The 55947-nt window shown below is 64.0% G+C and carries 54 protein-coding genes (2 of these 54 running past the window's edge); 31 read left to right on the top strand and 23 right to left on the bottom strand.

Going from position 1 to position 55947, the window contains the following annotated elements; genetic code table 11:
- The 3 genes from ACLRDN_RS17720 to ACLRDN_RS17710 all read right to left on the bottom strand — a co-directional run.
- Window positions 1-171, bottom strand: partial view of a C-terminal binding protein gene (locus tag ACLRDN_RS17720; protein WP_413457358.1) — the beginning only. The gene continues 789 nt to the left of window position 1, outside the view; the window shows 171 of its 960 coding nt (coding positions 1-171); its start codon is at window positions 169-171; its stop codon lies beyond the left edge, outside the window.
- A 288-nt stretch (window positions 172-459) separates the two neighbouring features.
- Complete coding sequence (locus ACLRDN_RS17715; protein WP_413457357.1) at window positions 460-2199, bottom strand: IlvD/Edd family dehydratase; 1740 nt, start codon at window positions 2197-2199, stop codon at window positions 460-462.
- Between the two features lie 142 nt (window positions 2200-2341).
- Window positions 2342-2533 (bottom strand): hypothetical protein, encoded by a 192-nt coding sequence (locus tag ACLRDN_RS17710; RefSeq protein WP_413457356.1) that lies wholly within the window; start codon window positions 2531-2533, stop codon window positions 2342-2344.
- Between the two features lie 704 nt (window positions 2534-3237).
- Between ACLRDN_RS17710 and ACLRDN_RS17705 the strand changes: the two genes are divergently transcribed.
- From ACLRDN_RS17705 to ACLRDN_RS17685, 5 genes are all read left to right on the top strand, one after another.
- The gene (locus tag ACLRDN_RS17705; protein WP_413457355.1) at window positions 3238-4221 is read left to right on the top strand and encodes a tripartite tricarboxylate transporter substrate binding protein; all 984 of its coding nucleotides are present in this window, start codon (window positions 3238-3240) and stop codon (window positions 4219-4221) included.
- A gap of 83 nt (window positions 4222-4304) precedes the next feature.
- On the top strand, window positions 4305-4838 hold the full coding sequence (locus ACLRDN_RS17700) for a tripartite tricarboxylate transporter TctB family protein (protein WP_413457354.1): 534 nt from the start codon (window positions 4305-4307) through the stop codon (window positions 4836-4838).
- Between the two features lie 9 nt (window positions 4839-4847).
- A complete protein-coding gene (locus tag ACLRDN_RS17695) occupies window positions 4848-6344 on the top strand; it encodes a tripartite tricarboxylate transporter permease (protein WP_121045147.1) in 1497 nt (498 codons plus the stop codon).
- Between the two features lie 45 nt (window positions 6345-6389).
- Complete coding sequence (locus ACLRDN_RS17690; protein ID WP_413457353.1) at window positions 6390-7451, top strand: Ldh family oxidoreductase; 1062 nt, start codon at window positions 6390-6392, stop codon at window positions 7449-7451.
- Between the two features lie 8 nt (window positions 7452-7459).
- Complete coding sequence (locus ACLRDN_RS17685; protein ID WP_413457352.1) at window positions 7460-8233, top strand: FadR/GntR family transcriptional regulator; 774 nt, start codon at window positions 7460-7462, stop codon at window positions 8231-8233.
- Here the strand turns inward: ACLRDN_RS17685 and ACLRDN_RS17680 are convergent.
- The 3 genes from ACLRDN_RS17680 to ACLRDN_RS17670 all read right to left on the bottom strand — a co-directional run bounded on the left by ACLRDN_RS17680 (window position 8221) and on the right by ACLRDN_RS17670 (window position 11454).
- Window positions 8221-8760 (bottom strand): C40 family peptidase, encoded by a 540-nt coding sequence (locus tag ACLRDN_RS17680; RefSeq protein ID WP_413457351.1) that lies wholly within the window; start codon window positions 8758-8760, stop codon window positions 8221-8223. The two genes, ACLRDN_RS17685 and ACLRDN_RS17680, sit on opposite strands and share 13 nt — an antisense overlap.
- A 21-nt stretch (window positions 8761-8781) precedes the next feature.
- The gene (locus tag ACLRDN_RS17675) at window positions 8782-9984 is read right to left on the bottom strand and encodes an acetylornithine transaminase (RefSeq protein ID WP_034334028.1); all 1203 of its coding nucleotides are present in this window, start codon (window positions 9982-9984) and stop codon (window positions 8782-8784) included.
- A 420-nt stretch (window positions 9985-10404) separates the two neighbouring features.
- A complete protein-coding gene (locus ACLRDN_RS17670; protein WP_413457350.1) occupies window positions 10405-11454 on the bottom strand; it encodes a CDP-6-deoxy-delta-3,4-glucoseen reductase in 1050 nt (349 codons plus the stop codon).
- A 36-nt stretch (window positions 11455-11490) separates the two neighbouring features.
- Here ACLRDN_RS17670 and ACLRDN_RS17665 point away from each other — a divergent pair, with 36 nt between their 5' ends.
- The 6 genes from ACLRDN_RS17665 (at window position 11491) to ACLRDN_RS17640 (ending at window position 16529) form a co-directional block, all read left to right on the top strand.
- A complete protein-coding gene (locus ACLRDN_RS17665; RefSeq protein ID WP_413457349.1) occupies window positions 11491-12381 on the top strand; it encodes an NAD-dependent epimerase/dehydratase family protein in 891 nt (296 codons plus the stop codon).
- Window positions 12382-12596: 215 nt separating this feature from the next.
- Window positions 12597-13370, top strand: a complete 774-nt coding sequence (locus ACLRDN_RS17660; protein WP_413457348.1) for an ABC transporter ATP-binding protein — start codon at window positions 12597-12599, stop codon at window positions 13368-13370.
- Window positions 13367-14368 (top strand): ABC transporter substrate-binding protein, encoded by a 1002-nt coding sequence (locus ACLRDN_RS17655; RefSeq protein ID WP_413457347.1) that lies wholly within the window; start codon window positions 13367-13369, stop codon window positions 14366-14368. Before ACLRDN_RS17660 ends, ACLRDN_RS17655 begins: the two co-directional genes overlap by 4 nt.
- A gap of 78 nt (window positions 14369-14446) precedes the next feature.
- Window positions 14447-15220: an ABC transporter permease gene (locus ACLRDN_RS17650; protein WP_413457346.1), complete on the top strand. Its 774-nt coding sequence runs from the start codon at window positions 14447-14449 to the stop codon at window positions 15218-15220.
- A 13-nt stretch (window positions 15221-15233) separates the two neighbouring features.
- Window positions 15234-16025 (top strand): ABC transporter substrate-binding protein, encoded by a 792-nt coding sequence (locus ACLRDN_RS17645; RefSeq protein WP_413457345.1) that lies wholly within the window; start codon window positions 15234-15236, stop codon window positions 16023-16025.
- A 234-nt stretch (window positions 16026-16259) separates the two neighbouring features.
- The gene (locus ACLRDN_RS17640) at window positions 16260-16529 is read left to right on the top strand and encodes a hypothetical protein (RefSeq protein WP_088754910.1); all 270 of its coding nucleotides are present in this window, start codon (window positions 16260-16262) and stop codon (window positions 16527-16529) included.
- Window positions 16530-16674: 145 nt separating this feature from the next.
- Here the strand turns inward: ACLRDN_RS17640 and ACLRDN_RS17635 are convergent, their stop codons facing one another.
- The 4 genes from ACLRDN_RS17635 to ACLRDN_RS17620 all read right to left on the bottom strand — a co-directional run bounded on the left by ACLRDN_RS17635 (window position 16675) and on the right by ACLRDN_RS17620 (window position 21906).
- On the bottom strand, window positions 16675-18357 hold the full coding sequence (locus ACLRDN_RS17635; protein WP_413457344.1) for a Na+/H+ antiporter: 1683 nt from the start codon (window positions 18355-18357) through the stop codon (window positions 16675-16677).
- A 236-nt stretch (window positions 18358-18593) separates the two neighbouring features.
- Window positions 18594-19868, bottom strand: coding sequence for an oxalate/formate MFS antiporter (gene oxlT, locus ACLRDN_RS17630; RefSeq protein WP_413457343.1), 1275 nt, complete (start codon window positions 19866-19868; stop codon window positions 18594-18596).
- Between the two features lie 225 nt (window positions 19869-20093).
- Complete coding sequence (locus ACLRDN_RS17625) at window positions 20094-20876, bottom strand: GntR family transcriptional regulator (RefSeq protein ID WP_413457342.1); 783 nt, start codon at window positions 20874-20876, stop codon at window positions 20094-20096.
- 82 nt (window positions 20877-20958) lie between these two features.
- Window positions 20959-21906: a LysR family transcriptional regulator gene (locus ACLRDN_RS17620; RefSeq protein ID WP_413457341.1), complete on the bottom strand. Its 948-nt coding sequence runs from the start codon at window positions 21904-21906 to the stop codon at window positions 20959-20961.
- 172 nt (window positions 21907-22078) lie between these two features.
- On the opposite strand from ACLRDN_RS17620, the gene ACLRDN_RS17615 reads away from it, so the two are divergent.
- Window positions 22079-23170, top strand: coding sequence for a tartrate dehydrogenase (locus ACLRDN_RS17615; protein ID WP_413457340.1), 1092 nt, complete (start codon window positions 22079-22081; stop codon window positions 23168-23170).
- Between the two features lie 23 nt (window positions 23171-23193).
- On the opposite strand, the gene ACLRDN_RS17610 is transcribed toward ACLRDN_RS17615, so the two are convergent.
- Together ACLRDN_RS17610 and ACLRDN_RS17605 are read right to left on the bottom strand one after the other, a co-directional pair.
- Window positions 23194-23607 (bottom strand): nuclear transport factor 2 family protein, encoded by a 414-nt coding sequence (locus ACLRDN_RS17610; protein ID WP_413457339.1) that lies wholly within the window; start codon window positions 23605-23607, stop codon window positions 23194-23196.
- 104 nt (window positions 23608-23711) lie between these two features.
- Window positions 23712-24461 carry a 3-oxoacyl-ACP reductase family protein gene (locus ACLRDN_RS17605; RefSeq protein WP_413457338.1) on the bottom strand — a complete coding sequence of 250 codons (750 nt, stop codon included), beginning with the start codon at window positions 24459-24461 and terminating at the stop codon, window positions 23712-23714.
- A gap of 113 nt (window positions 24462-24574) precedes the next feature.
- Here ACLRDN_RS17605 and ACLRDN_RS17600 point away from each other — a divergent pair, with 113 nt between their 5' ends.
- Window positions 24575-25513 (top strand): LysR substrate-binding domain-containing protein, encoded by a 939-nt coding sequence (locus ACLRDN_RS17600; RefSeq protein WP_413457337.1) that lies wholly within the window; start codon window positions 24575-24577, stop codon window positions 25511-25513.
- Window positions 25514-25523: 10 nt separating this feature from the next.
- Here ACLRDN_RS17600 and ACLRDN_RS17595 read toward each other — a convergent pair whose 3' ends face one another.
- The gene (locus tag ACLRDN_RS17595) at window positions 25524-26747 is read right to left on the bottom strand and encodes an MFS transporter (protein ID WP_413457336.1); all 1224 of its coding nucleotides are present in this window, start codon (window positions 26745-26747) and stop codon (window positions 25524-25526) included.
- Between the two features lie 113 nt (window positions 26748-26860).
- Between ACLRDN_RS17595 and ACLRDN_RS17590 the strand changes: the two genes are divergently transcribed.
- Window positions 26861-27784 carry a LysR family transcriptional regulator gene (locus ACLRDN_RS17590; protein ID WP_413457335.1) on the top strand — a complete coding sequence of 308 codons (924 nt, stop codon included), beginning with the start codon at window positions 26861-26863 and terminating at the stop codon, window positions 27782-27784.
- 159 nt (window positions 27785-27943) lie between these two features.
- Complete coding sequence (locus ACLRDN_RS17585; RefSeq protein WP_413457334.1) at window positions 27944-28894, top strand: dienelactone hydrolase family protein; 951 nt, start codon at window positions 27944-27946, stop codon at window positions 28892-28894.
- Here the strand turns inward: ACLRDN_RS17585 and ACLRDN_RS17580 are convergent.
- Window positions 28838-29413 (bottom strand): winged helix-turn-helix transcriptional regulator, encoded by a 576-nt coding sequence (locus ACLRDN_RS17580; RefSeq protein ID WP_413460406.1) that lies wholly within the window; start codon window positions 29411-29413, stop codon window positions 28838-28840. The two genes, ACLRDN_RS17585 and ACLRDN_RS17580, sit on opposite strands and share 57 nt — an antisense overlap.
- Before the next feature lies 1 nt (window position 29414).
- Between ACLRDN_RS17580 and ACLRDN_RS17575 the strand changes: the two genes are divergently transcribed.
- Together ACLRDN_RS17575 and ACLRDN_RS17570 are read left to right on the top strand one after the other, a co-directional pair.
- Window positions 29415-29777 (top strand): transposase, encoded by a 363-nt coding sequence (locus ACLRDN_RS17575; protein WP_209568292.1) that lies wholly within the window; start codon window positions 29415-29417, stop codon window positions 29775-29777.
- Window positions 29726-30574 (top strand): IS3 family transposase, encoded by an 849-nt coding sequence (locus tag ACLRDN_RS17570; protein WP_413460376.1) that lies wholly within the window; start codon window positions 29726-29728, stop codon window positions 30572-30574. Before ACLRDN_RS17575 ends, ACLRDN_RS17570 begins: the two co-directional genes overlap by 52 nt.
- Before the next feature lie 291 nt (window positions 30575-30865).
- Here the strand turns inward: ACLRDN_RS17570 and ACLRDN_RS17565 are convergent, their stop codons facing one another.
- Together ACLRDN_RS17565 and ACLRDN_RS17560 are read right to left on the bottom strand one after the other, a co-directional pair.
- Entirely contained in the window at window positions 30866-31927 is a 1062-nt protein-coding gene (locus ACLRDN_RS17565) for an alkene reductase (protein WP_413457333.1), read from the bottom strand.
- A gap of 39 nt (window positions 31928-31966) precedes the next feature.
- Entirely contained in the window at window positions 31967-32719 is a 753-nt protein-coding gene (locus ACLRDN_RS17560) for an SDR family oxidoreductase (RefSeq protein ID WP_413457332.1), read from the bottom strand.
- 106 nt (window positions 32720-32825) lie between these two features.
- Here ACLRDN_RS17560 and ACLRDN_RS17555 point away from each other — a divergent pair, with 106 nt between their 5' ends.
- Window positions 32826-33788: a LysR family transcriptional regulator gene (locus tag ACLRDN_RS17555; protein ID WP_413457331.1), complete on the top strand. Its 963-nt coding sequence runs from the start codon at window positions 32826-32828 to the stop codon at window positions 33786-33788.
- Window positions 33789-33824: 36 nt separating this feature from the next.
- On the opposite strand, the gene ACLRDN_RS17550 is transcribed toward ACLRDN_RS17555, so the two are convergent.
- The 3 genes from ACLRDN_RS17550 to ACLRDN_RS17540 form a co-directional block, all read right to left on the bottom strand.
- Window positions 33825-35066 carry an MFS transporter gene (locus ACLRDN_RS17550; protein WP_413457330.1) on the bottom strand — a complete coding sequence of 414 codons (1242 nt, stop codon included), beginning with the start codon at window positions 35064-35066 and terminating at the stop codon, window positions 33825-33827.
- A 107-nt stretch (window positions 35067-35173) separates the two neighbouring features.
- Window positions 35174-36028, bottom strand: coding sequence for a putative hydro-lyase (locus ACLRDN_RS17545; RefSeq protein ID WP_413457329.1), 855 nt, complete (start codon window positions 36026-36028; stop codon window positions 35174-35176).
- Between the two features lie 138 nt (window positions 36029-36166).
- Window positions 36167-37072, bottom strand: coding sequence for a LysR family transcriptional regulator (locus ACLRDN_RS17540; protein ID WP_413457328.1), 906 nt, complete (start codon window positions 37070-37072; stop codon window positions 36167-36169).
- Between the two features lie 527 nt (window positions 37073-37599).
- Here ACLRDN_RS17540 and ACLRDN_RS17535 point away from each other — a divergent pair.
- The 10 genes from ACLRDN_RS17535 to ACLRDN_RS17490 all read left to right on the top strand — a co-directional run bounded on the left by ACLRDN_RS17535 (window position 37600) and on the right by ACLRDN_RS17490 (window position 46941).
- Window positions 37600-38319, top strand: coding sequence for a FadR/GntR family transcriptional regulator (locus ACLRDN_RS17535; protein WP_413457327.1), 720 nt, complete (start codon window positions 37600-37602; stop codon window positions 38317-38319).
- Window positions 38320-38539: 220 nt separating this feature from the next.
- The gene (locus ACLRDN_RS17530) at window positions 38540-39301 is read left to right on the top strand and encodes an SDR family NAD(P)-dependent oxidoreductase (protein ID WP_209534462.1); all 762 of its coding nucleotides are present in this window, start codon (window positions 38540-38542) and stop codon (window positions 39299-39301) included.
- A gap of 56 nt (window positions 39302-39357) precedes the next feature.
- Window positions 39358-40560 carry a PAS domain S-box protein gene (locus tag ACLRDN_RS17525; RefSeq protein ID WP_413457326.1) on the top strand — a complete coding sequence of 401 codons (1203 nt, stop codon included), beginning with the start codon at window positions 39358-39360 and terminating at the stop codon, window positions 40558-40560.
- Window positions 40557-41219, top strand: a complete 663-nt coding sequence (locus ACLRDN_RS17520) for a response regulator (RefSeq protein WP_413457325.1) — start codon at window positions 40557-40559, stop codon at window positions 41217-41219. The genes ACLRDN_RS17525 and ACLRDN_RS17520 overlap by 4 nt, the downstream gene beginning before the upstream one ends.
- Before the next feature lie 190 nt (window positions 41220-41409).
- Entirely contained in the window at window positions 41410-42813 is a 1404-nt protein-coding gene (locus ACLRDN_RS17515; RefSeq protein ID WP_413457324.1) for a CmpA/NrtA family ABC transporter substrate-binding protein, read from the top strand.
- Window positions 42813-43661 carry a nitrate ABC transporter permease gene (gene ntrB, locus ACLRDN_RS17510; RefSeq protein WP_088754928.1) on the top strand — a complete coding sequence of 283 codons (849 nt, stop codon included), beginning with the start codon at window positions 42813-42815 and terminating at the stop codon, window positions 43659-43661. Before ACLRDN_RS17515 ends, ntrB begins: the two co-directional genes overlap by 1 nt.
- A 13-nt stretch (window positions 43662-43674) precedes the next feature.
- Window positions 43675-44529: an ABC transporter ATP-binding protein gene (locus ACLRDN_RS17505; RefSeq protein WP_413457323.1), complete on the top strand. Its 855-nt coding sequence runs from the start codon at window positions 43675-43677 to the stop codon at window positions 44527-44529.
- Window positions 44530-44662: 133 nt separating this feature from the next.
- Window positions 44663-45106, top strand: a complete 444-nt coding sequence (gene cynS, locus ACLRDN_RS17500; RefSeq protein ID WP_034329823.1) for a cyanase — start codon at window positions 44663-44665, stop codon at window positions 45104-45106.
- A 60-nt stretch (window positions 45107-45166) separates the two neighbouring features.
- Window positions 45167-46558, top strand: coding sequence for a TAXI family TRAP transporter solute-binding subunit (locus ACLRDN_RS17495; protein ID WP_413457322.1), 1392 nt, complete (start codon window positions 45167-45169; stop codon window positions 46556-46558).
- 152 nt (window positions 46559-46710) lie between these two features.
- Window positions 46711-46941, top strand: coding sequence for a hypothetical protein (locus ACLRDN_RS17490; RefSeq protein ID WP_008330905.1), 231 nt, complete (start codon window positions 46711-46713; stop codon window positions 46939-46941).
- A 58-nt stretch (window positions 46942-46999) separates the two neighbouring features.
- Here the strand turns inward: ACLRDN_RS17490 and ACLRDN_RS17485 are convergent, their stop codons facing one another.
- A complete protein-coding gene (locus ACLRDN_RS17485; RefSeq protein WP_413457321.1) occupies window positions 47000-48145 on the bottom strand; it encodes an ABC transporter ATP-binding protein in 1146 nt (381 codons plus the stop codon).
- Between the two features lie 108 nt (window positions 48146-48253).
- On the opposite strand from ACLRDN_RS17485, the gene ACLRDN_RS17480 reads away from it, so the two are divergent.
- Window positions 48254-49909: an ABC transporter permease gene (locus ACLRDN_RS17480; protein WP_413457320.1), complete on the top strand. Its 1656-nt coding sequence runs from the start codon at window positions 48254-48256 to the stop codon at window positions 49907-49909.
- Between the two features lie 64 nt (window positions 49910-49973).
- Entirely contained in the window at window positions 49974-51341 is a 1368-nt protein-coding gene (gene gorA, locus ACLRDN_RS17475) for a glutathione-disulfide reductase (RefSeq protein WP_413457319.1), read from the top strand.
- 79 nt (window positions 51342-51420) lie between these two features.
- Here gorA and ACLRDN_RS17470 read toward each other — a convergent pair whose 3' ends face one another.
- Entirely contained in the window at window positions 51421-52761 is a 1341-nt protein-coding gene (locus tag ACLRDN_RS17470) for a phospholipase A (protein WP_413457318.1), read from the bottom strand.
- Between the two features lie 124 nt (window positions 52762-52885).
- Entirely contained in the window at window positions 52886-53197 is a 312-nt protein-coding gene (locus ACLRDN_RS17465; RefSeq protein WP_413457317.1) for a hypothetical protein, read from the bottom strand.
- A gap of 41 nt (window positions 53198-53238) precedes the next feature.
- On the opposite strand from ACLRDN_RS17465, the gene ACLRDN_RS17460 reads away from it, so the two are divergent.
- The gene (locus ACLRDN_RS17460) at window positions 53239-55353 is read left to right on the top strand and encodes a putative bifunctional diguanylate cyclase/phosphodiesterase (protein ID WP_413457316.1); all 2115 of its coding nucleotides are present in this window, start codon (window positions 53239-53241) and stop codon (window positions 55351-55353) included.
- Window positions 55354-55540: 187 nt separating this feature from the next.
- Here ACLRDN_RS17460 and ACLRDN_RS17455 read toward each other — a convergent pair whose 3' ends face one another.
- Window positions 55541-55947: the 3' portion of an FAD-binding oxidoreductase gene (locus tag ACLRDN_RS17455; protein WP_413457315.1), read on the bottom strand. The gene runs 1000 nt beyond the window's last position; 407 of the gene's 1407 nt are visible here — the last part of the coding sequence; its start codon lies off the right edge, out of view; it ends in the stop codon at window positions 55541-55543.

The raw sequence follows: 55947 nt of genomic DNA, 5'->3' as shown, positions 1-55947 counted from the left end.
GGCGTTCACCGGTGCGTATTGCACCAGCAGGCCCTGGCATCCTGCGGAGGCGGCGATGACCTCCTCTTCCGTGCGGCATTGCGCGGTCACGACTTCCACACCGGCTTCCTTGTAGAGCGCAAGCTCCAGGTCGACGTCGGGGAAATCGTAGTCCGTAATCAGTACTTTCATTGCTCGTCTCCGTGATGGTTGTCTTGGTCCACCTGATGCAACTACTTCCTGGAACACGGCCGCCGCTTGTGTGGCTGTACCTTGCTCCTGGGGTACGACGGATGCTGGTATTAAGCTGAATTTAATGCTGTTTGAATGACCCTTAACTTTTGCTTAATGCTGCTTGTTGAAGCCTGTGAAGCCTGTGATGCCTGATACGTTGCTGCAGGTGGAATTCAGTAAAAACGGTTTGCCTGAAAAAATGCTACTTGCCCTTGCCGCCATTGCAGCAGGCAAGGGCAGGCCAGTTCAGTGATTGTCCTTGGGCACGTAAGGTCCGCTCTTGCCGACCAGGAAATCGAGGTCCGCGCCCTGGTTGGCCTGCTGCACGTGATCCACATAGAGCTTGACCCAGCCGCGCTGCATCTGCGGCGGCAGTTCGGGCTTTTGCCATTGCGCACGGCGGCGTGCCAGTTCTTCGTCCGACACATCCAGGTGCAGCTTGCGCGCCTCCACATCGAGTTCGATGAAGTCGCCGTTCTGCACCAGCGCCAGCGGGCCACCGGCGGCCGCTTCCGGCGAGACGTGCAGTACCACGGTACCGTAGGCAGTGCCGCTCATGCGGGCATCCGAGACACGCACCATGTCGGTAATCCCCTTGCGCAAGATCTTCGGCGGCAGCGGCATGTTGCCCGCTTCGGCCATGCCGGGGTAACCCTTGGGACCGCAATTCTTGAGCACCAGCACGCAGGTTTCGTCGACGTCCAGGTTCTCGTCATCGATGCGCTTGTGCAGGTCGTCGCTGTTTTCGAACACCACCGCGCGGCCGCGATGCTTGAGCAGGGCAGGGGTGGCGGCCGATGGCTTGATGACGGCGCCGTCCGGGGCCAGGTTGCCCTTGAGGATGGCGATGCCGGCCGCTTCCTTGAAGGGCTGGTCGAAGCTGCGGATGACTTCCTGATTCCAGTTCGGCGCGTCCTGGCAGTTCTCCCACAGGGTCTTGCCGTTGGCGGTCAGGGCGGTCTTGTCGATCACGCTTTCCAGTTGGCGGATCACCGCCGGCAGGCCGCCCGCATAGTAAAAATCTTCCATCAGGAATTTGCCCGAGGGCTGCAGGTCCAGCAGGCAGGGCAGTTGCTGGCCGATGTCGTCCCAATCCTTCAGGTCGAGCTGGATACCGATGCGGCCGGCAATGGCCAGCAGGTGGATTACCGCATTGGTGGAGCCCCCGATGGCGGCGTTGACGCGAATGGCATTTTCAAAAGCCTGGCGGGTGAGGATCTTCGAGAGCACCAGGTCTTCGTCCACCATCTGCACGATGCGGCGGCCGGCGTTGCGGGCCAGCACGTTGCGGCGCGCATCGACGGCGGGAATGGCGGCATTGTGCGGCAGGCCCACGCCCAATGCCTCGACCATGCTGGCCATGGTGGAAGCCGTGCCCATGGTCATGCAGTGGCCGTGCGAGCGGTGCATGCAGCTCTCGGCTTCAAAGAATTCTTCCTGCGTCATCTTGCCGGCGCGCACGTCTTCCGACATCTGCCACACGCCGGTGCCGGAACCCAGTTCACGGCCACGGTATTTGCCCGAGAGCATCGGGCCGCCCGAGACGCCGATGGTCGGCACATCCACCGAAGCCGCGCCCATCAGCAGCGCCGGCGTGGTCTTGTCGCAGCCCATGAGCAGCACCACGCCATCGAGCGGATTGGCGCGGATCGACTCTTCCACATCCATGCTGGCCAGGTTGCGGTAGAGCATGGCGGTGGGGCGCAGCAGGGTCTCGCCCAGCGACATCACGGGGAACTCCAGCGGGAAGCCGCCGGCTTCCCAGACACCGATCTTGACCTGTTCGGCCAGGGCGCGGAAGTGAGAATTGCAGGGGGTCAGTTCGGAATAGGTATTGCAGATGCCGATCACCGGACGGCCATCGAACTGGTCGTGCGGGATGCCGCGGTTCTTCACCCAGGAGCGGTAGATGAACCCATCGCGGTCCTGGCGGCCAAACCAGGCCTGGCTGCGGCGGGTGGATTTTTTCTTGGTGTCGTCAGTCATTGTCGTTTCCCTGGCAAGGTGCGTGCGCAAGCGCGCACTGCGTGCCTTGCCCTGCTTCATGCGATCCATGGGCTGCCGGCCGGATAGGGCCAGCAGTGCCGTTCAATGCTTGCTGCCTGCGCGAACCTGGTCCTTGCAAGACTCAGGCGAGAGCGCGCGCGGCGACAGGATGACTGTCGCCCTGGTCAAAGAAATAGCGGGAAAAATCAATCAGCAGGAAGGCCAGCAGGGACCCGAAGGCGGAGCAGCGATGCAAGGCGCGGCGCGCACGCACGCTGGCAACGGTGGCGGCGCGGCGCATCTGCGCCCGGCCGGCCGGCGTCCTGCGGTTCACATGCGATGCTGTGCCTGGATAAGCCAATGGGATGTCTCCGCTGCCTGGAGCCGCCGGCAGGTGCCGTGGCGGCTGGGTCTGTGCCGTCCGTTCTGCCCTGCGGCCTGCCCCGTCACCGACGGTGGCAAGACACGCTGAAGCGACGTGACTTGTGTAATTGGCTGCGAGTCTATTGCAGCCGGATTTGTTTGGTCAAGTGGTAATACCAGATCGCGAGAAAGCTTTTTGTCAGCATTGCACGGCTGGCTTTTTGCGTCGCCGCTGCAACATGCAGTAAAACACACAGCCCGCCTGAAAGCCAGAGCCGGCAAGGCTTTGCGGCGGGGTATTAATGCTGCATGGCACCAAGGATGAATTTTTTTGATCCATTCGATTCATCCTTGACACTGCCTGGGTGATGTGAAATTCTAGCCTCCGCTGGTCAGACCACATGGCCTCTGCGCGACTCATCCCAATGCGGGGGCGCGGCCAGCAGCATGATGCAGCCTTACCGGCCCGGTCCGGATACAAGAACAAGCAGCAAGGCATGAGACCTGCGCAACAGAGACAACACAGGAGACCAGCGGGGGGGTAAATCTCTTCCGCATGGCCAATCACTCCGGCGCTCCCCGCAGGTCAGCGAAGCGGTAACGAAAGTCCTTTGCCAAAGCGTTAGCCGCACCCCATTGCGCGCATTGAGCGCAGACGACAACGGAGGAGAGACCATGCAGTTGACCCGCAGAACCTTGTTCAAGACCATCCTGGCCGCCAGCGCGGCCTGCACCGTCCTGGCCGCTCCGGCGGCCTTTGCCGCCTGGCCCGATCGTCCGGTCACGCTGATCGTGCCCTGGGGCGCAGGCGGCGGTACCGATGCCACCGCCCGCATCATCGGCGCCTTGCTGGAGAAGGACCTGGGCCAGCCGGTCAACGTGGTCAATCGCACCGGCGGCAATGGCGCGGTGGGCCACCAGGCCATCGCCAGTGCCACGCCGGATGGCTACACCATCGGCATCGCCACGGTGGAGATCTCGATGATGCACCACCAGGGCCTGACCAAGCTGACCCCGCGTGACCTGACGCCGCTGGCATTGATGAACTTCGACCCGGCCGCGTTGACCGTGAGTCACGAATCGCCCTACAAGAATTTCGACGACCTCCTGAAGGCCATCAAGGCCAATCCCGGCAAGCTCAAGGCGTCCGGCACCGGGCAGGGCGGCATCTGGCACCTGGGGCTGGCCGGCATGTTGAATGACCTCAAGGTCGCGCCCAATGCGGTGCGCTTCGTGCCCTCCAACGGCGCTGCACCGGCCATGGTGGACCTGGCTGCGGGCGGGGTGGACATCGTCGCAGCCTCGCTGCCGGAAGCCCGTTCGCTGATCGATGCCGGCAAGGCCACGCCACTGGTGATCATGGCCAACGAACCGGCGGCGCTCTATCCCAAGGTGCCCACGCTGAAGAGCCTCACCGGCAGCACCTGGACCAACGGCGCCTGGCGCGGCATCGTCGGACCCAAGGGCCTGCCGGCCGATGTGCAGGGCAAGCTCTCGGCCAGCCTCAAGAAGATCTACGACAGCAAGGAATACAAGGACTTCATGAGCGGACGCGGCTTCGGTACGCAATATGCCGATGCCGCCGAGTTCGGCAAGTTCATGGACAAGAGCGACGAGGACATGGGCGCCATCCTCAAGACCCTGGGCATGGCCAAGTAACAGGCACAGAGCAGGCGCATCGACCCCATGTCGCTGCGCCTGCCTGGCTCTCCTCTTCGTGCTCTTCGCTTCGGGACCGTCCCATGAAAATCAATGATGCCTTGTCCGGGCTGCTGATCGCTGTCCTCTCGGTCGTGCTCTGGATCGCTTCTGCCCGCCTGCCCGCGATGGGGCAGGATATCGGACCCAACGTATTTCCGCAGGCGCTGGCCGGCGGTCTGATGATCTGTGCCGTGCTGCTGGTGCTGCGTGGCTTGCGCGGCTTGCAGCGGGCGCGGGCGGCGCGCAGTGCGCCTGGCTCGCGCATTGCCACGACCGGTGCCGATGACCAGGACGCACGCTGGTTCACGTTGCCGGAGTGGTTCGGCAGCGGCCATGCGGTGTTCGCCTTCCTGCTCATCCCGCTTTCCCTGGTGTTCTACATCTGGGTCTCGGAACCCCTGGGATTCCTGCCCACGGCCGTCGTGCTGCTGCTGGCGCTGTTCCTCACTTTCCGCACCCGCGTGATGGTGGCCTTGCCGGTGGCGATAGCCAGTGCGCTGCTGATCCACACCATCTTCTACAAACTGCTCAAGGTGCCCCTGCCCTGGGGCATCCTCACGCCCCTGGCCTGGTAAGGAGACGACATGCTTGCCAACCTCTATGCCGCACTGGCGATGGTGTTTGATCCCTACGTGCTGGCGGTGATCCTCGGTTCCTCCATCTTCGGCCTCTTCATGGGGGCGGTGCCCGGCCTGTCCGCGACCATGGCCGTAGCGCTGCTGGTACCGGTGACCTTCTTCATGCCGCCGGTGCCGGCCATCGCGGCCATGGTCTCGGCCACGGCCATGGCGATCTTCTCGGGCGACATTCCCGGCTGCCTGCTGCGCATTCCCGGCACGCCTTCATCGGCCGCCTATACCGATGAAGCCTACGCCATGACCATGAAAGGGCAGGGCGAGATTGCGCTCGGTGCCAGCCTGGTGTTCTCGGTCATCGGCGGATTGTTCGGTACCTTCGTGCTGATTTTCTCGGCCCCGGCGCTGGCCGAGCTGGCGCTGAAATTCTCCTCCTTCGAATATTTCTGGCTGGTGCTGCTGGGCCTGACCTGCGCCATCTTCATCGCCTCCGACAATCCCTTGAAGGGCTTCGTTTCGCTGTTCCTGGGCATGTTCATCGCCTCCGTCGGCATGGGCAATCCGGCCGGAGCGCCGCGCTTCACCTTCGACCAGCCCGACCTGCTGGGCGGGGTCTCGCTGGTGCCGCTGATGGTAGGGATGTTCGCCATGTCCGAGGTGCTGCGCTTCGCGGTCTCGCGCGATTTCACCATGAAGGTTGCGGAAAGCCGCGTCGGCAACGTCTTCAAGGGCATGTGGGGGCTGATGCTCAAGTATCCGAAGTCGGTCTTGCGCGGCAGCGTCCTCGGAACCCTGGTCGGTGCGCTGCCCGGCGCAGGCGCTGACATCGCGGCCTGGATGTCGTATGCGATGAGCAAGAAGATGTCCAAGGAGCCGGAGAAATTCGGCACCGGCCATCCGGAGGGCATCGTCGAATCGGGCGCGGCCAATAACTCGGCACTGGCCGGGGCCTGGATTCCGGCGCTGGTATTCGGCATCCCCGGCGATTCGATTACCGCCATCGTCATCGGCGTGCTCTACATGAAAAACCTCAATCCGGGACCGATGATCTTCGTCGACAACCCGGTGTCGATGTATGCCATCTTCCTGGTCTTCATCCTGGCCAACCTGCTGATGCTGCCGCTGGGCTTCTGGTGCATCAAGATGGCCAAGCGCATCCTCTCCATCCCGCGCGGCATCCTGATGCCGCTGATTTTGCTGTTCTGTGTGGTCGGCTCCTATGCGACCAACAACAGCGTCACCGACGTGGGCATCATGCTGGTGTTCGGCCTGCTGGCCTATGTGATGGAAGAGAACGGTTTCCCGGTAGCACCGGCGGTGCTGGGCGTGGTGCTGGGCGGCATGCTGGAAGAACATTTCGTCACCTCGATGATCAAGTCCGACGGCCAGTTCCTGGCCTTCTTCGAGCGCCCCATTGCCGGCACGCTGGGCGTGATCACGCTGCTGCTGTGGTTGTTGCCGCTGGTGCTCAAGCTGGTGCGCAGGAAGCCGCTGGCCTTGGCCTGAGGTGAAAAGATTTCAATCGATATTCAAGCAAGGAAAGGTGGTTCCATGGCAATGCCCGAACGTTTCTCCGCTGACGCCCTGCGTCAGTTCGCCTCCACCCTGTTGCAGCGCGCAGGCCTGGAGGCCGACAAGGCTGACAGCGTCGCGGCCACGTTGGTCGATGGCGACCTGCTGGGCCACGACACCCACGGGCTGGCGCTGCTGGCCCCCTACGTCAAGGAACTGGAAAAGGGCAGCATGGCCAGGAGCGGCCAGCCCGAGGTGCTCTCGGAGCGCGCCGCCGCGCTGGCCTGGGACGGCCGCCGCCTGCCCGGTCCGTGGCTGGTGCATCAGGGCATCGATGCCTTGATCCCCAAGGCGCGCGACTATGGCACCGCTTCGCTGACCATTCATCACAGTCACCACATCGCCTGCCTGGCCGCCTATCTGCTGCGTGCCACGCAAGAGGGCTTCATGATGATCCTGGCCAGCTCCGACCCGGCGGTGCAGAGCGTGGCGCCCTTCGGCGGCACGCAGGCGGTGTTCACGCCCAATCCGATTGCGGCCGGCATCCCCACTTCCGGCACACCCTTCCTGGTCGACATCTCAGCCTCCATCACCACCAATGGCATGAGCAACCGCCTGCACAAGGCTGGCAAGCAGTTCGAGGAAGAATGGCTCATCGACGGCGCCGGCCATCCCAGCCGCGATCCGGCCGTGCTCTCGGCCACGCCGCCGGGCACCATCCTGCCGCTGGGCGGGCTCTCGGCAGGGCACAAGGGCTTCGGGCTGGCGGTGCTGATCGAGGCGTTGACGGGCGGTCTCTCCGGTTTCGGGCGTGCCGATCCGGCGGCGGGCTGGGGGGCGACGGTGTTCATGTCGCTCTATGATCCGTCCGCCTTTGGCGGCGAGCAAGACTTCAAGCGCCAGATGGATCACATCGCCCAGGCCTGCCGCAGCAATCCGCCACGCCCCGGCGTGGGCCAGGTGCGCATGCCCGGCGACCGTGGCATGCAGCGCCGCGCCGAGCAGCTGGCGCAAGGCGTGACCCTGCATCCGACCATTGCGCCCATGCTGCGCGAGGCTGGTGCCGCCTACGACCTGGAGTTTCCCGCGACCCTCGGCTGAGGACCATCATGCCCATCGAAGCGATCGAACCGCAGCGCTTGTACCGGCAGATCAGCGACCAGCTGCGCAAGCTGATCGTGGAGGGAGAATTCGCCGTCGGTTCACGCCTGCCGTCCGAGCGTGAACTGTCGGTGCAGCTGGGCGTGAGCCGGCCTTCGCTGCGCGAAGCGCTCATTGCGCTGGAGGTGGAGGGCTACATCGAAGTGCGCATGGGCTCGGGCATCTATGTCTGCGCGCCGCCCATGCAGCGCGAGTTGCGGCATGACCTGTCCGGCGAGGAAGGGCCCCTGGAACTGCTGCGCGCGCGCGAAATGATCGAAGGCGAAGTGGCCTATGCCGCCGCCCAGCATGGCAGCAAGCAGCAGATCGCGGCCATCGAGGAAGCCTACGCGCTCATGATCGCGCATGCCGAAGCGGGCATCGATCCGCTCGACGCCGACCGCCTCTTTCACATCCGCCTGGCCGAGGCCACCGGCAACAGCGTGCTGGTGGGGCTGGTGACGCAACTCTTCGATGCCCGCCTGGGTCCGCTGTTCGAGCGCCTGCACAGCCACTTCGACGGCACCCGCGTCTGGCAGGAAGCCATCGAGGAACATGGCCTCATCATGCAGGCCCTGCGCGCGCGCAATCCCGAGCAGGCGCGCGCGGCCATGCGGCGACACATGGACATCGCCTTCACGCGCTACAGCGCCAATCTGATCCGGGAATACGGCAACCGCCAGCAGCAGGAGAGCGCGCCGCGCAAACGGCCCGCCCGCAAAACATCGCTTCAGTTGAAGTAGGTGCGCGCCATCTCAAAGCGGCGCGAGAAATAGGGATTGTCCATGCGCGTGATGTGCACCTTGCCATTGGTGGAGGGCGCATGCACGAAGCGGCCGTCGCCGAGGTAGATGCCCACGTGCGAGAAGGGACGGTTCTGGGTATTGAAGAACACCAGGTCGCCCGCGCGCAACTGCGAAGGATCGATCTGGCGGCCCTGGCGGGCGATGTCGGCGGCACTGCCGCCGATGCGGTAATTGGCGGCCTGGCCGAAGATGTAGCTGACCATGCCGCTGCAATCGAGACCCGCCGACGGATTCTTGCCGCCGAAGCGGTAGCCGGTATCGATCAGCGAGAGCGCATAGAGCGCCACTTCATTGCCATTGTCGGTAGCCGGCAGCGCCGGTGCCTGCGATGGCGGGGCGCCGGGCAGCCGGGCGATGGGGGGCGCGGTCGGCGCCGTGCCGCAGGCGGCCAGCACCAGCGCCGCACAGAGCGCGGCCAGTGCCGACAGGGAAGAGGGCGCAGCGGCCCCGTGCGTCCATGCCATCCTTGCGCGCCCCCTCATTGCTTACTTCCCGATCTTGGCCAGGACGTCTTCCAGCATGGAGAACATCTGGTCGATCTCTTCCTTGGTCACGTTCAGGGCCGGCATGAAGCGCAGCAGGTTGGGGCGCGGCGAGTTCAGCAGCAGGCCCACCGGTTCCAGGTTGCGTGCGGCTTCGACGATCTGCGGGCCGATGTCGCGGCCCAGTTGCAGGGCGCGCAGCAGGCCTTCGCCACGCTCGCCTTCAAAGCCGTACTTCTCGGAGATTTCCAGCGAACGCTGGCGCAGGTACTGGCCGCGCTCGCGCACCGATTCCATGAAGCCGGGCTTCAACAGTTCCTTGATCACGGCCACGCCCACGGCGGTCATCAGCGGGTTGCCGTTGTAGGTGCCGCCTTGTTCGCCGGCTTCGAAGCAGGCGATTTCTTCACGCGCCAGCAGGGCCGCCAGCGGCACGCCGCCGCCGATGCCCTTGGCCAGGGTCATGATGTCCGGTTCGATGCCGGAGTGCTGGTAGGCGAACAGCTGGCCGGTACGGCCCATGCCGGCCTGCACTTCATCGACGATGAGCAGCAGGTTCTTTTCCTTGGTCAGGCGACGCAGGCCTTGCATGAATTCCTTGGTCGCCGGGATGACGCCGCCTTCGCCCTGCACCGGCTCCAGCATCACGGCCACGGTGTGGCTGCCGATGAGCGCTTCGACGCTGGCCAGGTCATTCAGGATGGCCTTGGGGAAGCCCGGCACCTGCGGGGCGAACATGGTATCCCAGCCGTCCTTGCCGCTGGCCGACATGGTGGCCAGGGTACGGCCGTGGAAGCTGTGCTTGAAGGTGATGATCTCGAAGCGCGAGGAGCCATCGGCGGCCGGGTTCTTCTTGCCCCACTTGCGGGCCAGCTTGATGGCGCCTTCGTTGGCTTCAGCACCGCTGTTGGCGAAGAACACGCGGTCGAACACCGAATTGGCCGTCAGCAGCTCGGCCAGTTCCATGGAGGGCGCGTTGTAGAAGGCCGGCGACGGGTTGATCAGTTTCTTGCTCTGGGCGTTGAGCGCATCGGCGATACATTGCGGCGAGTGGCCCAGGGTGTTGACCGCCCAGCCTTGCAGGTAGTCGAGATAGCGCTTGCCGTTATGGTCGGTCAGCCACATGCCGTGGCCTTCGGTGAAGACCAGCTCGGGGCGGTTGGTGACATACATCAGCTTGTTGGTGTCGGACTGGTTCAATTGCATCGAAAGGCTCCTGCAAGAATAGGGTGATTGGGAGGGTGGTGCAGACCGTTGCTGACACATGAGCACTAAGCGCTAGGCGGCAGGCGCACGACAGACCCAAAATGGCGAATAAAAAAAAGCCACAGGGTTTGCCTGTGGCTTCGCGATTCGTTTCACTTCACGCGCGCAGCAGCAAACCTTTCTCAGGTTGGCTGCGGCGTCGTAAGAATGTGGCGTTGGCGATCATGCGGTGAAGTTTAGGACGTTTTGCGCAGAGCGTCAAAAAGAAATTTCCCGCCGGAGCCGCTTGCAGGCGCATCAGGCGGGCCACCGTTGCAATTTCATCGCATCTCGCCGGGCCGCGCGGCATCAGGCTTGCGCGGCATCTTCGCAAATGTGCGTGACGCCGGCATGACAGCACCGGCGCCCGCACCCGGCCCGTCAGGCGGCCGGGGTGTCCGAGACCGCCTTGGCCAGGTCGGCTTCGGAAGTGAAGGAATCGGCGTAGAACTCGTCTTCCGGCAGGCCGCATTCGGCGCTGAAATCGCGCTGTGCCGATTCCACCACGACCGGCGCGCCACAGGCATAGACCTGGTGGCCCGACAGGTCGGGGAAGTCTTCCATCACGGCGCGGTGGACGAAGCCGGTGCGGCCGCTCCAGTTGTCATCGGCCTGGGCGTTGGAGACCACCGGCACGTACTTGAAGTTGGGCAGGTCCTGCTCCCACTGCTGGCACAGGGCGTTCATGTACAGGTCCTGCGGGCGGCGGCCGCCCCAGTACAGGGTCACCGGGCGCTTGGAGCCGGCATGTTCCAGCTGCTCGACGATGGCCTTGATGGGCGCAAAGCCGGTGCCGGAGGCCAAGAGGATGATGGGCTTGTCGGAATCCTCGCGCAGGAAGAAGGTGCCCAGCGGGCCTTCGATACGGAGGATGTCGCGCTCCTTCAGGGTGGTGAAGACCTGGTCGGTGAAGAGGCCGCCCGGCAGGTGGCGGATGTGCAGGCTCATGTGCTCATCCTTGTGCGGGGCGGTGGCCATGCTGTAGCTGCGGCGCTTGCCGTCGCGCAGCAGGAATTCCACATACTGGCCGGCCTTGTACTGCAGGCGGTCATTGGCCGGCAGTTGCAGCGAGAGGATGATGACGTCGTCGGCCACCTTGTCCAGCTTGGCCACGCGCACCGGCAGCTTGCGCACCGGGATCTCGCCCACGCCGGCCACTTCGCGGGCCTCGATGGTGACGTCGCTGTGCGGCTTGGCCACGCAGAACAGGGCATGGCCCAGCTGCTGCTCGTGCTCCGAGAGGGCGCGCACCTGGTGCGGACCGTGCTCGACCTCACCCGAGACCAGCTTGCCCTTGCAGGAGCCGCAGGCGCCGTTCTTGCAGCCGTAGGGCAGGCCGACGCCGGCGCGGATGGCGGCGGTGAGGATGGATTCGCTGGCGTCGCAGGAGAATTGGCGACCGCTGGGCTGGACTGTGACTTGGAAACTCATACAATTCTGCTTCTGAATAAATTTGGATTGAACACCGTGAAAAAACTGGGCCTGCCCCGCGTACTGATCCTGGGCTGCGGCGATGTCGGCCTGCGGCTGGTGCCACTGCTGCTGCCGCGCTACCGCGTACTGGCCGTGACCAGCAACCCGGACCGCCGCGCCGAACTGCGCGCCGCCGGGGCCATTCCCGTCGTGGCCGACCTGGACGCCCCCTTGACGCTGGGCCGCCTGGCGCGCCTGGCACCGACCATCGTGCATCTGGCTCCGCCGCAGTCCGAGGGCCGCATCGACCGCCGTACCCGCAATTTGGCCGCCATTTTACCCGAGGGCGCGCGCCTGGTTTATGTCAGCACTACCGGTGTCTACGGAGATTGCGCTGGCGCAAGTTTCGACGAGACCCGTAGCGTGCGTCCGCAGAACGCCCGCGCCGTGCGCCGTGTGGACGCCGAAACCGTGCTGCGCGCCTGGGCCCGGCGCCGCCACGGCAAGCTCTCCATCCTGCGCGTGCCGGGCATCTACGCCGCCGACCGGCTGCCGCTGGAGCGCTTGCACAAGGGTCTGCCGGCCCTGGTGGCGCAGGAGGACGTGCATACCAACCACATCCACGCCGACGACCTGGCCCGCATCTGCCTGGCGGCGATGCGCCTTGGCGCGCCCAACCGCGTCTATCACGCCGTGGACGATACCGACCTCAAGATGGGCGACTACTTCGACGCCGTGGCCGATGCCGCCGGTCTTTCCCGTCCGCCGCGCCTGCCGCGCAGCGAGCTGGAACGCAGCGTCTCGCCGATGATGCTGTCCTTCATGTCGGAATCGCGCCGCCTCCACAATGCCCGCATCAAGGAGGAGCTGGGCGTGCGGCTGCGCTATCCCGATGTACAGAGCCTGTTGGCCCAATGGCAGGTGCAAAGGCTGACGAAGGGCTGACGCCTTTATGCGTTTTGCCCACCTTTCTTATTCGAAATACGAATAAGCATACGATTTTTAAGTAGTTGTTTTGCATAGCCGCCCTCAGTACAGTGCATGCCTGACTAAAAGGGGGCGGCTGCACGGCCGGTTCCGGGCGGATTGACGCACGGATGAACCGATCTGCACCGGGTCCCCTTCCACTATCCCTTGCGCGCGGCCCGTCCGCGGACCACATGAAGCTATCTTTCAACAACGTCGCCAAGCGTTTCGGCGACCTGCACGTGATCGAGGAATTCACCCGCGAGATCGCCTCCGGTGAGCTGGTCGCGCTGGTCGGCCCTTCCGGTTGCGGCAAGTCCACCCTGCTGCACATGGCCGCCGGCCTGGAAAAGCCCAGCAGCGGCACGGTCTCGGCCGACGGCCAGGCCATCCGCGGGCCGCATCCCGAGCGCACCCTGATGTTCCAGGAAAATGCGCTCTATCCCTGGCTGACGCTGCAGCAGAACGTGGCGCTGGCACTGGAATTCCAGAATGTCGACAAGAAGAAATCCGCCGACCAGGCCCGCGTCTGGCTGGAGAACGTCAAGCTCAAGGGTTTTGAACATTATTATCCGCACCAGGTCTCGGGCGGCATGCGCCAGCGCGCGGCCCTGGCGCGTGCTTTCATCTCGCAGCCGAAGGCGCTGCTGCTGGACGAACCCTTCGGTGCGCTCGATGCGCTCACCCGCATGACCCTGCAGGATGCCCTGCGCGACCTGATCCGCCAGCAGGGCCCGACCGTGGTGCTGGTGACGCACGATGTGGATGAGGCGCTGTTCCTGGCTGACCGCATCTTCGTGTTCAGCCCGCGCCCGGCCAAGGTCTTGAAGGAATTCAATCTCGTGCATCACGAAAAGACGCACGACCTGTCCGAATTCGCGGCCACCCGCCGCGAAATCCTTTGCTTGCTGGGCATTCACGCCGAGCAGGACGAATTTGCAAAAAACCTGGAAGGGGTAGGAGTATGACACTCGCACGCATCCTGGCACCGGCCATCACCGCCGCTGCCCTGGCTTTCTCCGGCAACGCCTTTGCCCTGGAAAAATTCAAGATCGGCTACCTGCGCGTCATGGACGATGCCCAGGCCATGGCCGCCTATGAAGCCGGCCTCTACAAGAAGTACGGCCTGGATGTGGAACTGATCGAATTCAAGTCCGGTACCGACCTGGTCAAGGCCATCGTCGGCGGCCAGCTCGACAGCGGCGTGTTCGGCTTCTCCAATGCCGTGGCCTGGGCCTCCAAGGGCGCGGACCTGAAGGTGGTCGGCGGTGCGCAGCTGGGCTATCACGCCCTGGTGGCGCGCGAGGATTCCGGCATCAACAAGGTCGCTGACCTGAAGGGCAAGACCCTGGCCTCGCAAGCCGAAGGCAGCACCGCCGACACCGTCCTCAAGGGCGTGGTCCTGCGCGATGCCGGCGTAAAACCCGATGACGTCAACGTCATGGGCGTCTCGCCCCAGGTGGCGGTGCAGTCACTGGTGGGCAAGCGCGTCGATGCGGCCTTCCTGTTCGAGCCGCAGGCGCGCATTGCGCAACTGATCGCGCCGGTCAAGCAGGTCTATGAAATCGGCGAAGTCTGGCCCTTCCCCTGCATGGTCGTCATCACTTCCGGCGAGACCCTGAAGAAGAAACGCGATGCCGTCTGGAAGTCGCTGGATGCGCAACGCGATGCCATCACCCTGCTGCAGAAGAAGCCTGCCGAAGCCTCCAAGCTGATCGCCGGCTACTTCATCGCCGAGCCGACCCTGAAGACCCTGAAGCATGGCGAGATGCTGCGCGAAGACGTCATCCGCGATGCCATCAAGAGCCAGACCTTCACCCCCAAGATCAACAAGAAGGACCAGGACCGCATGCAGGAAATCGCTGATATCCTGCAATCGCAAGGTTCGCTCAAGACCCGCGACGGCAAGCCCTTCGATGTGAATTCCATCACCGACCTGTCGTGGCAGAACGCGCGCAAGCTGTGATGCGGCACTGCGTTTGATCGATTTCCTTTTGTCTTCACCCTGGCCGGACCCTGTCCGGCCATTGTCTTTCCTGTCCTTATGAGCTCACAGCGTCGCGTTACCGGACTCCGCAAGAAACTGGCCATGGTGCTGGCCATCGTCTTCATCCTTCTGATGTGGCAGATCGCGGCCTGGTCGCTGCCGTCCTTCCTGATGCCGGGCGTGCCCGAGGTGGCCGCGCGGCTGGTGGAGGAGGTCCAGTCGAGCAATTTCCGTACGGCCCTCTTCGGCAGTCTTTATCGCCTGGGCCTGGGCTATGGCTCGGCGCTGGCACTGGGCATCGGGTTCGGCCTGGTCGGTGCGGTGCTGTTCTTCTTCCGTGAAGTACTGAAGTCGGCCATCGTGATCCTGCAATCGATTCCCTCCATTGCCTGGGTGCCGCTGTTCCTGATCCTGATGGGCTTCGGCAACCTGCCCATCGTGGTGGTGGTGGCCATCGCCGCGTTCTTCCCGGCCGCACTCTCGGTCATGAATGCCACCGAGAGCGTGCAGCAGGTGCATGTCTCGGCAGCCCGCGTGATGGGGGCGTCACGCCTGTCCATGCTGCGCCGGGTGTACCTGCCGGCGGTGATGCCCGAACTCATCACCGGGGCCCAGCTGGCTTTCGGCAATGCATGGCGCGCTCTCATTTCCGCTGAAATGCTGGTCGGTTTCGGCAAGGGCCTGGGCCGCACGCTGGCCTACTCGGGCGAGACGGCCGACATGATCGGCGTGATGGCCAACATCCTCACCATCGCCATCCTGGCCGCGCTGATCGACCAAGTGATCCTGGAAAACCTCAAGCATCGCCTGCTCAAGTACCAGTACGTCTGAAGCCATGCCCGCCATGCACACCCTTGTTCGCTTCACCTTGCTGGTATCGGCCTGCCTGTCCATGGGGGCCGCCCAGGCCGGCGTGCTTGATGATGCGCGCCGCAGCGACACCGTGCGCATCGGGCTGGACCACGTGCCGCCGGTCTACAAGGGCGGCATGAAATTCCGTACGCCGGAAAACATCGCCATCGTGCCGGCCGAGGATCTTGCCGCGCAATGGAAGCTCAAGGCCGATTTCCAGCCCACTACGCAAGACCGCGCTGCACTGAAGGGTGTGCGTCCTGATGTGGCGCTCACCCGCATCGATGCGGCCCAGGCGGGCGCGGCCGACGTCATCACGGTCCCGACCGGCTACAGCGCTGGCGGCATGGCCATCATGCGCACCGATACCACCATCCGCAAATGGGAAGACATGAAGGGCCGCACCGTCTGCGTTTCCGCCGGGTCGCCCTATGTCGGCACCCTCAGTGCGCGCTACGCCGCCATCGAGAAAGTGATGCCGGCTCCGGCTGATTCCCTGCTGGCCGTGCGCATCGGCCAGTGCGATGCCGCCGTGCATGACGACACGCTCATGAAGGCGCTCCTGAAGCTGCCCGAATGGAAGAAATTCTCAGCGCAGCTGCCGCCGGTGAGCCGCCAGGCGCTGGTGCTGCAGGTGCGCGGCAATGACCCGGCCGACCTGGCCGCCGCACGGCAACTGGCCGCGCGATGGAACGATGCGTTCTGGGACAAGGCCATCAAGAAATGGGTCAACAACGTCGCCTTCGAGGTCTACCTCGACCAGAACGTGCCGGATTGCCACTGAGGCCTCTTGCCGGCGTGGCAAGGAAGTTGCCACGCCGATATCGATACGGTGGGATTTCTTGACAGGCGGGCAAGCCGCTGCGTACCGGCTGCACAAAATTCCCGCCATTTCAGGATTTTCCCTGTGGCAGAGCGCGGCAATGGGCGTAACATAGTCGGCATTCGCACTACTGGAAGGCACATCCTGTCGCCGCCAGTCGTCATTCCTCAGCCTTCGTTTCAAAGGGAGCCCATCATGGCCATGGACATTTCCTCTGCCGTCAACGGCGTCGTCTCCGACCCCAACAACAATGCACCGACCACTGGCAAGGCCAATGATCCGGTGGCCGTGCGCCGTGCCGAAGAAGCGGCGGCTGCCTTGAAGGCCGAGCAGCGCCGTCTGGAAGAAATCCAGGCCGATGAAACCCGCGCCGAAAACGCCCGCCAGGAACGCAATCGCCGCGAGCAGGCTTCGCGCAATGCGACCGGCGAGATCATCGGTACGACCGTCAATTCGGTGGCCTGATTCCTGTCTTGCCGATGACGTGAATTGGCCGCGCATTGGCCAATGAGCGGCCAATTCCGGATTCTTAACCTGGATTCAACAAAGCCCGCAACGCCCGGTACAAGGGCGTTGCGGGCTTTGTCGTTGGTGCAGCGTGCAGCTCGGATCAGTGATTCTGCCCCGGCGCATTCAATGATCCCAGCAACCAGGTTTCTGCCATGTCGATCTGGTTGATGAGCATCAGGAAGGTCTCGTCATTGATGCGCTGTTCAGCGCGCAGGTAGTGCACTTCCAGCCGCTCGGCGCGGATCGCCTCCAGCCGCAGTTCACGCTCGAACTGCTTGAAGCGGTTGGCCGCGCGCTGGGTTTCTTCCGAATCGCTCTCCGCATTCATGCGCATGCGATAGGTCGCCAGCAGACTGCCGCTGACTTCCATCAACAACGCCAGATCGGATTCATCGAGATTGACGCCGATGCGTTCCTGCGCCTCCTCGATGGTGCGCACGGCCGCCTCCGACAGGCGCAGGCGCGCCATCATTTCCTCGGCGCGGCGGCGCTTGACCTCGGCATCGAGCTGCAGGTCCTTGAGCATCCACGGCAGCATGAAACTGCCGAACAGCAGCGAGCACAGGATCACGCCGGTAGCGAGAAAGATCAGCAGGTCACGCGCGGGGAAGGGCGTATGTTCCTTCAGCAGCAGCGGGATCGACATCACGCCCGCCAGCGTGATGGCCCCGCGCACGCCGGAGAGCGCCGCGATGCTGATGAGCCGCAAATCGAACTTGCGGTTGCGCCCGCTCTGGCCGCGCACGGCAGAGGCAAAGCGGCGCATGCGCAGGTTGATCCAGACCCACACGAAACGCAGCACGATCAGCGCCACCGTGATGGCCAGGATATAGACGAACAGATGCCACACCGGCACATTGCCCGCCATCTGCGCATCCACGTGGGCCAGGCTGACGATGCCCGGCAATTGCAGGCCCAGCAGCAGGAAGGACATGCCGTTGAAGACGAATTCGAGCATGGTCATGATGCTGCGTCCCTGCAGCCGCGTGGCCGCCGATTCGCCGCCGGCCGTCTCCAGATAGGGCATCAGCATGCCCGCCGCCACCGCCGCCAGAATGCCGGACAAACCAAAGTGTTCGGCGAAGATGTAGGCCGTGAAAGGGATCAGCAACAGCAGCACCACCTGGATGCCCGGCTCGTCACCGGCCCATTCGATGATCTTGCGGCGGATCAGCCCGAAGCCCCAGGCCACGATCAGCCCCACGGCAATGCCGCCGGCGGCGATCAGCACGAAGGAAATGCTGGCGTCCAGCAGCGAGAAGGTCCCCGTGATGACGGCGGCAATGGCGAACTTGAAGGCCACCAGGCCGGACGCATCATTCATCAGCGCCTCGCCCTCCAGCACGTGCTGCATCGAGGCCGGCAGGCGGCCCTTGCCGACGATGGACGAGACCGCCACCGCATCGGTGGGCGAGAGCACGGCCGCCAGCGCGAAGGCCGAGGGCAGCGAGATGACCGGGATCATCCAGTGGATGAAGTAGCCCACGCCCACCACCGTGAACATCACCAGACCCAGGGCCAGCGCCAGGATGGGGCGCGCCAGGCGGAAGAACTCGCGCTTGGGCATGCGCCAGCCATCGGTGAAGAGCAGTGGCGGGATGAACAGCAGCAGAAACAGTTCCGGATCGAAGCTGATGCGCAGGCCGAACATGGGCATGGCCAGCACCGCACCCAAGGCGATCTGGAACAGCGGCAGCGGCAGCTTGAAGGGAGCCAGCCGCGCGACCACGCCCGAGACGGCGACGGCCAGCAGCAGGATCAGGACGGTGAAGACGATTTCCATGAGGCAGCAGGTGGTGTTCTTGTGATGAGGCGCGGGTGGGTCAGACCGGCAGGGCTGCAAGGAGTTGCAGGCGCGTTGCAGGCGCGTTGCAATGACTTGCAACAAGCTTGCAAGTATACGGTACCTGCGCGGCACAAGCTCGGCAGCAATGTACCACTGCATCAGGAGAAGGCGCGGACAAAAACGACGATGCCGGCACAAGGCCGGCATCAGGGAGCGGGGAGGACTGGCGGTGCTTAGTTGCCGGCCTTGGCCAGATAGCGGGCGCGCCAGGGTTTCAAGACCATCAGTGCCAGACAGGCGGTGAGGATGTCCAGCGTAATGGCGGTTCCGAAGACCGGATGCCAGCTGCCGGTCTTCTCATGCATCATGGCCGCCATCGGGCCGCCGAAGATCGAGCCGATGCCCTGCGAGATGTAGAGCCAGCCATAGTTGGCGGTGGCGTTGCGGGTGCCGAAGGTGTCGGTCAGGGTCGAGGGGAAGAGCGAGAAGATCTCGCCCCAGCCGAAGAAGACCACGCCCGACAGCAGCACGAACAGCACCGCATTCTCGCGCGTGGCCAGCCACAGGGCCATGGCCACGCCTTCCAGGGCGAAGGCGAAGAACATGGTGTTCTCGCGGCCGTAGCGATCCGAGACCCAGCCGAAGAAGGGGCGCGTCAAGCCATTGGTGAGACGGTCGATGGTCAGCGCCAGCGGCAGCGCCGCCAGTCCGAACACCATCACGTTGGCCACGCCGAAGTCACGCGCGAAGGTGGCCATCTGCGAGGTCACCATCAGGCCCGAGGTCGACATCATGGTCATCATCACGAACATGAGCCAGAACAGGGGCGTACGCAGCATCTGGCGCGGCGCCAGGTCGAGCTTGCTGGCGGCAATCGCGGGGGCCGGCATGGCGGCTGCATGGCTGGCGTCCGGCGAGCGCAGCGCCTGGGCGGCCAGCACGCCGATCACGGCAAACACCAGGCCGAATTGCCAGAGGGTGGTTTCCAGCCCTGCGCTGGCCAGCGAGGCCGAGATCGGGAAGGTGGTGAGAATCGCGCCCATGCCGTAGCCGGCCGCCACCATGCCCACTGCAAAGCCGCGACGGTCCGGGAACCAGCGCACCATCTGGCCGACCACGCCGACATAGACGATGCCGGTGCCGAGCCCGCCCACCAGGCCATAGGCTAGATAGAACATGCCGATGGTGGAGGCTTGCGCCGCCAGGACCCATGACAGGCCGGACATGAAGGTGCCGATGGCGATCAGGCGGCGCGCGCCGAAGCGCTCGATCAAGCTGCCCTGGAAGGGCGAGAAGAAGGTCTGCAGCACGATCAGCATCGAGAAGGTGATCTGCAGTTCCGACAGCGGCACGCCCAGCTTGGCCGTGAGCGGCTTGGTGAACAAGGTCCACACGTATTGCGGGCTGGAGATGGCCATCATGCAGATCAGGCCGATCAACAGCTGGAACCAGCGGTTGCGCAGCAAGCCCTGCGCGCTCGCCGGGGCGGTTTGGGTGAGGGTGGTCATGCGTTTCTCCTGTACAGAAAGCCAGAGTGGGACGGCCAGCCTTGCCGGATCGGGCAGGATGCCGCTGGACTGAATTTATGTATGCATAAATCCTGCCAGCCACAAAAGCAGCTTTCATGCCATTTGCCTCGTGGCAAATCCGGCACAGGAAAATCGGTTCAATTCTTCTTCGGGAGGGCAAAAACCGGCCTGCGGCCCGCCTTTGAAGCGCAAAGCTTCACTTCTTCAGCCAAAACGCTTGCGCCGGGTGGGTGTCGATGGCGGTGCATTGCCCGGCGCCGGTGCAGCCTGCACCGACTCGGCGCGCACCTGTTCGAGGCGGGCGATGGTGAGGCGTTCGACCACGGTGTGGCTGTCTTCGATATGACGTGCGATCAGCTCACCGGCCAGACCGCCATCGCTGCGGGCGATGGCGTCGAGGATGGCACGGTGTTCGGCGTAGGTGTCATCGATGCAGTCGCCATAGGCGAAGTCCAGGCGCCGCATGATGCGCAGCTGGTTGGCCAGCTGGCGATAGACGGTATCGGCCTCGGGGTTGCCGGCCGCCTGCACCAGCGCGCAGTGGAAGGCTTCGTCCAGGGCCGCCACGGCCAGCCCGTCGGGCAGGCGGTCGCTGGGGGCGCACTGCCAGATCGCACCTTGTTCGGCCACCAGCTGCTGGCGCACGGCCGGGGCGATGCGCGGGGAGCACAGCTTGCGCACGGCGTGCAGTTCCAGCATCTCGCGCAATTCGTAGAGGGAGGCGAAGCGCGCCAGGTCGATCGGCACCACTTCCCAGCCGTTGCGGAAGTGGCCGCGCACCAGGCCTTCGCTTTGCAGGCGCATGAGCGCTTCGCGCACAGGGGTGCGCGAGACCTGCAGCCGCTCGGCCACGTCGTTCTCGGCAAAGCGGTCGCCGGGCAGCAGGCGGAAGGCGTAGATGTCATCGCGCAGGCTGGCATAGACCGTGTCGGTGAGCTTGCCGGCACGGCGGGTGGCGAGATCGGCGGGCGCTTGGCTGGACGTCATGAAGGAATTGGCTGGGCGGGTGGACGGGGTTGGCGGCTATCTTAACGCGGGGGTGGGGGCGGATGGAAGCTGCACCGCGCTGCTAGCGCTTGCCCAGCACGGTAATACGCTGCTTGGGCGAAGGTTCGGCCAGCTCACGCGCAATGAAATCCACAAAGCTGCGCACCCGCGTCGACAGCTGCTGGCGCTGCGAATACACCGCAAAGATATCCGCATTGGGCGTCTGCCAGCCCGGCAGCACCTGCACCAGCCGCCCCTGTTCCAGATAGCTGCGGATATCCCACTCGGCGCGCATGAGGATGCCGTGCCCGTCCAGCGCCCACTTCACCGCGATCTCGCCGTCATTGGTGGTGAGGTTGCCGCGGATCTTGACCGTCTCCGTCTTGCGCGAAGCACCGCTGCCCGAGGACAGCTTCCACACCCCATAAGCCTCATCGCCCTGTCGGATGCCCACGCAATTGTGTTTGGCCAGGTCATGCGGCGTCTGCGGCATGCCCCTGCGCTTGAGATAGTCCGGCGAGGCGCACAGCAGCCGCGCATTGGACGCCAGCCGCCGCGCTACCACCCGGGTATCGGGCGGCTCTCCGAAGCGGATGCAGATATCGAAGCTGTCCTCGGTCAGCGGCGGCGGCATCACCGACAACTGCAACTGCACCGATACCTGCGGATGGCGCGTCACGAATTTGGAAATCACCGGCGCCACATGGCTGCGCCCGAACCCCAGCGTGGCATTGACCCGCAGCAGGCCTTCCGGGCGGCGTTTGGAGCTGCCCAGCAGTTCGGACAATTCATCGATCTGGTCGAGGATGCGGCGCGCGTGTTCCAGATAGAGCTCGCCCTCGGGCGTCAACATCATGCGGCGCGTGGTGCGGTTGACCAGCGGCACGCCGGCCCGCGCTTCCATCAGCGTGAGGTGCTTGCTGACCGCCGCCGTGGTCAGTCCCAGCTCGCGCCCGGCCGCAGAGAGACTGCCAGCCATGGCCAGCACGGAAAAGAAACGCAGGTCGGCGGGAAGAACGGTGTCCTGCATGAAACCTCGCCAGGAAAACAAAACGATTGTTGAATTCAGGTTAAGAATGCTTTAAGTCTAGCACCGGTTCCTGTCCTTTCAGTATGGGTAAAGTAGTCCGCATGCAAAGACGCGGCGCATGCCGTTATTTTGCGAGACCCCACACCGCATCTCATCAAGAAAGGCTGGAGACATGAAAACCTATCGCATCGCAACCATCCCCGGCGACGGCATCGGCAAGGAAGTCATTCCTGCGGGCCGCCAGTTGCTGCAAGCCCTGGCCGCCGCCCGTGCCGACCTCGCCTTCGACTTCGAGGACTTCGGCTGGGGCGGCGACTACTACCGCCAGCACGGCGTGATGATGCCCGCCGATGGCCTCGATGCCCTGCGCGACAAGGACGCCATCCTGTTCGGCTCGGCCGGGGATCCGCACATTCCGGACCACGTCACCCTGTGGGGCCTGCGCCTGAAAATCTGCCAGGGCTTCGACCAGTACGCCAACGTGCGCCCCACGCGCATCCTGCCGGGCATCGACGCGCCCCTCAAGCGCTGTCGTGCGGAGGACCTGAACTGGGTCATCGTGCGCGAGAATTCCGAAGGCGAATACGCCGGAGTCGGCGGCCGCGTGCACCAGGGCCATCCCATCGAAGCGGCCACCGATGTCTCGATGATGACCCGCGCCGGCGTCGAGCGCATCATGCGCTTCGCTTTCAGGCTGGCGCAGTCGCGTCCGCGCAAGTTGTTGACGGTGATCACCAAGAGCAATGCCCAGCGCCATGCGATGGTGATGTGGGACGAGATCGCGGTGCAGATTGCCAAGGAATTCCCGGACGTGAAGTGGGACAAGGAACTGGTCGACGCCGCCACCGCGCGTATGGTCAACCGTCCCGCCACGCTGGACACCATCGTGGCCACCAACCTGCATGCCGACATCCTCTCCGACCTGGCCGCTGCGCTGGCGGGCAGCCTGGGCATTGCGCCCACCGGCAACATCGATCCGGAGCGCCGCTATCCGTCCATGTTCGAACCCATCCACGGCTCGGCCTTCGACATCATGGGCAAAGGCCTGGCCAATCCGGTGGGTACCTTCTGGTCGGTGGTGATGCTGCTGGAACACCTGGGCGAGCACGATGCAGCGGCGCAGGTGATGCAGGCCATTGAAGCAGTCACGGCCGATCCGGCGCTGCATACCGGTGACCTGGGCGGCAAGGCGACCACGGTGCAGGTGACCGAGGCCGTGTGCAGATTCGTTGCCGATGCGGTGCGGGACCGGCAGGCAGCCTGATCGCTGCGTGCATGCGTAATGATTTATATGGTTTTCATCTGCGGGGCCGGGTCGATCAGCACCCACAGTCGCGTGATGCGGCCCTCGCTGACTTCGGCCAGGTCGGTCCCGGTGATCATCACGGGACCCGCGGCCGGGCCTGCGCGCCAGCGCAGCGTCCCCATGCCGTGATGGCCCACGCCGACTCCATCGGCCTGGAAGGAAAAATCGGCGCCGAACTGTTCCAGCAGCGCACCGGCAACGGCGGCGATGGCGTCGCGGCCTTCGACGACGCCTGCAGGCTCGTACATGACGGCATCATCGGCGAAGATCTCCTGAGCCGCGGCGGTGCGTCTGGCCGCATCACGTTCGTTGAAGATGCGGGCCAGGTTGGCGCGCAACAGCGTGTCGAAGTCGGGCGCCGTGTTGGCGGTGACTTGTGCGTCGTTCGTGTTCATTTGAATCTCCTTGCTCATTGAGCGTTTGCGGAAAGCGAAGTCGTAGTCAGTGTGTAGGCGATGGCGCCGATGGTCTTGTGCGATCGCGCGGTGATGATCTCGCCTCAGGCGGTCAGGCCGCCATCGGCGACGATCTCGGCACCGGTCACGAAGGACGCATCGGGCCCGGCCAGGAAGGCCACTACACCGGCGATTTCTGCCGGCTGTCCATAGCGGCCCAGGGCGATGCCGGGGCTGACGATCTGGCTGACCGGACCATCGGCCGGGTTCATGTCGGTATCGGTCGGACCGGGGTGCACGGTATTGACGGTGATGCCTTTGGGACCGAGATCGCGCACCAGGCTGCGGTTGAAACCGGTGATGGCGCCCTTGGTCAGGGTGTAGAGCGAGGCCGTCGGGAAGGCCGCGTAGCGCGTCATCGACGAGCCGATATGAATGATGCGCCCGCCGCTGCCCATGTGGCGCACCGCTTCCTGGGTCGCCACGAAGACGCCTGTGACGTTCACTGCAATCATGCGCTCATAGGTTTGCTCGGTCAGGTCCTCGATGGCGCCGCCCAGGCCCAGTCCGGCGTTGTTGACCAGGATGTCGATGGCGCCGAAGGCGGCCACGGTCTGCGTGACGGCCGCACGCACTGCAATCGCATTGCCGGCATCGGCCTCGATGGCCAGGGCGCGGCCGCCTGCAGCTTCGATCTCGGCGACCACGGCCCGGGCTTTCTCGGGCGAGGCGTTGTAGGTCAGTGCCACTGCGGCGCCATCGGCGGCCAGGCGGCGTGCGATGGCCGCGCCGATGGAGCGCGAGCCGCCGGTGACGAGGGCGACCTTGCCGTTGAGGATTTGCTGTTGTGCCATTTGATTTCTCCGTTCGATGGGTGATGGGATGATCGAAGTATGGCCGCCGGATTATCAACTGATTAGCCCCCAATGAGTCGAAACATTTTCAAGCGTTGGTGTAAGATCGGGCCATGGAAACGCTCGCCAACCTGGAATCCTTCGTCCGCAGCGCCGAGTCCGGCAGCTTCTCGGAAGCCGCACGGCGCCTGGCATTGACGCCTGCAGCCGTGAGCCGCAACGTGGCCATGCTGGAACGCAACCTGGGGGTGCGCCTCTTCCAGCGTTCCACACGGCGGCTCACGCTCACCGAAGCCGGCGAGAAATTCCTGGCCGATATCGGCGGCAACATGGACGCCCTGCAAGCGGCCATTGCGGCCGTCAGCAGCGACCAGGGCGAACCGGCGGGCGTGCTCAAGGTCAGCATGGCGCCGTCCTTTGGCATCGGCACCATCCTGCCGCTGCTGCCTGCTTTCCTGCAGCGCTATCCGGGCATTCGCCCCGAGTGGCATTTCGAGAACCGGCCGGTCGACCTCATTGCCGAGGGCTTTGATGCGGCCATTGGAGGGGGCTTCGAACTGGCGCCCGGCCTGGTATCGCGCGTGCTGCTGCCGGCGCAGGTGGTGGCGGTGGCTTCCCCCGCCTGCCTGCGGCAATGGCCCGCGATCACGCATCCGAGCATGCTGGCCACGGTCGATGGCATCGTCATGCGTTTGGGACAGACCGGCAAGGTGCGGCGCTGGACCCTGCGCAACGAGGCCGGAGAAGACCTCAGCACGGTACAACGTGAGCGCATGGTGCTCAATGATCCGGTGGCCATGCGCGAGGCCGCCCTGCTGGGATTGGGTGTAGCCCTCCTGGCGCTGCCCGATGTGATGCCGTGGCTCAAGAGCGGCGAACTGGTGCGGGTGCTGCCGGGATGGCACGCGCATGCGGGGGATATCTCGATCTACTATCCGACGCGCCGGCTGTTGCCGGCCAAGACGCGCGTCTTCGTCGATTACATCGTGGACGCCTTGCGCCGCGATGGGTTGAAGGATCGGCTGGCTGGCACGCTGGACGGCCAGGCTTGATCCAACTGGGTCAAGCGTGGCGGGTGTTGGTGCGGGCCGGCGAGAGCCTGGCCACCAGTGCCGCCATCACCACTGCCAGCAGCGCGATCCCCGCCGCCAGATAGCCCACCTGACCCGCGCCCCATGACGACAGCGCGGCACCACCCACGGCCGCACCGAGCGCGATGCCGCCATTGGCGGCCGACACGTTGAGCGTACCGGCCAGTGCCTGCGCACCTGAGGCGGCCTTCATCACGCGGATCTGGCAGATCGGATAGAGCGCCGTATTGGCAATGCCCCATACCGCCAGTGCCAGCGCAAAGGCCCAGCCCGCGTGGCTCAGCAACATGCTGCCCGCCATGCCCAGCGCGAGGATGGCGCAGAAGAGGGCGGTGGTGGCGAGCGGCTTCTGATCCACCCACAGCCCGCCGATCCAGTTGCCGACCAGGCCGACCGCGCCAAAGCCCATGAGCCACCAACCGACATGGGCGGGCGCGATGCCGGCCGATTTCTCCAGCATCTCGGCCAGGTAGGTATAGCCGGTGAACATGGCCGTAAAGACCAGCACCGACAGGGCCACATTGGCCAGGAAAAACGGACTCTTCAGGATGCGTGCCTGCGCCGCCATGCCACCGCTGGATGCGCTGCGCACGCGCGGCACGAAGCCGGCGATCAGCGCGGCCACCAGCAACGACAGCAGCGCCAGCAGGCCGAAGGCGGCACGCCAGCCCACGGCCTCCGATACCAGCGTGCCCAGCGGAATGCCGAACAGCATGGCCGCCGAGATGCCCAGATAGACCGTCGAGACCGCACGTCCGCTTTTTTGCGGCCCGGCGATCTGTGCTGCGGTCTCGCTGGCCGTGCCCCAGAACACCGGCAATGCCAGCGCCGGCACCAGGCGTGCGACGGCCAGCACCCAGATGTTCCAGGCGACGGCGGCCAGTGCGTTGGAGAGCGCGAAGATCACCAGGATGGCGATGAAGAGGCGCTTGCGTTCCAGATGCGCCAGGCTGGCCGTGAGCAGCGGGCCGCACAGCATTACCACGACGGCGAAGAGGGTGACCAGCTGCCCGGCACTGGCCACGCTGATGCGCAGGTCCCGCGCCAGCGCGGGCAGCAGGCCAACGATCAGGAATTCAGTGGTCACGATGACGAAGGCAGCCACCGCGAGAATGGCGATCGAGGCACTGCCGCCGCGCGTGTCTTGCGCTGGCGGAGTGCGGGTGCGCGCGGTGGCGCTGGGGGCAACTGGCATCTGAAGGACTCCGTCCGGAAATTGACCCGTCATGGTAAGTGAGAACAAATTTCCACTGCTGGATATAAAATCGTCACTTATCTGGAAAAATATTCCATCTGCGGGAGTGCAAGATGTCACCAATGGAAAGGCTCAAAGGTCTGGAGACCTTTGTTGCCGTCGTCGAAGCCGGGAGCTTCACGGCGGCGGCCGAGCGCCTGCATCTCACCAATTCAGCGGTGGGCAAGGCCGTGGCGCGGCTGGAGGAGCGCTTGAAGCGTCCGCTGTTGCAGCGGGGCCGGCGGCGGGTTGAGTTGACCGATGCCGGTGATGCGTTCTACCAGGTCTGCGTGCGTGTGCTGGATGAGTTGAAGAGCGCCGAGGACATGCTCGCCTCGGATGAGATTGCGCCCTCGGGACGGCTGCGCGTGGACATGCCGGCCACCTTTGGCCGCCTGCGCGGGATGGCCTCGCTGCTGGCCTTTGCGGAGAAGCATCCGCAGGTCACGCCGCAGGTGTCCTTCACGGACCGCTTCGTCGATCTGGTGGAAGAGGGACTCGATGTGGTGGTCCGCATCGGGGGCGGCGACGTCTGGCCGGCCACGCTGGGTTATACCTGCCTCGGTCATGAAGAACTGGTGTTCTGCGCTGCGCCGTCTTATCTTGCCCGCCGTGGCGAGCCACGCACGCTGGAGGAGTTGCAGTCACATGATGCGGTGCTGTATGCGCGTGCGGATGGCAGCAGCAGTCCGTGGCTCATCAAGGAAGGCGACCAGCCGGTGGTGCGGCAGCATGTAGAGGGACGCATCATCCTCGGCCAGGCCGAGGCGCAGGTAGCGGCAGTGCAGGCGGGTTTGGGCGTTGCGCAGCTGGCGACCTGGGTGGTGGAGCAGGCCTTGCGTGAGGGTAGCTTGGTGGCTATCTTGCCTGCGCATGTGACGCAGGGTTTGCCCTTGCACATCGTGTGGCAGCGCAGCCGGGAGCATTCGGCCAAGGTGAGGGCGGTGGTGGGGCATTTTGAGAGGGCGTTGGGGATTGGGGCGGTGATCGAGCCGTGATCGTGCTCCAATGCTGTCTCGGCAGAGCGGCGGCTGGGCATTGATTTGTTCGGGTTTTTTCCGTCGTGACACTGCTTTCATAAGGAACTCAGGCCGGTGCTGCCACTGCCTTGCGCGCTTGCGCACGCCGATGATGCGAACCATGCTGGAACCCGCTCAATGAAGGGAGACAATTTCATGTTCTCAGTTCGCCCGTACAGGATCCTCATTGCCGTCGTCATCTTCTGGGGTGGCATCGCTGAGACCTTTGCAGCCCCCTTGGTGCAAGCGACTCCCTTGGAGGATAGCGCCGGCCGCACGATCAGTTTCGAGTCTGTTACACCCAAACGGATCAAGGATTTCGTGGAGCGCACGGTAGCCGACAAGGCTACTGTCACCGGACGCCTCAGTTTTCCTGAAGCGATGACGTCGCCCGTGCCCGCCGTCGTCATCCTGCACGGAAGCAGCGGCGTCAATCCCGGCGAGAAAGTCTGGGCGCAGCGACTCAACGCACTGGGATTCGCCAGCTTTGTCGTGGACAGTTTCACGGGCAGGGGCGTTTCCAACACCGAAGCGGACCAGACGCAGCTGTCGATGAGCGCGGGGATTGCCGATGCCTATTTTGCCCTGCGCCTGCTGGCGGCCGACCCGCGTATCGACAAGAAAAAAATCAGCGTGATGGGATTCTCGCGCGGCGGCATCGCCGCATTGTATTCGGCCCTCGATCCGTTTCGCCGCGCCGTGATTGATGACGATCTGCACTTTGCCGCTCATATTGCCTTCTATCCCGGATGCGGCATCCATTACGCGTCAGCGCATCTGGATGGTGCGCCTATCCTGATGCTGCTGGGTGGCAAGGACAATTACACGCCGGCCGCACCTTGTGTGGAGTATGCCGATACATTGCGAAAGCAGGGTGCACAGGTCACGGTGAAGGTCTATCCCGATGCGTATCACGGATTTGACAGGCCCACGCGGCTGCATGTGATCAAGTCCGCTACCAGCGCGCGTGACTGTCATGGCGAATATGACCTCGATACGAGCGTCTTCACGATGTACCGGGGTGCGCAGAGGCTATCGGGGGCGGATGCCACCGCCGAGGCCAGACACTGTCTGAGCTATGGCTGTTGATTTGCTCGCAGATTTGACCCTCTCCATTTGACCCACCTTCCATTGCCTGCTGAAGGCAGCCACCCGGTCATACGACCCCTCGTATCCCAGCTCTCTTAAGTCCAGGAACATCTGTTTCAGGGTCCTTCTTTGCTTCCGAGATTTGACCGCCTCTGCGCTGAGCCAAGCGGAGAGCCTGGCGGTGAAGTCATCGAGCGAGCTTGGCGAACGCCTTGCTGGATAAGCAGGTTCGCTGACATCGGATCGGATGTAGCGGCGAACTGTGTTGCGGGATATGTCGAGCCTGCGGGCGATTTCCCGAATTGAGATGCGGTCTCTGATGTACCAGCGTCGAATAATTCCAAGTAGGGCCACGTCTATCACTCCGTTCTCCCGCTCGCTGTCATGAGCAGGATTGTGGTCTAAACATGGGTCAACTTTGGATGCAAATTTCCTGGGAAATGGAGTGAACCCTCGGGCTGGACCAAGGCTAGGAGATGAAGTGATACGCTTGTCGAGCCTTCTCAGGAGGAGCGACATCATGGCATCACGAGGTCCATATCGGCGGCACAGCCCGCAATTCAAGATACAGATATGCAGCGATATTCGCAGCGGCAAGATAGGGCGACGCGAGGCGCTCAAGACTCATAACTTGTCGGCCAATCTCATGCAGATGTGGCTAGGGCAGTTTGATCGCGGTGAGCTGGATGCAGAAGATGCTGCTGCGTCGACGGTTGCAGAGTACGAAGCACATATTGCCGCGTTGGAACGGAAGGTAGGCCAGCTGACGATGGAGTTGGATCTCCTCAAAAAAACGCCACGGCTACGACTCGTCAGCAACAGCGAGAACTCATCGATCATCAGCGGCCCCAAGCCTGCTCCATCCGACGAGGATGCCAAATGATCGATCTGCCGCGTAGCACCTACTATTATCAGCCCAGGCCGGCTACTGCCGTACTCGGTGATGCTGAGCTGGCCCATCTGATAGAAGACATCCACGATGTATTCCCGGGCTATGGCTATCGTCGAATCACGTTGGAATTGAGGGCACGCGGGCATGTGGTCAATCACAAGCGCGTAGCCAGGATCATGCGTGAGCATGAGGTATACGGCCATCATCGGCGCAGGTTCAAGCCGGCGGCCGGCACTGAAACCGACGTCGCCGTCTTTCCTAATCACTATCAGAACATCATTCCAACGGAGCCAGATCGTGTCTGGATTGCCGATATCACCTACATCCGAATAGCATCCGGCTTTATCTACCTGGCCGTTGTTTTGGATGCTTGCAGCCGCAAGGTAATCGGCTACGCTTTATCTAAGCGGATAGACACGCCTTTGGCCCTGGCCGCGCTGACGGCCGCCTACAGAATTCGCAAGCCGGCGCCCGGCACCTGCATTCACCATACGGATCGTGGGTGCCAATATGCCAGTGCCTTATACCGGGATTCTTTGGAGGAATTTGGTCTGATAGGATCGATGAGTGCTCCAGCCAATCCATATCACAACGCCCAGGCGGAAAGCTTCATGAAGACGCTTAAGGTCGAAGAGGTTTATCTGGCCGGATATGAGAAATTCGACGACGTGGCAGCGAGACTGCCATACTTCATCGAAGAGATTTACAACGAACGGCGTATGCACTCGGCGCTGGGCTATCAATCACCTAACCAGTTCGAAGCACAACTTGCTCGGCAAGCGGCTTAGTTTCTCGACCAACCTTGGTCCAGCCCGAGGGGTTCACTCCAAAAGTGGGTCAGTTTTCAATGCAAATCAACAATTTGTCATCATTTCGCGAGATTCATCCAATAATTGGACCCGAAGGCTCTGTTGTAGGCGCTTGGTAAACACGGGCATCAATATTCCTTTCCAGCTCAAGGACTGTCGCGAAACGTCCAAATCTATCAGAAGAGAAGCAGTTCTTGGAACGAATGTCTGCTTCTGTTCTGATTTGGACAGCATCCCACAGTCCCGCCACGCCTGCCCGTCCCCCACTTCTCAGTAATCAATATAACCTTCAGCCCCCTGCGTGAACCAGGTCTCCCGCACATCCGCTTTCAAGGGCAGTCCACGGGCAACGCGATGCGCAAGATCCGCGTTGGCGATATAAAGGCGACCGAAGCTGACGGCGTCACCGGTTCCATTCTCCAGATCGTCTTGCGCGCGGCGGATATCGAAGTCCGAATTCAGGATCAAGGGTCCCTTGAAATACGGCCGCAGCTGCGCCGCGAGTGGCGGCATGTAGCCCACGCCGAAGGAACCGTGAAGCGGCGGCTCGCGCAGTTCCACATGGCCGATGCCCGCCGACGAGAGCATTTCCAGCGTGCGCGCAAAGAGCGCAAGCGGGGCGCTGTCGCGGATGCCCTGCGTTTCACCATTGGGAGAGAGCCGCACGCCGATGCGATCCGCACCGATCGCCTCCGAGATGCCCGCGACGATCTCGCGCAGCAAGCGCATGCGGTTCTCGATCGATCCGCCATAGGCATCCTCGCGGTGATTATCGCTGTCGCGCAAAAACTGGTCGATCAGATAGCCATTCGATGCATGGATCTGAACGCCATCGAAACCGGCCTCCATGGCGTTTCGCGCCGCCTGGACATGTTCATTGACCACACCGGCGATCTCATCGGTGCGCAATGCGCGCGCCTGCACTTGCGCCTGCTGTCCGTCGTAGGTATAGGCCTGCCCCGGCGCGGTCGTTGCGGAGGCCGAGACCGGGGTCTGGCCGCCCATGAGGGGATGCACCACGCGTCCCATGTGCCAGAGCTGCGCGATGATGCGCCCGCCGGCGGCGTGCACGGCTTCCGTCACGCGGCGCCACCCGGCAATCTGTTCCCGGTTCCAGAGGCCGGTGGCGTAAGGCCAGCCCAATCCGGCCTGGGAGACACCGATGGCTTCGCTGATGATCAGCCCGGCAGAGGCGCGCTGGGCGTAATAGGTCGCCATCATTGGCGTGGGGAGATGCTCGCGGGTACCGCGTGCGCGCGTCATCGGCGCCATCAGCATGCGATTGGGGGCGGCGATGGCACCGAGTTGGATGGGGTCGAAGAGGGACGTCATGAGATCACCTGTCGTTGTTGTGGGGTCGGTCGGCCGGAGTTACACCAGGCGCTGGCCGCCATCGATGTGCAGGGTTTCGCCATTCATGAAGTCGTTCTGGATGAGGAACATGACGGCGGCGGCAGCCTGTTGCGTGGAGACGATCTGATTGAGCGGCAGTTTGGCGCTCAGGTCGGCCACGTAGGCATCGCGTGCACTGCCCAGCGTGCGTCCCAGCAGCGGGGTGTCGGTCGTGCCCGGCGAGAGGGTGTTGAAGCGGCGCGGTGCCAGTTCCAGCACCAGGCCGCGGGCCAGCGCTTCCATCGCGGCAGAGGCGGCGGCCAGTACGGCAGTGCCCCAGGCATTGGGACGATCGGCCAGCACGCCGGAGATGAAGGTGATGGAGGCATGGGCATCGAGCTGCGGGTGGAGCGTGCGGATGACGTCGATGGCCGCCCAGATCCGTTCATCGAAGGCGCGGCGCAGGTAGCCGGTATCGGCTTCCAAAATCTTGCCGGCCACGAAGGAGCCGGCCATGAGCACCAGGTGGTCAACGTGGCCGATGTCCTTCAAGGCAGCCTCGACGGCCGCGCGGTTGGTGATGTCCGCCGCGCGCCATGCCAGGCCGTATTCGTTGCCGGTACGTTCAGCGCGTTCGGGATCGGAACCGACGACGATGACATCGGCGCCTGCTTCCTTGGCCTGCAGCGCCGTGGCCAGACCGATGCCGGAGGTGCCGCCGAAAATCAGTACGGTCTTGCCCGAGAGGGATTTGTTGACGAGAAACTCGGCTGCCTTGTTGAGGGTGTTCATGGTGTGCTCCTGAGAAGTAAGTGGGTTCACGCAAGTGCGTAATCGCATTCTAGGGAGCGACAATCTGTTCCATAAGGTGGTCAATTGGCATAATATAAGTGCCACTATGGAACAAATAAGCCTGGACCGCCTGACCGGTCTGATTGCCTTTGCCCGTGCGGCCAGCTTGGGAAGCTATTCGGCGGCGGCGCGCGAAATGGGGATTTCGCCCTCTGCCGTCAGCAAAAGCATTGCCCGGCTGGAACAGCAGCTGGGCCTGGTGCTGTTCATCCGTACGACCCGCTCATTGCGGCTCACGCATGAAGGGGAGGCGCTTTACGCCCGGGCGCTGCGCTTGCTGCACGAAGCCGAGGAAATCCAGCAGGCGGCCATTTCGGCGCGCAATGCGCCGTCCGGGGTGATCCGGGTGGCGGCACCCTATCCGATCGGCGTCCATTTGCTGGGCCCGGCCCTGGTGCGTTTGCGGGCACGCCATCCGGGGCTGGTGGTCGATTTGCGCATCCGGGACCAGATGGCCGACATGATTGCGGAGGGGATCGACGTGGCGATCCGGGTGGGAGACATTCCTGATTCGCGCCTGATTTCCCGGCACCTGGCGCCGCACCGCATCTGTGCCTTTGCCGCACCCGGCTATCTGGCCCGGCGCGGGACGCCCACCCGCCCTGAAGAACTGGACCAGCATGACTGCGTCAATTTCCGTTTCCAGAGTACTGGCCAGGCGTTGCGCTGGCCCTTCGCGATGGACGGCGAGATCGTGGAGCTCACCCCCGAGGCTGGGATCGTGGCCGATGTCAGCGATGTAGTGGCGTCCATTGTGATTGCCGGCGGCGGCATCGCACTCATGCCGACTTACCTGGCGGCCACCCATGTGCGGCGGGGAGAACTGGTGCCGGTGCTGACGGCCTTTGCCGTCAAGCGCTCCAACATGACTGCGCTGTGGCCGGAGAGCCGGCGTTCAAGTCCCAATGTGAAGGCCTTCCTGGGGCTGCTGGACGAGGTCTTCGCCTCGCCGCCGCCTTGGGATGTCTTGATCGATGCTTCCCATGACGCTGGCGGCACCAGCCAATAGGGCGCATCGGTGGGGCAGGCATCGCCCCTTCCTTCACTACGCCGCGACCACCGCCTCCAGCTCCTTGCCCCGGGTCTCCGGCAGGATCAGGCAAGCCACGATCACCAGCCCATAACACCCGGCAGCAATCCACCCGATGGTCTGCCCCAGCGGCAGGCTGTTGCTGAGATATCCGACCAGCGCAGGACAGATCGCCCCGACCGCACGCCCGAAGTTGTAGCAGAAGCCTTGTCCCGAACCGCGCACATCGCTGGGAAACAGTTCAGACAGGTAAGCCCCCATCCCCGAGAAAATCCCCGACAGGAAAAACCCCAGCACAAAGCCCAGCGCCAGCATCCATGCATCGGTAAAGATGAGCTGCGTATAGCTCAGCACCAGCACGATCCCCATGGCCGCGAACAGCATGAAACAGCGGCGGCGGCCGATGGTGTCCGACAGCCAGGCCGAGGTCAGGTAGCCACAGAAGGAGCCGCCGATCAGCACCAGCAGATAGGTACTGGTGCCCAGCACCGACAGGTGGCGTTCGGTCTTCAGGAAGGTGGGCAGCCAGGTCGTCACCGAGTAATACGCACCCTGCATGCCGGTGGCCAGGAGGCTGGCCAGCAGCGTCGTGCGCAGCAGGTCGCGATGGAAGATGCGCAGGAAGTTGCCGCGCTGGCCGCTCTCGCGCAGCCGGGCCTGGGTCGCCAGGAAGACCTCCGGTTCGCTGATGGCGCGGCGGATGTAGAGCGTCAGCAGGGCCGGCAGCACGCCGATCCAGAACAATACCTTCCACGCCGTCTCCGGCGGCAGCACCGCATAGACGCCCCAGAACGCCAGCGCCGACGCCGCCCAGCCCACCGCCCAGCTGCTCTGCACCAGGCCCGAGGCCTTGCCGCGATGGCGGGCCGAGATGGTCTCGGCGATCAGCACCGAGCCGACAGCCCATTCGCCACCCATGCCGAAGCCCTGCATCGCACGGGTAAAGAACAGTTCGCCGAAGGACGTGGTGAAGCCCGAGAGGAAGGTGAAGAGCGCAAACCACAGCACCGTCCATTGCAGCACGCGCACCCGCCCGTAGCGGTCGGCCAGCACGCCTGCAGCCCAGCCGCCGATGGCCGAGGTCAGCAGGGCACCGGTGGCGATGTAGCCGGCTTCGGCCTTGCTCATGCTCCACGCGGCCAGGAGCGTGGGGATGAGGAAGGTGTAGATCATGTAATCAAAACCATCCACCGCATAGCCGGTGAAGGTTGCGGTGAGCGTGCGTCGCTCGGATGTCGTTGTCTCTTGCAGCCACATGATGATCCCCGTAATGAATGTATGTAAATCACTGACGTGCGGCATCGCTGGCCGTGTGCAGCAAGCATGCAGCCATCGATGAAAAAACGGTAGAGCGGCAGCAGGCGCTAGGCCTGCGCGTCGAGCAGCAGTTCGCTGTTGAGCTTGTCGGTTACCAGCATGTAGCCGGGTGCATGGGTGATGCAGAATTCGGGCCGGGCGGCGACGATGGCGGCTTGCGGCGTGACGCCGCAGGCCCAGAACACCGGCAGCTCATCGGCGTGGATGTCCACCGCTTCGCCATAGTCGGGCTGGTGGATATCGGCAATGCCGATCAGGGCCGGGTCGCCGATGTGGATTGGTGCGCCATGCACCTGCGGTGTGCGTGCGGTGATCTGGATGGCGCGGATGGCGTCGGCGGCCTTGAGCGGCCGCATCGACACCACCGTCGGTCCCTGGAACACGCCCACCGGCTGCGTCGGAATATTGGTGCGGTACATGGCCACGTTGCGGCCCTCGCTCACATGGCGCAGCGGAATACCGGCGGCCAGCAGCGCATGTTCGAAAGAGAAGGAACAGCCCAGTGCAAAGGTCACCAGGTCGTCGCGCCACACCGCGCGCAGGTCGTTCACTTCAGCCACGCGTTCACCGTAGCGCCACAGGTGATAGCGCGGCACGTCGCTGCGCACGTCCAGGTCCAGGCCCAGCGCGGGCAGGGCGGGCGAGCCCGGCTTGGAGACGGCCAGCAAGGGACAGGGAATGGGATTGCGTTCGCAGAAGGCGAGAAAATCATCGGCCAGGGCCGCCGGCAGGATCGCCAGGTTGACCTGCACATGGGCACTGGCCACCCCGCTGGTGTGGCCGGTGAACGCGCCGCTGCGGGCGGCCAGCCGCACGTCGAGTGCGCTGGAGGCAGCCGACAGCGCAGGCGCTGCAGCGGGAGGAATCGGTACGGCGGACAAGGCGGTAGCAGTCTCTGGCATGGCGGTCTCCTTCTTGGAATGGAGCCGATGTTAGGAGCGTGCCGGGACAGCGTCCAACAAAAAATTTATATCTTTTGTTATCGATTTTTTCGATGAGGACAACGGAAATTTCACTATAGCGATTTCCGTGCCAGTGGCTCATTTTTCGGTGGCGCGGCCTTTGCCTTGGGTGCGGCGTGCATGCTCCAATGCCGAATCGAGGACCAGTTCGGCCAGGCTGGAGCTGGGGTCTTCGCGATAGCTGGCGTGGATCTGCAAGGGCGGGAGCGTGGCCTCGCAACGCAGGATGCGCAAGGGAAGCCGGCGCGTGAGTTCGCGCACCGAGGCGCGCGGCAGGGTGGCCACACCGAAGCCGCCTTCGACCAGCTGCACCATGGCGGAGATGGAAGAGATGGCATGCACGCGCGGTTCGATCACGCCCCATTCCTGGCACAGCTGCAGCAATCCCTGGTGCGGCTGCGAGCCACGCTGAAAGGTGATGAGGTCGTGCGCGGCGAGTTCGTCCAGCGTGTGAGAACGGGTGCCGAAGCGTTCGCGATGGCCCACGAAGACCATTTCCATCGGCGTCATCAGCCGCGAGCGCACGGCCGTGTCGCTGCCTACGGTCGAGGTAAAGACCAGGTCCTGGGCGCCGCGCCGGATCTGCTCGGTCAGTACCGGCGAGGTTTCCACCGTGAGTTCCAGCGCGAAATCGGGATAGCGGCTGCGGATTTCCTGCAGCCAGGCAGGGAGCCAGCTGTGTACTACCGATTCGATGCTGCCGATGCGCAGCAGCAGCGGGCCGGCGCTGTTGCCGCCAAGCTCCTGGCGGATCTGGCGCTGCATGTCGAGCAGTTTCACCGCCAGCCGCTGGAAGCGCTGGCCGGCCACGGTGAGGCGAAACTGTTTCTCGCGGCGGTCCAGCAGGACTACACCCAGCTCTTCTTCCAGCGAGGCGATGCGGCTGGACATGGTCGATTGCGTGATGTGGAGTTTTTCAGCGGCGCGGGTGATGCTCTTGAGCGAGGCGGCCCAGTGGAAGGCCTCGACGAAACGCAGGTTCATGAGTGCTCGGCGGTGGGTTGGGCAGACTTGGCGTTGGAAATCGCGGCTAGGCTACCAGATGCGCGAGCGCTGCGGTATTCATGTGTGATGCATCCACGTGCGCAATGCGCGACCCACGCCGCACTTCAGGACGATAGGATCTAATCCCAACTTTCTGTATCGTCCGCCGATGGTAAAAAGAAATCGTCCCCGCCGCCGACTATTTGATGAGCTCATGTCCGGCGTGCAGGACATGATCGACGAACGAAAAGGAACAATCTCCTTGCGGACGACGGTTCTCCGATCTGCTCCTGTTGATCGGGCTGCAAAAGATCCTGCGGCCAGAGTCTCCAGCAGGAAACGCGGCCGTCCCTGATTATTCTTGCGCACCGCACCAATTTTCCCGCCGCTTGACACAATCCTCCCCCATACCTATCCTCACCCCCGATTGGTCTTACCTTTTGTCGCCCGCAGTCGCCGGGCTGGCGGGCCAGGCCGGCACTGCCGCGACGGCAGCGATTCACCCTACAGGCAGATATCCAGAGAGCATGTCCTTCGACCCCATCGTCCAGAAATCCATTTCCGAGCAGGTAGCCCAGCGGCTGCTGACCATGATCCGTAGCGGCCTGCTGAAACCCGACCAGCAGCTGCCGCCCGAGCGCGAACTGGCGGCCATGCTGGGCGTGGGCCGTCCTGCCGTGCGCGAGGCCATCCGCGGGCTGGCCCTGCTGGGCCTGCTGCGCATCCGCCAGGGTGAGGGCACCTTTGTCAGCTCGCTGGAAACACGCGAGCTGCTGGAGCCGCTGGAGATGATCATCGATCTCAACCCCGGCACGCTGGAGGCGCTGTTCGATGCCCGTCTCATCATCGAGACCGGCGTGGCCGCACTGGCTGCCACCCATATCGAGGACGCCGAACTGGCGCGCCTGGCGCGCAATGTCGACGATGAGGCACGGCTGCTGTCGGACCCGGCGGCCTTCTCGGCAGCGGATGTGGAGTTTCACGAGGCCATCATCGAGGCTTGCAACAATCCCTTCCTGCAAAGCGTCGCCGGCAGTCTCTACATGCTGGGCAAGAAGAGCCGCTCCATCACCTCGCGCATTCCCTCCACGCTGGAACGCAGCCTGCAGGACCACCGCGACATCCTGGATGCCTTGAAGGCACGCAATCCGCACCAGGCCTCCGAGGCCATGCGCAATCACCTGCTGAGGGTGCGCGATGCCTATCGCAGCGCCGGACGCAGCCAGAACGAATCGGTCCACGACTGAGTCAACAAGTACGATCTGACGCAAGAAGCGTCGCCGTTGCTGCCGGGCTGGTCCCGCAGCATTCCACAACGGCGGCGTGGCAGCACAGCCGCAGCATGGCCGCGGTGCCCCTCACAAGAAGCGATACCGGCAAGGCGCGCAGGGCCGCCTGTTGATGAACTCCGTTCTACAAGCCGGACAGGCAGGATCTTTCCTTATCAATCGATTGCAGGAGAACAGCATGCTGGATCTGGCAGGTAAAGTCGTTTTCATCAGCGGTGCGAGCACCGGTATCGGCGCGGCCGCCGCGCGCGCCTTCGCAGCACGTGGCGCACACGTGGTGGTCCACTACAACAGCTCGAAGGAAGAGGCGGAGGCCGTGGCCGCAGAAGTGCGCGCCGCCGGCAGCAAGGCCGTCACCATCGGCGCGGATGTGCGCGATACGGCGGCCATCAACGCCGCCGTCACCAAGGCCGTGGAGCAGATGGGCCGCATCGACGTCCTCATCAACAACGCCGGCGCACTGGTCAAGCGTGCCCCGCTGGAAACGGTCACCGATGAACTCTTCGACGAGATCATCAACATCAACGCCCGCTCGGTGGTGGCCTTCACGCGGGCGGTCATTCCCGTCATGCGCGGCCAGGGCGGCGGCAACATCATCAACGTCACCTCGGTGGCAGCACGCCATGGCGGCGGCCCCGGTGCGCTCATCTATGCGGCTTCCAAAGGCTTCGTCAGCACCATCACGCGCGGCATGGCCAAGGAATTGCTGGCCGACAAGATCCGCGTCAATGCAGTGGCGCCGGGCGTGATCATGACGCCGTTCCAGGAACGCTTCACTACGCCGGAACAATTGGAGGGCTTCCGCAAGACCATCCCCATGGGCCGCATCGGCGAGCCCGACGAATGCAGCGGCGCCTTCCTCTACCTGGCCTCGGACCAGATGTCGGGCTACGTCACCGGCCAGATCATCGACGTCAACGGCGGCCAGTACATGCCGTAAGGTCCGGCGCCGCGCCGGGCTGGTTCTGGCATGGCTCTTGCGGGCAGGAAAGGATCATGCGCCACGATCCTTTCCTGCCCGTTTCCGCTGCTGCCGCCCTGGCCCCGCCAGGCGGCCTGCTGCGCGACAAGCTGGCCCTGCTGCTGGACTCCACCGGCGAGGGCATCTACGGTATCGACCTGGAGGGGCGCTGCACCTTCATCAACCGCGCCGGGGCGGCCATGCTGGGCTATGCGCCGGCAGACGTGCTTGGCCACAACATGCACGAACTGGTGCATCACAGCCATGAACACGGCGGCCATTACCCCGAGGCCGAATGCCCGATCCTGAAAGCCTTTCGCAAGGGCGAATCCTGCCGGGTCGACCAGGAAGTGTTCTGGCGCGCCGATGGCAGCTGCTTTGCGACCGAATATTCTTCCTACCAGATCATCGATGGCGGCCAGGTGCGCGGGGCGGTGATTGCGTTCAGCGATATCTCCAAACGGCGCCAGGCCGAGGAACAGTTGCAACGAGCCAAGGCCGAACTGGAAGTGCGCGTGGCCGAGCGCACCCGCGAGCTCTCGGCTGCACTGCGCCAGGTGCGGCAGTTGTCGGCGCATGCGCATTCGGTGCGCGAGGATGAACGCACCCGCATTGCCCGCGAAATCCACGACGAACTGGGCAGCCTGCTGGTGGCGCTGAAACTGGATGTGAACTGGATGGCCAAGCGCGTCACCGACCTCGATCCGGTGGCGCGCAAGTGCGAGGTCATGAGCCGCCTGATCGAAACCGCAGTGGACAACGTGGGACGCATCATCACCGACCTGCGCCCCAGCATCCTCGATCACCAGGGCCTGATTGCCGCCCTGGAATGGCAGGTGCAGGAATTCTCCGAAGCCACCGAATTGCCCTGCGAGGTCGAGTTCGATATCGCGCCGGAAGCCTTCGTCCCGGATGGGGCCAAGGCCACGGCGGCGTTTCGCATCTTCCAGGAAATGCTCTCCAATGTGGCGCGCCACGCGCAGGCCACGCAGGTGCGCATCGCGGTTCACCTCACCCCGGCAGAACTGCGCATGGAAGTGGAAGACGATGGCGTGGGCACGCCCCACGCCGCGCAGGAAGCGGCCACGTCCTATGGCGTGATGGGCATGCGCGAGCGCGCCTTGCACTTCGGTGGCGCACTGAGCATTGCTGGTGCGCGGTGTGCACCAGAGCACGGCAGGCCGGGCACGCTGGTGTGCCTGCGCCTGCCCCATCACGCCAGCCGGGAGCTGCCATGAACCGCCCCGGCGACAACATCCGCATCCTGCTCTGCGACGACCATCGCATCGTGCGCGAGGGCTTGAAGCAGATCCTGGCCGACACGCCCGACATCGAGGTGGCCGCCGAATGCGCCAGCGGGCCGGAGGTGCTGCACAGTGCGCGGGTCGAGGCGATCGACCTGGTGCTGCTGGACATCGCCATCCCCCAGCAGGACGGGCTGGACGTGCTGCGCCAGATCAAGCAGGAGATGCCGCGCCTGCCGGTACTGATGCTGTCTACCTATCCCGAGAAACAATACGCGGCCCGTTGCTACAAGCTGGGCGCAGCGGGTTATCTCAACAAGAGCACCGACCCCGAGCAACTGGTGGAAGCCATCCGCAAGGCCGCTGGCGGCGGCCTCTACGTGAGCGCACAGATGGCCGAGACCCTGGCATCGGGCCTGGCCCAGCGCGCCACGGCCCCGCAGCGGGCCGCGCATGAGAGCCTGTCGCACCGCGAATACCAGGTCTTCCAGCTCATCGCCGCCGGACGCAGCGTCAAGGAAATCGCCGACCAGCTGGAGCTGAGCCCCAATACGGTGAGCACCTATCGCAGCCGTATCCTGGAGAAGACCGGGGCTTCCAATGACGTGGGCATTGCCATGTATGCCGTGCGGCACCAGTTGCTGCCGGTGTGAGCATTTCTCTCCGGCTGTCGTCATTTTGCAGCGCGTTTTCGTCATTCTGACGATGTGATCGACGTTGCTTGTAGTGGCAGCACTACAAGATGTCGTGCGCCCATGACGTATTGCAGCGGGCTGGCAAATCCCTTGCAGGTAGTGACAGTGAACGCAGCAACTCACCTGACACTCACCAAACGGGGGAATCATGCCGGACGCACCAGAGACCAATCTGTTCCACACCTATGACGCCGAACGCGCCGGGCAGGGCTGTTCCTGCGGCCGCCACGGCAGCCAGCAACAGCACGAGGCCGATGTGCTGGCCGAGCAGCAGCGCCTGCAGCGCGGCCGCGATGTGGAAACCCTGACCAACGACGTGGTGGAAGAAGCGCTGATGCGTTCGCTCTTCCCGCGCGTGGCCGAACGCCGTGATTTCCTGCGGGCGGTGGGCAAGAACGCGGCGCGCGCGGCCATTGCCAGCGTGCTGCCGCTGGGCTCGCTGCAGGCCATGGCGCAGGAAAAGAATGGCGCGCTGGAAAAGAAGGACCTCAAGATCGGCTTCATCGCCATCACCTGTGCCGCACCGCTCATCATGGCCGATCCGCTGGGCTTCTATCGCAAGCAGGGCCTGAACGTGTCGCTCAACAAGACGGCCGGCTGGGCGCTGATCCGCGACAAGATGATCAACAAGGAACACGACGCCTCGCACTTCCTGTCACCCATGCCCATTGCCATGTCCATGGGCGTGGGCAGCAATGCCACGCAGATGCGCGTGGCCACCATCCAGAACATCAACGGCCAGGCCATCACGCTGCATACCAAGCACAAGGACAAGCGCGATCCCCAACAATGGAAGGGCTTCAAGTTTGCCGTGCCCTTCGAATACTCGATGCACAATTTTCTGCTGCGCTACTACCTGGCCGAGCACGGCCTGGACCCGGACCGCGATGTGCAGATTCGCGTCACGCCCCCGCCGGAGATGGTGGCCAACCTGCGCGCAGGCAACATCGACGGCTTCCTCGGGCCGGACCCGTTCAACCAGCGTGCGGTCTATGACGAGGTCGGTTTCATTCATATCCTCTCCAAGGAGATCTGGGACGGGCACCCCTGCTGCGCCTTCGGCACCTCCGAAGAGTTCATCAAGCAGAATCCCAATACCTTTGCGGCGCTGTTCCGCGCCGTGCTGACTGCGGCGGCCATGGCACGCGATCCGGCCAACCGCTCGCTGGTGGCCAAGGTGATCTCGCCGCCGGCCTACCTGAACCAGCCGGAGACGGTGGTGGAGCAGGTGCTCACCGGCCGCTTCGCCGATGGCCTGGGCAACGTCAAGAACGTGCCGGGCCGCGCCGACTTCGATCCGGTGCCCTGGGATTCGATGGGGGTGTGGATCCTCACGCAGATGAAGCGCTGGGGCTACATCAAGGGCGACGTCGACTACAAGGCCATCGCCGAAAAGGTGCTGCTGGTGACCGAGGCCAAGAAGCACATGAAGGAGCTGGGCCAGCCGGTGCCGGACGGGGCCTACCGCAAGTATTCCATCATGGGCAAGGAGTTTGATGCCAACAAGGCCGACGCCTACGTGAACAGCTTCGCCATCAAGAGGAGCGCGTGATGCCGGCCCAGCATCTCGGCTGGCGCGCCGCGCTCATTTCCCTGCTGCTGCTGGCCGCCCTGCTGATGGTGTGGCACCTGGCCACGCTGCCCAAGGAGAGCGCCGCCAGTGCCGCCCAGGATGAGTACGCCAAGCTGATGGGCAAGAGCAGCGGCGCGGCCAAGCGCGATGGCTTCCCCGGACTGGCGCAGATGGGCGAGACCATTCGCAAGGAACTGAGCAATCCCTTCTACGACAACGGTCCCAATGACAAGGGCATCGGCATCCAGCTGGCCTATTCGCTGGGCCGGGTCGGGCTGGGGTTTGCGATTGCGGCGGTGGTGGCGGTGCCGCTGGGCTTCCTGCTGGGGATGTCGCCGCTGATGCAGCGTGCGCTCAATCCCTTCATCCAGATCCTGAAGCCTATTTCCCCGCTGGCCTGGATGCCGCTGGCGCTCTACACCATCAAGGATTCCTCGGTGTCGGGGGTGTTCGTGATCTTCATCTGCTCGGTCTGGCCGATGCTGATGAACACCGCCTTCGGCGTGGCCTCGGTGCGGCGCGACTGGTTGAACGTGGCCAAGACGCTGGAGGTGGCGCCGCTGCGGCGCGCCTTCCTGGTGATCCTGCCGGCGGCAGCGCCCACCATTCTGACCGGCATGCGCATCTCCATGGGCATCGCCTGGCTGGTGATCGTGGCTGCCGAGATGCTGGTGGGCGGAACCGGCATCGGCTACTTCGTCTGGAATGAATGGAACAACCTGTCGCTGACCAGCGTGATCTTCGCCATCCTGGTCATCGGCGTAACCGGCATGGTGCTGGACCTGATCTTCGCGCGGCTGCAGAAGTGGGTCACCTATGTCGAATGAAGGGAGCAGCAGCATGGACCACAATTTCCTGAGCGTGCAGGGCCTGGCCAAGCGTTATGCAGCGGGCGCGCCGCCGGTGTTCGAGCAGGTGTCCTTCGGTATCGATCGCGGCGAATTCGTCTGCGTGATCGGGCACTCGGGCTGCGGCAAGACCACCATCCTCAACGTGCTGGCCGGGCTGGAGGCGGCCAGCGAGGGCGTGGTCATCATGGACCGGCGCGAGGTCAAGGGACCGAGCCTGGATCGCGGCGTGGTGTTCCAGAGCCATGCGCTCATGCCCTGGTTCAGCGTGCTGGGCAATGTGGTGTTCGCGGTGCGGTCGCGCTGGCCGGACTGGCCGCGCGCCAAGGCAGAGGACCATGCACGGCGATTCATCGAGATGGTGGGACTGAAGGGCGCTGAACACAAGAAGCCCTCGGAGCTGTCGGGTGGCATGAAGCAGCGCGTGGGCATTGCGCGCGCCTTTTCCATCGAGCCCAAGATGCTGTTGATGGATGAGCCCTTCGGTGCGCTCGATGCCTTGACCCGTGGCGTGGTGCAGGACGAGTTGCTGAAGATCTGCGCGGCCACCCACCAGACCGTGTTCATGATTACCCACGACGTCGATGAAGCAATCCTGCTGGCCGACAAGATTTTCCTGATGTCCAACGGTCCGCAGGCCTGCATCGCCGAGGTGGTCATCAATACGCTGCCCAAGAACCGCACGCGCGAAGGCATGCACCACGATCCGCAGTTCTATCGCATCCGCAATCACCTGGTCGATTTCCTGGTGCATCGTTCGCGCCAGATCCAGGCAGCGCAGGCCAGCGGCGCAGCGCGCCTGCCGACCCGCATCGTCATGCCGGGGCTGGAGCAGGCTGCCGCTTGAAGACGGGGGCAGGGCGACCTGCCATTTCGTCAGTTTATATCGTCGTTTTGCAGCATCGTTTCGTCAGGATCGATGACGCGCACTACAAAGTGTCGTCGGTTTTCATTTTTCGTCCACCACAAGGAGAGAGCGCATGGACCGCAACCAAGTTACCCAGAAGATCGTCACCGCCAAGGTCAGCAAGAAGATGACCTGGGCCCAGATCGCCGAGCGCATCGGCCAGAGCAAGGAGTGGACTACCGCCGCCATGCTGGGCCAGATGACCCTGACCGCCAAGCAGGCCGCCGTGGCACAGGAGCTCTTCGAACTGACCGACGAAGAAACGCTGTGGCTGCAGATCGTGCCCTACAAGGGTTCGCTGCCGACCCCGGTGCCGACCGATCCGCTGATCTATCGCTGGTACGAGATCGTCAGTGTCTATGGCAGCACCATCAAGGAGCTGATCCACGAAGAGTTCGGCGACGGCATCATGAGCGCCATCGATTTCAAGATGGATATCCAGCGCCAGGCCGACCCCAATGGCGATCGCGTCAACGTGATGCTGTCGGGCAAGTTCCTGCCTTATAAAACCTACTGAGTCACATCGGGTTACAAGGGCGGCAATGCAAAGGCGCAATGCGCGGCTAGAATAGCGCGCATGCTCAAAGACAAGAAACTCTCCGCCTACGCCCCCTCGGCCACCCGCATCCGGGCGCGCTTCGTGGCCATCTCGTGGCGCGATCTCGCCGTCAGCTTCGGTCCCATCATCCTGCTGATCCTGGTGGGCGCGTGGCTGGTGATCTGGCTGATCCGGCCGGCGCCGCCCTCGTCCATCACCATTGCCGCCGGTCCCAAGGACAGCAATTTCTGGCGCGTGGCCGAACGTTACAAGGCGCTGCTGGCGCGCGACGGCATCCGGCTGGACATCGTCGAGACCGGCGGCTCGCTGGACAACCTCAAGCGGCTGGCCGACCCGGACCAGAATGTGGACGTCGGTTTCGTGCAGGGTGGCCTGGCTGGCGCAGTACCGGCTGAATCCCTGGGCCCGCTGGTGTCGCTGGGCAGCATCTCCTATGTGCCGGTGTCGGTGTATTACCGCGTGCCGCCGCCGCGCGAGGATGGGCGGCCAGCGCCCCCGCTGCGGCAGTTGTCGGAACTGGCGGGCAAGCGCATTGCCATCGGCGGGCAGGGCAGTGGCTCCAGCGTGCTGGCCGCCACGCTCTTGAAAGCCAATGGCGTCGAGCCGGGCGGTACTACCGAGCTGCTCAACATCGGCGGCGACGAGGCCTCGCAGGCGCTGACCAGCGGCAAGATCGATGCAGCCTTCCTGATGGGGGATTCGGTCTCGGTGGCGACCATGGGCAAGCTCTTGCGCGCGCCCGGCATCCGGCTGCTGGATTTTTCGCAGGCCGATGCCTACGTGCGGCGCTTCCGCTATCTCAATACCCTCAAAATGCCCATGGGCGTGTTCGACCTGGCGCACAACCTGCCGGCGCGCGATACCCAGCTAATTGCCCCCACGGCCGAACTGGTGGCGCGCGAGGACCTGCATCCGGCGCTCTCGGACCTGCTCATCGCCGCCGCCCGCGAGGTCCACGGCAAGGCCAACGTGATGCAGAAGGCCGGGGAATTCCCGGCCCCGCTGGAGCATGAATATCCGATCAGCGACGATGCGGCGCGCTACTACAAGTCCGGCAAAACCTTCTTCTACCGCACCCTGCCGTTCTGGATGGCCAGCCTGGTGGACCGCGCGGTGGTGATCGTGCTGCCGGTGATCCTGCTGCTGATTCCGGGCATCCGCCTGGTGCCGATGCTCTATGGCTGGCGGGTGCGTTCGCGCATCTATCGCTGGTATGGCGAGCTGATCGCGCTGGAACGCGGGCTCTCGCGCGAGTCGCCGGAGGAGCAGGCCGAGATGATCAAACGCCTGGACGAGATCGAGATGGCGGTCAATCGCATGAAGATGCCGCTGGCCTTTGCCGACCAGTTCTACGTGCTGCGGGAGCATATCGGCTTCGTGCGGGCCCGGCTGGCGGCCGGTGTGGCCTGAGCGCCACGCCGTAGCAGGCTCGGAAGGGCAGGGGGGCGGCGGCTGTTGTATGCTCGCCATGGTGTGTACAGTACTGTATAAAAAGTACTGTGTATTCATACAGTACTATGCTAAAGTGAAGCCTCCTATCGACAAGAAGAGGAATCGCTGCCATGACCCACTTTGATCTTGCTTCCGACGCTCGCTTCGCTGTTGCATCGTCCACCCCGTCTTCGCTGGCCATCCGCCTGGGTCGCCGCGAAATCTTCATCTGCCGTGATACCTACGTGCGCCGTTACCGGGTCAATCCGGTGATCGAATGCAGTGCTGGCATCGAGCCCGGCCATGTGGAAATCCTGTTGTTGCGCCGCTGGCTGGTGGTGCTGTCGAAGGCGCGCGGCTGATGCGGCGTGCGCTTGACTGGCTGGTGGTGGACGCGCTGGGGAGGGCGGCCGGGGTCGATCAGCCCGGCTTGCCGGTGGCCCCGGGGGCGGTGTCTGCCATTGCAGAAGGTGCCGCTGCCAATGATGATTCCATGTTTGGAAACGTCACCAAATGCGTCACATCCAGGCTGATCCCTATCCATTCCCCGACCGCATGATCGTGATGCGAGGGCACCAGCGAGAGCAGTTGCTGGCCGTTCTCCAGCGCCAGGGTGTAGAGGAATTCCGCGCCCCGGAATGATTTGCGCACCACCTGCGCCTTGAAGGGCGACGCATCGTCGTGCATGACGTCGTCGGCCCGCAGCAATACATCGACCTGCGCGGCGCTGGCATCGCGTCCGCTTTCCACCGGCAGTCCGCGCAACAGGCCTGCTGCGGTCCGGACGCTGATCTCGCCTTGTACCCCGGCATCCGCTGCCGCTTGCACCTCGCCGCGCAGCAATACCCCATGTCCGATGAAATCCGCGGCAAAGCGGGTGGCCGGACGATGGTAGAGCGCGTAGGGCGTATCCCACTGTTCCAATCTGCCGTGCCGCATCACCCCCACCACATCGGCCACCGCAAAGGCTTCCAGCTGATCGTGGGTGACCATGAGGGCGGTGGTGCCGGTGCGTTTGAGGATGTCGCGCACGTCGTGCGCCAGGCGTTCGCGCAGTTCCACATCCAGGCTCGAAAACGGTTCGTCCAGCAACAGCAGGCGCGGCTGCGGTGCCAGCGCGCGCGCCAGGGCAATGCGCTGCTGCTGGCCGCCGGATAGCTGGTGCGGGAATTTGCTGCCCGCTTCGGGCAGGCCGACCAGGGCCAGCATCTGCATGACGATCTGTTCCCGCTGCGCACGTACCATGCCGCGCAAGCCAAAGCCGATATTGGCCGCCACATCCAGATGCGGAAACAGCGCGAAATCCTGGAACACCATCCCGATGCGCCGCGCCTCGGCCGGCACGCGCACGCCATCGCCTTCCAGCAATGTTCCGTCTAACCGGATACGGCCAGATTGCGCAGGTTCCAGGCCGGCCACGGCGCGCAGCAGGCTGGTCTTGCCGCTGCCGGAGGGGCCGATCAGGGCCCCCAGCTCGCCCGGCTGCAGGCGCAGCGAGACGGCATCGACGGCCGCTTGCACACTGCGGGGATAACGGATACTGACGTGATCGACTTCCAGAAACATGGGCAGGCTCGATGAAATGGTTACAATTCGCGTTTGTCTCGGAGTGCGCAGTGTAGCGCATGGACCGCCGACTTCCCCTGGCAATTCTTTATTGGGCCGTTCCTGTTTATGCACATCATCGGTTTGCTCGCTGTCCTGATCGCCTTGCCGCTCTTCGGCATCCTCGCTGCCTGGTTCGGGCTGGATGCGGCCGGCATCGACAACCTGCGCCAGCAGATGCAGACCGTATTGCCCGGCTACCTGGCCACCTCCGGCTGGCTGGCGCTGATGGTGCCGCTGGGCGTGGTCCTCGTCGGTGGCGCGGCGGCGGTGACGGTGAGCCTGTTCGAGTTTCGCGGACGGCGCTGGCTGTCCTGGGCGCTGCTGTTGCCGATGGCCATGCCGGCCTATGTGTCGGCCTATGCCTATACCGATTTCCTGCAATACGCGGGCGCCGTGCAGAGCACGCTGCGCGGCTGGTTCCCGGGCTGGCGCATGGATGTGCGCGGTCTGCCGGGGGCGGTGTGCATGTTCGTCTTCACGCTCTATCCCTATGCCTACCTGCTGGCGCGCAATGCACTCTCCGAGCGCGGCATGCACCTGATGGAGGCCGCCCGCATGCTGGGCACGCCCCTGTCCGAACGCATCCGGCGCGTAGCCTTGCCGCTGGCGCGTCCGGCCCTGGCGGCCGGCGCGGCGCTGGCGCTCATGGAAACGCTGGCCGATTACGGTGTCTCGGCCTACTTCGGCCTGACCACCTTCACCACCGGCATCTACAAGGCCTGGGTGGTACTGGATGACCGCATCGCCGCCGCCCAGTACGCCTCGCTGCTGCTGCTCTTCGTGTCGGTGCTGCTGTGGCTGGAGCGGCGCGAGCAGGGCCGCATGCGCTTTGCGGCCACACGCGGTGCGCGCGGCAGCGAGGGCGCCGAGGCGCGCCTGCCGCACTTGTCCGGCGCCCAGACGCTGGCGGCTTGGGCGGTGTGCGGCTTGCCGGTGGTGCTGGGTTTCGTGCTGCCGGTGGCGATCCTGTTGCAGTTGTGGGCCGGGCAGTGGGGCAGCAGCGATGCGGCCATGCCCGCCTTCGATCTGGCCCGTTATGCTGGCTGGGTCTGGAACAGTTTCCGCTTCGGCGGCCTGGCGGCGCTGGCGGCCATCGTGCTGGCGCTGGGCCTGTGCTTCGCGCTGCGCGGCGCGCACCTGCCGCGCCTGCAGGGGCTGGTGCTGCGCCTGACCGCACGCCTGGCCGGCATGGGCTATGCCATTCCCGGGTCGGTCATCGCGGTCGGCATCCTGCTGCCGGTGGCCTGGCTGCAGGCGTTGTGGCCGGCTGCGGGCCTGGGCGTGCTGCTCACGGCCAGCTCGCTGGGCGTGATCTACGCGTATCTGGTACGCTTCACGGCGGTTGCGGTGCAGTCGGTGGAGTCCGGCTACACGCGCATTCCGGCCAGCCTCGACGAAGCGGCGCGGACTTTGGGCAGTTCGCGCGCGGTGATTGCCTGGCGCCTGCACATGCCGCTGTTGTGGCGCTCGCTGGCGGTGGCGGCGCTGATGGTGTTCGTCGATGTGGTCAAGGAGTTGCCGGCGACCTTGCTGCTGCGTCCCTTCGATACCGATACCCTGGCCGTGATTGCACACAACCTGGCGCGCGACGAGCGCCTGGGCGAGGCGGCCTTGCCGGCCTTGTCCATCGTGCTGGTGGGGCTGGCGCCGGTGCTGCTGGTGATGCGGGCGCTCGATGGCCGGCGCCGCACGGACTTGCAAAGCGCGCTTCCGCCCGCATAACGCAAAGGCGGAAAGACCAACAATGGGCGTAGCCAGGGGGCTGCGGCCACTCTCTGGAGAAACCATGAGCCAATACGATTACGACCTCTTCACCATCGGCGGCGGTTCCGGCGGCGTGCGCGCAGCGCGCTTCGCCGGCCAGGCCGGGGCCCGCGTAGGGCTGGCCGAGAAGGGCGATCTGGGCGGCACCTGCGTCAACGTCGGCTGCATCCCCAAGAAGCTGATGTCCTACAGCGCTCATTTCCACGAGGATTTCGCTGATGCCGCCGGTTACGGCTGGACCCTGCACAGCGCACCCACCTTCGACTGGTCGGCCCTGATCGCCAACAAGGACCGCGAGATCACGCACCTCAACGGCATCTACCAGCGCCTGCTCGATGGCGCCAACGTAAGCCTGCATCGCGGCTTTGCGACGGTGGAAGATGCGCACACCGTGAGTGTGGAGGGCAAGCGTTTCACGGCTCGCCACATCCTGGTGGCCACCGGCGGCCATCCCGACAAGCCGCAGATCCCGGGCAGCGAGCTGGGGATCACTTCGGACGATTTCTTCCATCTCAAGGGCTTGCCGAAACGCGCGGTGGTGCTGGGCGGCGGCTACATCGCCGTGGAACTGGCTTCCATCCTCAATGGCCTGGGCAGCGACGTGACGCTGGTCTATCGCCGCGAGCGCCTGTTGCGCAACATGGATGCCGACCTGGGCATCCACCTGGCCGATGAAATGGCCAAGAAGGGCATCCGCCTGGTCTTCGATGCCAGCATCGCCGCCATCGAAGCGCCGCATGCGGGCGAGGACAGCGTCAAGCAGGTGCGCCTGACCAATGGTGAAACCGTGGCGGCCGAGTGCGTGCTGTTTGCCACCGGACGTACGCCCAATACGCGCGGCCTGGGGCTGGAGAAGGCCGGTGTCGCCTTGAAGGAAAACGGCGCCGTGGTGGTCGATGAGAATTTCGAGAGCAACGTGCCCTCGATTCACGCCGTGGGCGACGTGATCGATCGTGTGGCCCTCACGCCCGTGGCCCTGGCTGAAGCGATGGTGGTGGTGGCGCGCCTGTTCGGCAAGGGCGAGCGCGTGATGTCCTACCAGAACATTCCGACAGCGGTGTTCAGTCATCCCAATGTGGGCACCGTGGGACTGACCGAAGAACAGGCGCGCAAGACCCATGGTGAAGTAAAAATCTTCAAAACCGACTTCAAGCCGCTCAAGAACAGCCTCTCGCGCAACACCGAGCGTACCTTCATGAAGCTTGTGGTCGATGGGCAGACCGACAAGGTGCTCGGCGTGCACATGGTCGGCGGCGATGCCGGCGAAGTCATCCAGGGCTTTGCAGTGGCCCTGCAATGCGGTGCCACCAAGGCGCAATTCGACACCACCATCGGCATCCATCCGACCTCCGCCGAAGAGTTCGTGACCATGCGTACGCCGGTGGCCTGAGTCCCGCTCTCCAGGCAGCACTCAAGAAAACGGGGATGCATGGGCATCCCCGTTTTGCTTCATGTGATGCGCCAAGCGCTCATCGCCACAGCGCATAACCGATGCGCAGTTGCGGATGATCCTTCTGGTTGTAGGTCAGCAGGCTCTCGCCATAGCCATAGAAGTAGCTGGCCATCAGGTAGCCGGCAGTGCCCGGCAGCAGGCGCGAGAGCGGGTAGGTGACCTGGGTCTGGGCGCTGTACTTGCCGCCCAGCTTGCCCTTGCGCAGCATCGTGGCCACTTCCACGCCGTCGGGCTTGCCGTAGGCCAGCTTCAGGTCCATGTGGCCGCGGTAGTCGCCGATGTCCGGATTGTCGCGGGTGGGGCCGAGATAGGCATAGACCTTGGGGGCGACCTTGAAGTGATAGTCGTTGAGGTTGCCGAAGTTGAAGGTCGGCTCGATGAAATAGGTATTGATGCTGCGCGAGGCGGTGCCGTCGCGGCCATTGGATTCGTGCTCCAGGCCGGTGGCGATGCCGATGCGGCTGAAGATGCGGTTCTGTATGCCCACGTCCGGCAGGTAGTAATACAGGCTGGGACGATAGCTGGTATCGCGGAAGGGGGCCGAGGGCGCCGACAGGTCCCACAGCGAGAACTGGGTGTAGCCCAGGTAGAGATTGTCCAGCAGGCCGCGCGAACGCGGATCGTCCGGCACGAACACGCGGAACTTGAGACTGAGCTGGAAGCGCGCATTGGTGTCGCCATTGTTGTGGCCCACCGTGAAATACATCGGCTCATTGAAGGAGAGCCGGCGATTGTTGGAGAGGATGTCTTCGGCCGCCGGTGCGCTGTCGATGGGCGAGGCATTGGCGCCGGGCGTAAAGACCGTGGCCGAGGGCGCCACCGGGGCGACCTTGCTGCTGGAGTCGGCCAGCGGCGTGTTGATCAGGTCGGGCGATTCCGGCAAGGGCCCCAGCGACGGATCCGGGCGCACCACCGCCACCAGCACCGGTGACGCATCCATGCCGATCGGCTCGATGCGCACCATGCCACGCAGGCGGCGCGGCAGCTCGCCGCGATAGCGCACCTTGCGGAATTCACCTTGCTTCAGGGTCAGGCTGTCCTCGCCATCGACGCGCTGCAGGGCGATCTGCTGCGGCGGGATCATGTCGGCCGAGGCGGCCACCAGCAAGGTGGCGGGCAACTGATAGGTGCGTTCGGCCTGTTCGTCTTCGGACACCAGCAGGGTCAGTTCCAGCGGCTTGGTGGCGTCCATGCGCTTGGGCGGCTGCACCATCGAAATGCCGGCATGGGCCGGGGCGGCCAGCCACAGCGGCGCAGCCACACCGCACAGGGCCAGGGCCACGCGGCGCGACAGGCGCTGGCGCGCGGGCAGGCCATCTTTTTCCGTGGGCAGGCGGAATTGGGATAAGCTCAGCATAGGTTCCTTGTTGTCGATTTGTTGTGTTTTGTTGTCGTCTTGCAGTCAGTTCTACGCAGTGCCGGATGAAGGGCATCCAGGGAGGACGCCGTACGCATGCCGGGCTGTCATGCCTGCACTGCCGTCAGAACAGATCAGCGGCGCAGCATAAAGTTGCCAGCGCATCGACATCTTCTGCCCATTGGACGACTTTGATCGTGGCAATTTTTGCCGGAGGATGTCTTGGGGATGCATTTGGCCATGAGGTGCCGCCTATTTGACTCGGGGTTTGTACAGCTTTTCGATTATAAATATCAATATGACAACGGGTATTCCCTGATTGTGTGACAATCTCGCGCCACCTAAGCTTGATGACAAGTGATCCATGTTGCCAAGTTGTTTGCCGGGGCGGGACTTGCCAATGCGCCACAACACGGGCCAGCCAGCCTTCCTGCAAGCTTCGCTCAATTCGCCGTTCTTATTGCACTGGTCTTTGCCATGCTCATTGCCTCCTACGACAAGCTGCTGGTTGTCGTTTCCCTGCTGGTTGCCATTCTCGCGTCCTTCACGGCGCTGGACATGGCCGAGCGCATCAACACCACCAGCCGCCTGCAGTCACGCGCAGCGCGTTTCTGGCTGACCGGCGGCGCGGTGGCCATGGGGGTGGGCATCTGGTCGATGCATTTCATCGGCATGCTGGCTTTCCGTCTGCCCATTGCACTGGGCTACGACGTCTGGATCACCACGCTCTCGCTGCTCATCGCCATGGCCACCTCGGGCTTCGCGCTGTGGATCGTCACGCGCAGCGAATTGCCGCTGCGCCGGCTCTTCGGCAGTGCCTTGCTGATGGGCACCGGCATTGCCGGCATGCATTACACCGGCATGGCGGCCATGCGCATGCAGCCGGGTATCGATTACGACCTGGTGCTGTTCCTGGCCTCGATCCTGATTGCTGTGGCGGCTTCGGCGGCGGCGCTGTGGATCGCCTTCAGCCTGCGCAGGAACACGCCGCACGTGAAAGCCGCCCGCGCCGGCGCCTCGGTGGTGATGGGCGTGGCCATCGTCGGCATGCACTACACCGGCATGGCGGCGGCGACCTTCCCCAATGGCTCGATCTGCCTGTCAGCGCGTGAGGGCGTGGGCACGGGCTGGCTGGCGGTCCTCATCATCGTGGTGACGCTGGCGGTGCTGACCATCGCCTTGCTCACTTCCGTGCTGGATGCCCGGCTGGAGTCGCGTACCGCCAAGCTGGCCCGGTCGCTGGCCGAAGCCAATGAAGAACTGACCCAGATGGTGCTGCACGACCAGCTCACCAAGCTGCCCAACCGCACCCTGCTGGAAGACCGCCTGACCCAGGCCATCAACAAGGCCTCCCGTCACCAGGGGCATTTCGCGCTGATGTTCATGGACCTGGATGGTTTCAAGGCCATCAATGATTCGCTGGGCCACCATGTGGGTGACCGCCTGCTGGTGGAGGTCGCACAGCGCCTGTTGGGCGCCATGCGGGCGCACGACACGGTGGCACGCCTGGGAGGCGACGAATTCGTGATCCTGGTGGACCTGGTTTCCCCGGAAGACGCCATGCCGGTGGCCGAAAAGCTGGTGGAGGCGGTCAACCTGCCGTTCCGCCTGGCCGGGCAGGAGTTGCGCGTCTCGGCCAGCATCGGTATCGCCATCTATCCGGATGACGGCGCCACCCGCCACGACCTGGTCATCAATGCCGACGCCGCCATGTATCACACCAAGCGCGCCGGCCGCAACGGCTACAACTTCTTCGAGCCGTCCATGAATGCCAATGCGCATCATCAGCTGCAATGGCTGCAGGACCTGCGGGTGGCGCTGGAGCGCAAGCAATTCCGGCTGGTCTATCAGCCCAAGTTCAGCTTCTCGGACGACACGGTGCTGGGTGCCGAGGCGCTGCTGCGCTGGCAGCATCCGCAGCGCGGGCTGGTCGGGCCCGATGAATTCATCAGCCTGGCCGAGCGCTCCGGCCTGATCATCCCCATCGGTGCCTGGGTGCTGGACGAGGCCTGCCGCCAGATGCACGAGTGGCTGACCCTGGGCTATTCGGACTGGAAGATCGCGGTCAATCTCTCGCCGGTACAGTTTGCCGATCCGCACCTGCTGGACGTGGTGCGTGCTGCGCTGGAGAAACACCAGCTGCCGCCGTCCTGCCTGACCCTGGAGGTCACCGAATCGACCGCCATGAGCAATACCGAGCAGAGCCTGCAGACGCTGCAGCAGATCGCCGACCTGGGCGTGGAGATTTCCATCGACGATTTCGGTACCGGCTACTCCAGCCTGCTGTATCTCAAGCGCCTGCCAGCCAATGAACTGAAGATCGACCGCGGTTTCGTACGCGACCTGAGCGATGGCACCGAGGATGCCGCCATCGTCTCGGCCATCGTGGCCCTGGGACGCACGTTGAACCTGCGCATCGTGGCCGAAGGGGTGGAAACCGAGCGCCAGCAGCAGTTCCTGCATGCGGTGGGATGCGACGCCCTGCAGGGCTACCTGATGGGGCGGCCGATGGCGCCGGACTTGTTTCTGCAGACCATGCGCGAGCAGCCGGGCGGGAAAAAGCAGGGCGCACAGCACAAGACGGCGGCCTGAATCCACAAATTGGCCGTGGCATCGCCTGCTATTCCTTGGATTGGAGCAGCGCGCTTGATGCAAAGATCACCACATAGGGAAACGCGAGCAAGGTAAGCGTTTCAGGCAGGCTCCTGAGGGGGAGGTTGGGGCGGACGGCTCGTATTGGCGTCCGTCCCTTTTTGTTGAATCGCGCTTCAAAGCGGCGTCACAGCACCTTGCCCGGATTCATCAACTGCTGCGGGTCCAGCGCCTGCTTGATGGCGCGCATCAGACGCAGTTCCACCGGGGACTTGTAGCGCAGGATCTCTTCGCGCTTCAATGCCCCCAATCCATGCTCGGCCGAGATCGAGCCGCCGAAGCGGTCCACGCTGTCATGCACCACGCGGTTGATGTCGCCCTGGCGCGCCAGGAAGTCGGCATCGGCCACGCCCACCGGCGGCGAGACGTTGTAGTGCAGGTTGCCATCGCCCAGGTGACCGAAGCTGACCATGCGGCAACCCGGTGCGGCCTGCTGCACCAGGCTATCGGTCACGTCCATGAATTCGGCGATGCGCGAGATCGGCACCGAGATGTCGTGCTTGATGTTCTTGCCCTCGTGCGCCTGCGCCATCG

The organism is Herbaspirillum huttiense, from assembly GCF_047300815.1.
Taxonomy (GTDB): Bacteria; Pseudomonadota; Gammaproteobacteria; order Burkholderiales; family Burkholderiaceae_D; genus Herbaspirillum; species Herbaspirillum huttiense_A.
This window is presented reverse-complemented; position numbering and strand designations above follow the sequence as displayed.

Excerpts from the sequence above, each read along its gene's own strand:
- ACLRDN_RS17520 (WP_413457325.1), top strand. The coding sequence starts at position 40,557 with ATGAACCGCCCCGGCGACAACATCCGCATCCTGCTCTGCGACGACCAT.
- ACLRDN_RS17590 (WP_413457335.1), top strand. The coding sequence starts at position 26,861 with ATGTCACCAATGGAAAGGCTCAAAGGTCTGGAGACCTTTGTTGCCGTC.
- ACLRDN_RS17600 (WP_413457337.1), top strand. The coding sequence starts at position 24,575 with ATGGAAACGCTCGCCAACCTGGAATCCTTCGTCCGCAGCGCCGAGTCC.
- ACLRDN_RS17470 (WP_413457318.1), bottom strand. The coding sequence starts at position 52,761 with ATGCTGAGCTTATCCCAATTCCGCCTGCCCACGGAAAAAGATGGCCTG.
- ACLRDN_RS17460 (WP_413457316.1), top strand. The coding sequence starts at position 53,239 with ATGCTCATTGCCTCCTACGACAAGCTGCTGGTTGTCGTTTCCCTGCTG.
- ACLRDN_RS17695 (WP_121045147.1), top strand. The coding sequence starts at position 4,848 with ATGCTTGCCAACCTCTATGCCGCACTGGCGATGGTGTTTGATCCCTAC.
- ACLRDN_RS17690 (WP_413457353.1), top strand. The coding sequence starts at position 6,390 with ATGGCAATGCCCGAACGTTTCTCCGCTGACGCCCTGCGTCAGTTCGCC.
- ACLRDN_RS17680 (WP_413457351.1), bottom strand. The coding sequence starts at position 8,760 with ATGGCATGGACGCACGGGGCCGCTGCGCCCTCTTCCCTGTCGGCACTG.
- ACLRDN_RS17495 (WP_413457322.1), top strand. The coding sequence starts at position 45,167 with ATGCTCAAAGACAAGAAACTCTCCGCCTACGCCCCCTCGGCCACCCGC.
- ACLRDN_RS17640 (WP_088754910.1), top strand. The coding sequence starts at position 16,260 with ATGGCCATGGACATTTCCTCTGCCGTCAACGGCGTCGTCTCCGACCCC.
- ACLRDN_RS17505 (WP_413457323.1), top strand. The coding sequence starts at position 43,675 with ATGGACCACAATTTCCTGAGCGTGCAGGGCCTGGCCAAGCGTTATGCA.
- ACLRDN_RS17660 (WP_413457348.1), top strand. The coding sequence starts at position 12,597 with ATGAAGCTATCTTTCAACAACGTCGCCAAGCGTTTCGGCGACCTGCAC.
- oxlT (WP_413457343.1), bottom strand. The coding sequence starts at position 19,868 with ATGACCACCCTCACCCAAACCGCCCCGGCGAGCGCGCAGGGCTTGCTG.
- ACLRDN_RS17670 (WP_413457350.1), bottom strand. The coding sequence starts at position 11,454 with ATGAGTTTCCAAGTCACAGTCCAGCCCAGCGGTCGCCAATTCTCCTGC.
- cynS (WP_034329823.1), top strand. The coding sequence starts at position 44,663 with ATGGACCGCAACCAAGTTACCCAGAAGATCGTCACCGCCAAGGTCAGC.
- ACLRDN_RS17545 (WP_413457329.1), bottom strand. The coding sequence starts at position 36,028 with ATGCCAGAGACTGCTACCGCCTTGTCCGCCGTACCGATTCCTCCCGCT.
- ACLRDN_RS17645 (WP_413457345.1), top strand. The coding sequence starts at position 15,234 with ATGCACACCCTTGTTCGCTTCACCTTGCTGGTATCGGCCTGCCTGTCC.
- ACLRDN_RS17575 (WP_209568292.1), top strand. The coding sequence starts at position 29,415 with ATGGCATCACGAGGTCCATATCGGCGGCACAGCCCGCAATTCAAGATA.
- ACLRDN_RS17530 (WP_209534462.1), top strand. The coding sequence starts at position 38,540 with ATGCTGGATCTGGCAGGTAAAGTCGTTTTCATCAGCGGTGCGAGCACC.
- ACLRDN_RS17580 (WP_413460406.1), bottom strand. The coding sequence starts at position 29,413 with ATGTCGCTCCTCCTGAGAAGGCTCGACAAGCGTATCACTTCATCTCCT.
- ACLRDN_RS17655 (WP_413457347.1), top strand. The coding sequence starts at position 13,367 with ATGACACTCGCACGCATCCTGGCACCGGCCATCACCGCCGCTGCCCTG.
- ACLRDN_RS17585 (WP_413457334.1), top strand. The coding sequence starts at position 27,944 with ATGAAGGGAGACAATTTCATGTTCTCAGTTCGCCCGTACAGGATCCTC.
- ACLRDN_RS17490 (WP_008330905.1), top strand. The coding sequence starts at position 46,711 with ATGACCCACTTTGATCTTGCTTCCGACGCTCGCTTCGCTGTTGCATCG.
- ACLRDN_RS17615 (WP_413457340.1), top strand. The coding sequence starts at position 22,079 with ATGAAAACCTATCGCATCGCAACCATCCCCGGCGACGGCATCGGCAAG.
- ACLRDN_RS17555 (WP_413457331.1), top strand. The coding sequence starts at position 32,826 with ATGGAACAAATAAGCCTGGACCGCCTGACCGGTCTGATTGCCTTTGCC.
- ACLRDN_RS17605 (WP_413457338.1), bottom strand. The coding sequence starts at position 24,461 with ATGGCACAACAGCAAATCCTCAACGGCAAGGTCGCCCTCGTCACCGGC.
- ACLRDN_RS17540 (WP_413457328.1), bottom strand. The coding sequence starts at position 37,072 with ATGAACCTGCGTTTCGTCGAGGCCTTCCACTGGGCCGCCTCGCTCAAG.
- ACLRDN_RS17485 (WP_413457321.1), bottom strand. The coding sequence starts at position 48,145 with ATGTTTCTGGAAGTCGATCACGTCAGTATCCGTTATCCCCGCAGTGTG.
- ACLRDN_RS17560 (WP_413457332.1), bottom strand. The coding sequence starts at position 32,719 with ATGAACACCCTCAACAAGGCAGCCGAGTTTCTCGTCAACAAATCCCTC.
- ACLRDN_RS17620 (WP_413457341.1), bottom strand. The coding sequence starts at position 21,906 with ATGCAGGACACCGTTCTTCCCGCCGACCTGCGTTTCTTTTCCGTGCTG.
- ACLRDN_RS17480 (WP_413457320.1), top strand. The coding sequence starts at position 48,254 with ATGCACATCATCGGTTTGCTCGCTGTCCTGATCGCCTTGCCGCTCTTC.
- ACLRDN_RS17625 (WP_413457342.1), bottom strand. The coding sequence starts at position 20,876 with ATGACGTCCAGCCAAGCGCCCGCCGATCTCGCCACCCGCCGTGCCGGC.
- ACLRDN_RS17525 (WP_413457326.1), top strand. The coding sequence starts at position 39,358 with ATGCGCCACGATCCTTTCCTGCCCGTTTCCGCTGCTGCCGCCCTGGCC.
- ACLRDN_RS17565 (WP_413457333.1), bottom strand. The coding sequence starts at position 31,927 with ATGACGTCCCTCTTCGACCCCATCCAACTCGGTGCCATCGCCGCCCCC.
- ACLRDN_RS17705 (WP_413457355.1), top strand. The coding sequence starts at position 3,238 with ATGCAGTTGACCCGCAGAACCTTGTTCAAGACCATCCTGGCCGCCAGC.
- ACLRDN_RS17650 (WP_413457346.1), top strand. The coding sequence starts at position 14,447 with ATGAGCTCACAGCGTCGCGTTACCGGACTCCGCAAGAAACTGGCCATG.
- ACLRDN_RS17700 (WP_413457354.1), top strand. The coding sequence starts at position 4,305 with ATGAAAATCAATGATGCCTTGTCCGGGCTGCTGATCGCTGTCCTCTCG.
- ACLRDN_RS17635 (WP_413457344.1), bottom strand. The coding sequence starts at position 18,357 with ATGGAAATCGTCTTCACCGTCCTGATCCTGCTGCTGGCCGTCGCCGTC.
- gorA (WP_413457319.1), top strand. The coding sequence starts at position 49,974 with ATGAGCCAATACGATTACGACCTCTTCACCATCGGCGGCGGTTCCGGC.
- ntrB (WP_088754928.1), top strand. The coding sequence starts at position 42,813 with ATGCCGGCCCAGCATCTCGGCTGGCGCGCCGCGCTCATTTCCCTGCTG.
- ACLRDN_RS17675 (WP_034334028.1), bottom strand. The coding sequence starts at position 9,984 with ATGCAATTGAACCAGTCCGACACCAACAAGCTGATGTATGTCACCAAC.
- ACLRDN_RS17550 (WP_413457330.1), bottom strand. The coding sequence starts at position 35,066 with ATGTGGCTGCAAGAGACAACGACATCCGAGCGACGCACGCTCACCGCA.
- ACLRDN_RS17685 (WP_413457352.1), top strand. The coding sequence starts at position 7,460 with ATGCCCATCGAAGCGATCGAACCGCAGCGCTTGTACCGGCAGATCAGC.
- ACLRDN_RS17610 (WP_413457339.1), bottom strand. The coding sequence starts at position 23,607 with ATGAACACGAACGACGCACAAGTCACCGCCAACACGGCGCCCGACTTC.
- ACLRDN_RS17515 (WP_413457324.1), top strand. The coding sequence starts at position 41,410 with ATGCCGGACGCACCAGAGACCAATCTGTTCCACACCTATGACGCCGAA.
- ACLRDN_RS17535 (WP_413457327.1), top strand. The coding sequence starts at position 37,600 with ATGTCCTTCGACCCCATCGTCCAGAAATCCATTTCCGAGCAGGTAGCC.
- ACLRDN_RS17715 (WP_413457357.1), bottom strand. The coding sequence starts at position 2,199 with ATGACTGACGACACCAAGAAAAAATCCACCCGCCGCAGCCAGGCCTGG.
- ACLRDN_RS17595 (WP_413457336.1), bottom strand. The coding sequence starts at position 26,747 with ATGCCAGTTGCCCCCAGCGCCACCGCGCGCACCCGCACTCCGCCAGCG.